Genomic DNA, 57,671 nt, shown 5'->3' with positions numbered 1-57,671 from the left:
TAATATCTGCTGGACAAATTTCGTATCTCATAGGGTAGAAATCCAAACCAAACCCCTGAGCAATTTCAGTGATTTCAGCTATGGCACGTTCTAATTGCTTGTTATACTCTCCTGTCATCCTCAGTCCCTCCTATGATACGCCTTCTTCTATTCGATGACTAAAGAAGGTTTTCAAGGCATCATACACTTCGCCTTTTTCTCGAATGATGGCATAACGAAAACGTGGGTCCTTAATATGACGATAGGCGGACATCAAGGTCGAGCTGCGATTGTATTGATTCACTTCTCCATAGCCAAACATATTCGAACGCTCCATAAGCTCCTTGACTAATTTAGTGCAGCGCTCATTGTCTGAAGTTAAATTATCTCCGTCAGAGAAATGAAAAGGATAGATGTTAAATCTCTCAGGTGAGAAACGATGATCGATGATTTCCAACGCTTTGCGGTAAGCAGAGGAACAGATGGTTCCGCCACTTTCTCCCTTGGTGAAGAAATCCTCTTCTGATACTTCTTTTGCCTCTGTATGATGAGCAATAAAGACAATTTCCACCTTCTCGTACTTAGTTCTTAGAAAACGAACCATCCAGAAAAAGAAGCTCCGTGCTACATATTTTTCAAAAATCCCCATAGAACCAGAGGTGTCCATCATGGCAATGATCACCGCATTTGAATTGGGCTTGACGATCTCTTCCCAGGTTTTGAAGCGTAAATCCTCTATACTAATCTTTAATAAATTGCTCTTCCCTTCTAGGGCATTTCTTCGCACAGCTTCTAGCAACGTGCGTTTTTTATCGATATTCCCCATGAGACCTTTTTTACGAATATCGTTGAAGCGTATATCTGTGACGGTGATTTGATCACGCTCTTTTTGTTTTAAATTGGGTAATTCTAATTCTGAAAAAAGCATCTTTTCAAGCTGTTCAAAGCTAACCTCTGCCTCATAGTAATCTTTACCAGCCTGGTCCCCAGCCCCTTGACCTTTGCCTGGTCCCTGCTGAGGTGCTCCATCGCGGGCAACCACATCGCCGACTTTACTGTCACCGTTTCCTTGCCCTGCATGCTGTCTTTTGTTGTGATTATATCTAAATTTATATTCATCTAAGGAGCGAATGGGAATCTTGATGATCTGTTTCCCCTTAGATAAAATGACACTTTCTTCTGTGACTAAATCGGGCAAGTTCTGTTTGATTGCCTCTTTTACTTTTTCCTGATGCCTAGTCTGATCTTCATACCCTTTACGATGGAGGGACCAGTCTTCCTGTGATAAGATGAATAACGGTGAATCGCTCACTGGAAAACCCTCCTTTTTAATTCTTTTATTCTTTTCATCATCTATTTAACAAGCTTCCTACATAACGGAGTAAATCATTTGCGGAAGAAGCATTATAGCCATGCTCTTCAACAAGTCGATTGATCACTTCATTGATTTTCTTTAATTGATTCTCATCCGGTGTTTTGGCTGAAGTCGTAATCTTGACGACATCTTTCAAATCGGCAAATAGTTTCTTTTGAATCGCCTCTCTTAAGCGGTCATGAGTATTATAGTCGAATTTCTTTCCTTTTCTAGCATAAGCGGAAATACGAATCAGGATTTCTTCGCGGAAGGCTTTTTTCGCATTCTCTGAAACTCCAATTTGTTCTTCAATCGATCTCATGAGCTTCTCATCGGGGTCAAGCTCTTCCCCTGTTAATGGATCACGAATTTTATGCCAGTTACAATACGCCTCTACATTATCGAGATAATTATCCATCAAGGTCTTAGCCGATTCTTCATACGAGTAGACAAATGCCTTCTGAACCTCTTTCTTCGCAAGCTCATCATATTCCTTACGGGCAATGGAAATAAAGTTTAGGTATTTTTCTCGCTCATCCTTTGTTATGGAGGAATGGGAATCTAAGCCATCCTTTAATGACCTTAAAACATCCAGAGCATTGATATAATCATTTTCTGTATTGATCAGCGCGCTTGAAATACGGTTGATAACATAACGAGGATCGATCCCAGACATCCCTTCATCATGGAATTCATTACGCAATTCCTCAACATCAGCTAATTTGTAGCCTTCTACTACTTTGCCATCATAAAGCTTTAATTTTTTCAGTAAATCAACGCCTTGTTTTTTAGAATCCTTTAGTCTAGTGAGAATGGAGAAGATGGAGGCTGCACGTAAAGCATGGGGAGCAATATGGATATGACCAATATCGCTTTGTTTGATGAGCTTAGTGTAGATTTTTTCTTCTTCTGTTACAGATAAATTATATGGCACTTGCATGACGATCATTCTGGACTGTAGTGCTTCATTCTTTTTATTACTAATAAAGGAGCGATACTCCGATTCATTCGTATGGGCAACAATTAATTCATCCGCACTGATTAAGGCAAAGCGTCCTGCTTTGAAGTTTCCTTCCTGTGTGAGTGATAGGAGGTTCCAGAGAAACTTCTCATCACATTTCAGCATTTCTTGAAACTCCATTAGCCCTCGATTCGCTTTATTTAATTCACCGTCAAAGCGATACGCTCTTGGGTCGGATTCTGAGCCATATTCAGCAATAGTGGAGAAATCAATGCTTCCTGTCAGGTCGGCTATATCTTGTGATTTAGGATCTGATGGGCTAAATGTACCGATCCCTACTCGTTCTACTTCTGAGAGAAAGATACGTTCCACCGTGACATCTTCCATTCGATTCCCATACTTTTCTTGAACTAGCATCCTTGTATAGGGATTTAATTCACCCTCTATTTTTATTCCTATCTCCTGTTCAACCTCAGAACGGAGCTCATGAGGAATAAGCAATAAAGGTTCTTGGTGCATAGGACAGCCCTTGATGGCATACATGGCTCCCTCGTCGGTTCGTGAATAACGCTCCAAGCCCTTTTTCAACATAGTCACAATCGTTGATTTTCCTCCACTGACAGGTCCCATTAAGAGTAAAATTCTTTTTCTGACATCTAATCTCTTGGCGGCAGAATGAAAATATTCCTCAACCAAGCGCTCTATAGCACGATCTAAACCAAACATTTCACGACTAAAAAATAAATAATCCTTTGATCCGTCCTCTCTTACTTCAACTCCTGCACTCTTGATCATGTTATATACTCTTGAGTGAGCAGTCCCTGCGACCTTTGGATTCCTTTTTACAATTTCTAAATATTCTGAAAATGTACCTTCCCAACATAAACTTTCTTCATGCGAACGGTATTCCGCAATCTTTTTTAAGATATCCATGGGAGCCTCCTCTCATATTTCTCGCCAATTGTCCAGCTATCGAGTATTTCTCCCCTTTGTTGACCTGGGGTTTTATACTCAATATATTCAAGCAGAACCTTGATCATGATAAATACTTGTATAAGGCTTAATACAACTTATGCAGGAGGGCTCCATTCAGATACTTGTAATACGGATTATTATTTTTTAACAGCTACAAAACGTAATCGGCAATAATCAGCAAACCATTGACCTTCTTGAAATAGCTGTGGCTTCGTTAACTCAGCGGCACGTTGGATCACTTCTTCCCGCAGCTCGGGGCTTACAGACTGTACAAAATCTCCAGCGAAATTGCGAATCCAGTCCTCCACTCCACGAGGACAATCCTCCAGTAAGGTAGGTCTATCAAAATATAGGACATAGCGTACAGTAAATCCGCTTGCTTCTAACAGGCTGGTATATTCTCCGACACTTGGAAAATACCATGGATGATACACCTCTGATCGTTTTATGCCCTTTTCTCCGAGCGCCTGATAGAGAGCTTCAATAATCACGGCAACATTATCCTGCCCCCCAAATTCGGCAACAAATCTGCCACCTTGTTTCAGACAGTTAGCTACAGAATTGGTTACGGCGGAAGCATTTTTCATCCAGTGTAAAGCAGCATTAGAAAAAACAGCGTCCACTTTTTCATCTAATTGTAGGTGCTCTGCATTTTGTACCTGAAAATCTAGGTGAGAGTAGAGTCTTTGTGCCTCTTCGATCATATTTTCTGAAAAATCGATTCCAATCACTTTAGCTCCCTGCTGTGCTATTTTCTCTGTGAGATGTCCTGTACCACAACCAAGATCTAGGATTTGTTCTCCTTCTTTAGGTGCTAGAAGTTCAAGAATATCTTCTCCATATTTTGTTACATAATTAACGGTTGAATCATAGAATTGTGCTTTCCACTCATTTTTTGATATTTCTGCTCTCTCCACTATTTCCAACTCCTTCATATTCTCTATTTTTAATTACCAATATATCTTAGTTTCTATAAGCTTGTCTATCATTTTCAGAAAATTTCAAGTTTAGACAAAACAAAAAACCTATATCTATAGATGAACTGGAATCATAGATACAGGCTTTGTTGAACATATTCTTCCTAGTTTTAGTTTTCTAGTTACTCGTAGAAGCCTACGCTTTTTTCTTCTGTCTGCTATAGATATCGATCCATACGGCTAAGACTAAAATACTTCCTTTTACAATTAACTGCCAGAAGGTATCAATGTTCATGATACTCATTCCGTTATCCAGTGTCGCCATAACAAGAGCACCAATGATGGCTCCAGCAATGGTTCCTACTCCACCCATTAAACTTGTTCCACCAATAACACAAGCAGCAATCGCATCTAATTCCATCATCGTACCAGCTTGTACAGTCGCTGCATTAACACGTGCCACTAAGATTAGACCTGCAACAGCAGCAAGCGTATTACATAAAACGAAAACCAGCAGGATGCGACGCTTAATATTGATCCCAGAAAGGGAAGCTGCCTCAGGATTTCCCCCTATGGCATAAACTTGACGACCAAATACGGTATTCTTAGAAATAAAAGTGAAAATGATAGCCAAGAAGATAACCAGTATAAACGGTACAGGAATCCCTCGATATTGATTCATGAGGAAAACAAATCCTAAGATCAGTACGGCATACGCAACCATTTGGGCAATAGTGATTGGAAATGGGTTTACTTCAAATCCATACTTTACTCTCGAAGAGCGTTGACGCATAAGAACAAACGCCATAATAACCACAGCTATAATTCCTAAAATGATACCAATTGAAGGTAAAACATACGCTTGACCTACAGATTTTAATTCTGGAGAAAGAGGAGCAATGGTTTGGCTATTTGTGATCCCTTGTAATGCTCCACGGAAGATCAGCATGGAGCCGAGTGTGACAATGAAGGCGGGAACAGCCCGATAAGCAACCCACCAGCCTTGGATCAGTCCAATTAACGCTCCGAGCAAAACGGTAGCGATGATGACAGGAATCGTGTTCCATTCCAACCAGACATTGAGGATAGCGGCAACTCCTCCCGTTAGACCCACAAGCGATCCTACAGATAAGTCAATTTGTCCTGCTACAATAACCATCACCATTCCAATCGCGAGAATGGAGGTAACAGACATTTGGAGGAATAGGTTAGATAGGTTTCGTGGCGTCAGAAATGCATCGCTTAAGAAGGAGAATAGAATCCAAATCGTTAATAACGCTCCTATCATGGTATATGCACGCATATCCATTTTGAACCATTTCAATTTTCTTTCATTCGTTGTCGTATTTAATTCAGTCTTCGTTGACATGAGACTCATCCTTTCTTTCCACCTGTAGCTACGTGCATGATTTTTTCTTGAGTCGCTTCTCTATAATCAAATTCACCGGCAAGATGACCTTCTGACATGACGAGAATACGATGACTCATCCCTAGCACTTCTGGCAGCTCAGAGGAAATCATAATTATTGCTACACCTTGTTTGATTAATTCGTTCATAATATTATAGATTTCAAATTTGGCTCCTATATCAATTCCACGAGTCGGCTCATCCAAAATGAGCACCTTAGGCTGAGTCATGAGCCACTTCCCTATTACCACCTTTTGTTGGTTTCCTCCACTCAGGGTCCCTACAACGGTTTCCACTGAATTGGCTTTCACCTTCAATGATTGAATATACTCATTTCCCTTTTGAATCTCTTCATTCTTATTAATGGAACCCCAGGACGATATACTTCTCAGACTCGACATCGTCACGTTACTCTTAATATCCATATTTAACACAAGCCCAAATTTTTTACGGTCCTCTGATACAAGCGCTAAGCCATGCTGGATTGCTTTTTCTGTGCGATCCATTTTCACTTGTTTTCCATCAATGTGGACTTCTCCGTCGCTCTTTCCTCTATAAGCTCCAAATAAACTCATCACTAGTTCTGTTCGACCTGATCCCATCAAACCAGAAATACCAAGAATTTCTCCTTTTCTAACTTCAAAGTTAGCATTGTGAATGACTTTCTTTCCTGGTTGATCTGGATTCCAAACATTGTAGTTTTTAACGGATAGGACAACATCCCCTAGAATGGGTTCTATTCGTGGAAAACGATCCTTAATCTCGCGTCCCACCATAAGAGAGATGACTTTATCCTCAGTCAATTCTGAGGTCGGATAGCTAGCGATCGATTGTCCATCCCGTAACACTGTGACGGTATCACAGATATCAAAAACTTCATTTAGTTTGTGTGAAATATAAATACAAGTAACTCCTTTTTGTTTGAATATTCGCAAAATATTAAGTAGGATTTTCACTTCTTGCTCTGTTAAAGCAGCCGTCGGTTCATCTAGAATTAATATACTCGCCTTTTTCGCCAGAGCTTTGGCAATCTCCACTAATTGCTGTTGCCCTATTCCTAGAATCCCTGTTATGGTTTCTGGGCTAACTCCCTTAAGCCCCACTTCTTGTAACCATTTTTCACTCTCGGCATAGAGTCTATTTTTATCGATGACACCAAATTTGGAGGGTTCATTTCCTAGAAAAATATTCTCCCCTACCTGCATTTGCTTAACGACCGTTAACTCTTGATAAATAATGGCGATCCCTGCTTCTTCTGCATCCTTTACGTTTTTGAAGCTTTTCACTTCTCCATTGATGAGAATCTCTCCATCGTACGTTCCCTTAGGATACAGGCCACTTAATACCTTCATTAGGGTCGACTTTCCCGCTCCGTTCTCTCCACATAAGGCATGAACTTCCCCCTTCTTTACTGAGAGCGAAACATTGCTTAGGGCTTTGACACCCGGAAATTCTTTGGTTATATTCTTCATTTCTAATGCGACAGTCATGGTTCTCCTCCTCCCTTTAAAAAAAGTGGAACAGAGGTTATTCTGTTCCACTTGCCGTTCCCAACTTCCTTACACCTTATTTCTTGTACACGTCTTCTTTGCTGTGGAAACCATCGGCAATAATCGTGTCATCTAGATTTTCCTTTGTTACAGCAATCGGATCTAATAGAATGGAAGGAACATCGATCTTTCCATTATTGACAACCTTATCTGCACCTGGATCTTGCCCTTGAGCCATTTTTACTGCTAATTCAGCGATTTTCTCTGCTAGTAGCTTAATAGGCTTATAGACGGTCATAGATTGAGTTCCCTCTACAATACGTTGAGTTGCAGCTAATTCTGCATCCTGACCAGACACAGGAACTTGACCTGCTAATCCTTGAGCCGCTAAAGCTTGAATAACTCCACCTGCTGTTCCATCATTGGCAGCAACAATCGCATCAATGTTGTTCTGGTTCGCAGTTAAAGCGTTCTCCATATTAGATAAAGCGTTTGCAGGATTCCAGTCTTTTGTCCATTGCTCATAGACTAATTTAATATCTCCACTATCAATAAGAGGCTGTAGAACATTCATGGCACCCTTTTTGAATAATAATGCATTATTATCTGTATCAGACCCACCGATATACACATAATTTCCTTTTGGAGCTAGCTTCGTGATCGCTTCCGCTTGCATTTCACCTACACGCTCATTGTCAAAGGATACATATAAGTCCACATCCGAATTTCTAATCAAACGGTCGTAAGAAATGACTTTAATTCCCTCTGCGTGTGCCTTCTCAACGATGGCAGCAGATACATCAGCATTATTAGGTACGACAACAAGGATGTCTACCCCTTGGCTGATAAGGTTTTCAGCTTGGGCTAATTGTTTGGTATCATCTCCATTCGCTCCCTGAACAAGAACTTCAGCCCCTAATTCTTCTGCTTTTGCTACAAAGTAATCACGATCTCTTTGCCATCTCTCTTCAGCAAGAGTAGATAAAGAAAATCCAATTTTAATCTTTTTGTCAGATGCTTGTTCGCTATTGTTATTGGCAGCATCTCCAGACGAGTTAGAAGGAGTAGCATTATCTCCCGTTGAACAAGCAACAAGTGAGAATACCATGGTTAAAATAAGGCATAGCATAAATAATTTGCTGATCTTCATTTACTTTCAACCCCTCTTTTTATTTAATTGTTTTCTACATGTTTAATGTATCATGGATTTATACCTTTATTTTTCTAAAACATCTGCACTTTTTTGTAATCACTAGCACTATTTTAAGCGCTTTCATAAAACGTTTTCATTTTGTGCTACTCTTTTGTGCTACTTTTTAAGATTTTCTCGTGCTTTGGCTTTTTCTCTACTATCTTCTACCCTTCGTTTCTGTTTAGCAGCTTATTCTTATATTGTGTAGGAGATACACCACATGTTTTCTTAAACACACGGCTAAAATAGTTGGGATCACGATAACCTACTTCATAAGCGACTTCTTTTAGGCTCAATTTTCCTTGCCAAATCAGATCCTTTGCTTTTTGTATGCGACACTGGGTCAGGAAATCAATATAACTGATATCAAATTCATCCTTAAACAGCTTACTGATGTAATAAGGACTCAGATTAACTTTTTCAGCGATCATTTCTAAGGATATATCTGTCGCCGAGTTCTGCACGATATACTGTTTTATTTTTTGTGCTACATCCGTTTCTGAATAATGTTTCAGCGCGAGAATGGATTTGGAGATGTTTTCAATCTTACACGTTGCTTCAGTTCTTAATTGCTGATAATGACTAATCTGAGTAGAGAAGTACGGCTTCTCCAAGTGAAAACCCATTTCCTCCAGAATACGAAAAATGACTAAAAACAGCTCATGAATCCTCTGCTGTGCTTCCAGAACACTTTTTTGCTCCTTTTGAAAATATTGAATGAGGAATAGGACCTGCTGAGTCACCTCTTCCCAATTTCCTGTGCGAATTTCTTCTAGAATTTGTTTTTCGATGCGTAACAGTATCTGCGCGCTCTGTTCCGACTTGTTAACCAAATCCTCATAAAAACAAAATTTAGCAGGTAATTCTAGTTCTACTGAAGCAAGCAAAGCCTCATGATACGAATGCTTCAATTCATCAAAGCTTTTGTATACACCGCCAATCCCCACAAATAATTGAATCGCAGGATAGTGCTGAGCAAGCTGTAATAGAGCACGAGCGAGAAGAGAGGCTTGTAAACGGTAAGAGCCTTGTGTCTTGTCCCAAAAACAAATGATCGGGATTTGACTGCCCGACATCGCTCCAATCCACCCTTTTCCATGCTGTGAAAACTTTCTTTTTAATGTGAGGTAGAATTCATCCATATTAGGCCCTTCAACGATTCCTTTTTTCGGTGAATAAAATAAAACCATGGTGTAAAATAAATCGGTCGTCTGGATTCCTAATATATCCATACTTTCTTGTAAATGGACCTCATGCACATGATCAAATAACAATTGAGTAACCAAATCTGTTTCTAAGATCGGCATCAAAAACTGAATTTGCTCCTGTACTTTATTCCAGTCTTTTTCCTCTCGTTTTTTCTGTTCAATCTCATGGATCACCTTATGAATAGTAGAAACAATATCATCCTTTGGACTAGGCTTCACTAAATAGTCCTTCACGCCTAAACGCAAGGCTTGTCTAGCATAGTCAAATGTATCGTAGGAAGAAACAATAATAAACGTGATCTGATCATGTTTTTTCTGGATAGCTTCAATTGCCCCTAAGCCATCAATACCAGGCATTTTGATGTCCATGAGGATTAAATCTGGCTGATACTGCTCCGCCATTTCAATCGCCTGTCTGCCATTTTCAGCCTGTCCGATCACTTCAACCTCGGTAATCTCCGTTTCTATTATCTTTTGGAGAGCGATTCTTTCAATTTCTTCATCGTCGACGATGAGTATTCTAGTCATGTGTCTTTCCCCCTTTAAACAATCGCAATGTGATACAGGTTCCTTCTCCTTCGACACTGCTCATTTCCATAACATCTTCTCGTTGATAGAAGAGGGCTAATCTTCTAGTGGCATTTGAAATCCCAATTCCTGAACCATGGCTGGTTCCTCCCGTTCTTTCTCCCTTGGCTAATGCCTGCTTGATTTGCTTCATTTTTTCTGGTGGGATTCCAGGACCATTATCCTCAATCTGAACCTCGACCCATTCTGCTTGGTCTGTCACCCGAAGGATGATTCGTCCTCCCTCCTCCAAGGGCTCAATAGCATGAATAAAAGCATTTTCTACAAACGGTTGTAGGATCATCCCTGGCATTTGAATTTGCTCTACATCTGCTTGAATCTCGATTTCATACGCTAGACGCCGTGGAAATCGGGCTTTGAGGATTTGAAAGTACTTTTCGATGACGTGAAGCTCCTCCTGTAACGAAACAAGCCGATCTAAGTCTCGCAGGTTATACCGAAATAATCCTGCAACGATAGAAATGAGATTACTTGTTTCCTCTGCTCCCTCTAAATACGCTTTTTTAGAGAGGGTATTTAAGGTATTGAACAGAAAATGCGGATTGATTTGCGCTTGTAGGCTTTTTAACTCACTTTCTCTTAGCAGTAATTGATGCTCCTGAAGTTCCTTTTCTAGCTCTGCTTTGTTCTTTATTTCATGAATCAAATTCTTAATATTCCCTCTCATCTGATCAAAGGTTTCCGCCAGAAAAGAGATTTCATCGCTTGTCCGTATATTAATCTCCTCGTCAAAATTCCCCTTCGAAACCTCTTTCGCTGCTCGAGTCAAGATACCAATAGGGCGAGTAATCCCAGCGGAAAACCAGAAGGAAAATAGCAGGATCAGCATCACCACAGCGACAAAAGCCCACATTCCTATTTTCCCTAAATTGATGCTTTGTCCGATCAAGGAAAGGTATACCTTTTCTGAGGAATGAAGCTCGGTCCGAATTAAAGATAGAGTTGCCTCAGCAACGAAATCAGAGATCTGTATCGCTTCATTAAAATGATACGAAGCTTCCACATCATTTCCTACTTGGTACGCACGCAGCGCTAGATCCATTGATTCTAATTGACTTTCAAATAGATGAACATAATTCATTAAGGAAACATGATTTTGTTGATTGGATAAGGGGAGAACAAGCTCCTTAGCTTCAATGAGAGCATCCCGACTGCGTTGAAAATGAGTATAATTTCTAACCGTTGGGTCCATCATGTAGCTGTTTAATTCTTTGACCGCCTTTTGACTGGCTGTAAGCGTTTGATTTAAAGAGAGGTATCTTTGTAATATTTCATTATAATTATGAATGGATTGCTGATTAAAATAACTAATAATAATCCAAAAGCTTCCCATAAACAAAAGCATCATAAGTGACAGAAGAATAATTTTACTCTGGATGGTTTTCATTTTTGAACCTCTGGATATTTTGCCTGAATCGTAATCGGAGTATGGTATCTAGATTTAAGCGGCAGGTTCTCCCCATTCAACCATTGCAGCATGAGCTGGACACTTTTTTGCCCCATCATCTTGGGATCTTGTATAAGGGTCGCATCTATGATTCCCTGCTGCAATAAACCAATCACCTCAGGGGTATCACCAAAGGTAAAGATGTGAAATTGATCCAACTTGGCTCTGCTGCGTATCGCTTTAACAATTCCTGCTCCATCATCCGCCGCTAACCCGACAAAGGCTTTCATATCTGGATGGCGATTTAACAGCTCATTCGTATTTTCGAAAGCCTGAATCCTGCCTTCTTTTTCTGTTGCCAGCTCAATCAGCTGAATATGTTCTGAGTCAGCCAGTGTCTCCTTCAACCCTTGCAAGCGAAGAATCTGATCACTGCTGGAGCGATTTCCCACAATAACTCCTATTTTCCCTTGTCCTTGAACAGCCTCTGTAATATGAGAACCAAGCAGCTTTCCTGCTTGCAAATGATCCGTACCTACATAGGCTTTTCGTAAGCTATGAGGGGCATCTACTGAGATGGTGATCACAGGGATTCCTTTCGCTGTTGCTTTGTTGATCACTTGATTGAAATCAGGATGATCGATGCCTATAGTGATAATTCCATCTACTTTTGAAGCGATCGCTATTTCCACCTGGCGTACCATCTGATCTAAGGCGCCCTTTTGAGCGGTACTATAAACCATACTTACTTCCTGACGTTCTGCTTCTTCCTGCACTCCTTCATTGACAGCATGGGTCAAATGATTGCCTAGTTCAGGTACAATTAGAGCCAACCTATATTTGGTTTTCTCTGGCGTGGAAGCATAGATACGCTCTGCGGAAGATTGATAGAATAGATTTAGATAAAAAAAGGTATAGATCGAAGCCGTTATAAATCCAATTACAAAAATGAACATAAAAAATTTTCTCATTAGGATCTACCTCTTTAGTAGTAGTCTATGTGCTCTGAAACAACTAGACAAATGACCTAGTACCCATAAGTATAGCTTGATTACATAAAAAAAACCACCTCCTCCTTTGAGCATCCAATGGAAAAAGTGGTACATTATACCTATATTTTCTACTTTATCTTCATTGCTCTACATAATCTAAAATCGCTGTGATAAAGACCTTCCCCGCGATGATCATCGCCCTTTCATCCACATCAAATCGAGGATGATGATGAGGATAGGTCGCCTTAATATCTGGATTCCCTCCACCTACTAAGAAGAAGGAGCCTGGAATTTTTTCAAGATAATACGCAAAATCCTCCCCTCCATCAGCGGCACCATTTTAGTTACATTCTCCTCACCGAGTAGGGTCTTGGCGATTCGTTCGATTCGTGCCGTTTCAGGGGGATGGTTCCATACAGAAGGATATCCTTGTAGATAATTCACCTTCGCTTCTGCTCCAAATGTTTCACAGGTTGCTTTAGCGATTTGAGCAATTTCCTTTTGAATCATTTCCCTTACATCTGCATCAAAGGTTCGGACAGTTCCTTTCAAATAAGCGGTATTAGGGATGACATTAAACGCATTTCCACTATGAAAGGATCCCACTGTTACTACAGCAGGCTTTAATGGATCGACCTTACGGCTCACAATCTGTTGCAGGTTTAAGACAAGCTGGCTTCCCACAACGAGAGAGTCTACCGTCTGATGGGGTGTCGCTCCATGTCCTCCCTTTCCTGTAATTTCAATTTCAAATTCATCAGCAGCGGCTAAGATATAGCCTTCATTTAAGCTGACCTGCCCATAAGGCTCCGTCGACCATACATGAGCCCCATAAATCACATCGACTCCATCCAGACAGCCATCCTCTATCATTGGCTTCGCTCCGCCCGGCGCTAATTCCTCAGCAAATTGATGGATAAAGACAACATTTCCTGCTAGCTGTTCCTTCACCTCACTTAATACTTTGGCTACACCTAGAACAGAAGCCGTATGAATATCATGACCGCAGGCATGCATCACACCAGGAACCCTTGATTTATAAGACACTTCTTTCTCATCTTGAATCGGAAGGGCATCAAAATCAGCTCTAATCGCAACAGTCTTACCTGGTTTCCCTCCACGGAGTAAGCCAACAACTCCTCTGCCTCCTACCTTCGTTCGGACTTCAATTCCTAAAGCCTCTAAATACTGAGCAATTTTTTCAGGTGTTCTCTCCTCATGAAATGACAGCTCAGGATACATATGTAAATCTCTTCGAAAATCAACAAGCTCTGGATAGATTTCTTCTAATCTTTGAAACAATGATTGTTGCATCTTCACTCCCCCATTATCTTAAAAATGGTGATCACAGTCGCTATTCATCTATATCTAGTCTACTATCATTATAGTAGAAAAATAACTATTTAGGAATACGAAAAAAGAAAGTTAGCCTTGAAAAGCAGATAGCATATAATCCAGAAATAGCTGCTTCGGTTTCGATGACTCTTCGAACATACGGCTTGTAAATACCGTAACGATTTCAAACTCAGGGACAATTATAATGTAGTTCCCTCCATAACCTGATGCATAAAACACCATAGGTCCCGTTTCTTGTTCTGCACGATCTGACAACACCCACCAATGATAACCATATATATTCGAGTGATCATCAATGGAAAATCTAGGTTTGATAGATTCTTCTATCCACGTTTCCGATAGGATTTGTTTTGAACCCCAACTTCCCTTATTCAAAAATAAAGAACCGATTTTCAGCATATCAATTGCTTTCATAGACAAGCCAAAACCACCATTACAAATGCCCTGATTGTCTGTAAGCCAACGATAATCTCTAATATCTAGATAACCAAACAAATATTTTTGGGCAAATGAACTAGCATCCATCCCACTAGCCTTTTGTAAGATGGAGCTCAATAAATGAGAATATCCGCAGCAGTAATTCATAGATTTTCCGGGATCATTCTCAACCTGCCTGTTAAGAATATATTTGATCCAATTTTTACTCATTTGCATCTCTTTATTATTATTCCAGCTTAATCCCGCCGTCATGGTTAGTAAATGTTCTATCGTTATGACCAACTTTCTTTGGTCAGTACCCGACTTATGCAACTCCGTAAAGTAATTTGCAATAGGAACATTCACATTTTCAATGAAACCTTTTTGTATTGCTATACCAATCAAGGCAGATAACACACTTTTAGTTACAGAATAGATGGCATGTTGTTTTTTACTCATCTTATTATTCTTATAGTATTCTAAAATGATTTTGTTTTTATGAAGGATGAGACAACTATCAATTTTTTCGTTCTTAATTTTCTTCATAAATCCATCAATCATGCTTTGATTCACATATTTGTTTGTTGAATTAACCGGATCAAGATAAGTAAACTGAGTCATTATAGAACTCCTTTTTTATCAATCTTTTTTCCATTGAAAGGCTTCAAGCTCATGTATCAATTCTGATGATCTGTAATTGACTCCTGCTCTTTCTCGATTATTTTATTCTCAACATTCAGATCTACTTCTCCTTTTTTCAATGAACAACTAACAAGTAATATCATGATAAGAAATACCATGAGCATTCTCATTCTTTAATCATCCTTTTATTGTTATAATATCTATAAACATCCTCAATAACTTTATATTTCTATAATCCAACATAACTTTCCTACCTGCATGATCAAATTAAATCTATCTTTTAATAATGATGGTTATTGAAGACTCTTCGAACTTCCAGAAAAGAGCAAGCATACAGAAGATCAAAAAAGGAAAATAGAAAAAATTTAGGGAGGATGTTAGAAAATGAAACGAAGCGTCAAAATCCTACTCATCTTATTATCTGGCAGCCTTTTACTAGCTAGTTGCCTATTATTTTTTCTAGGTATACAATCTCTCTTAAGCATTCAAATAGGAGTACAAGAAGAACATCAAAATCTAACGTGGACAGAAAACATTTATTTTGACAATGATTCACAGAGATATGTCTATTCCGGTACTTGGACATGGGATCAGCTTACCGCTTCGGAGCCTTACGACCTGATCGGCGTCACGACCAACGCAAAGGAGAAATTGCCAATCTCAGAAGTGATGATAAAAGGTTATGATGAAGAAGGGAAGCTAACTGCCTTCTACTCTACTATTACGGGAGAAAGATCTGGTGCTATCCAATTAGCAACTCCGCCTACTAATCCTGAAGGAATTGCCTTTTGGATTGATGAGTCCCTTGTAAGAAGAGGAAATGTCACTGTCTTCTTAGATAGTTATACAGGGGCTAACGACAAGGAGAAGGTATATCTCCAATATCAGCAGATCCATCCCGAGTCTGCTTTTTCTACTAAGAGTGTAGTAGTAAAAGAAGGCGGTGGATTCCACTTTGATTTCAATCAAGAGATGCCACGGATCTCTTCTTATACCTCGCCGGGCAGTACGAGATAAATAAAAAAAGACTCCAAGGCGATGAGATCATAGCACCTTGGAGATCAGCTTCCATAACAAATTTATTTAGATTCGAATTTATTCTATATACATGGCATGGATGTACCTATCCTTGCTTCCATACCGCTAGAGCAAGCATTAGCCAGCCTATAAGAAAGGCAACTCCACCAATCGGAGTGATCGCACCTAACCATTTAATCCCTGTTACACTTAGTATATACAAGCTTCCAGAGAAGAAGAGAATGCCCACAAAGAAAGACCATCCTGCCCAATTAATCATAGTAGATCCTGCTAGCCACTGAGCCACGATCCCTACTGCAATTAAGCCAAGAGCATGAATCATATGATAGTGGACTGCCGTATTATAAATCGCCAGCATATCTGTCGTTAGCTTATTTTTTAATCCATGCGCACCAAAAGCCCCTAGAGCGACGGCTAAGAACATATGAATGCTTCCTAAGAATATAAAGAGTTTAAACAACAACGATCTCCTCCTGTCCCATCTCTATCAACGAATATGTAAGGTATCTTACTTTTTATGCAGCCAGCCTACAGGTTGCTTTTTTTGACTTCCAATACTATACTGACCATTTTTCTCCACTATGTCAAATTTTTCACGCGGTTTTCCGTAGATGTTCTGCTGAATCACTTCAATATATTCTTCTTCTACTTTAGTGATAACCGCCACATGACCATAGGTCGAGTCCTGAAAAACAAGAATATCGTTTACCTCTGGTTTTTCTCCCTGACCATTATAATACTGATACAAATCTCTCTCTGCATTATACGCACCATGAGGGAGTGTGAGGTTAAAAAAATCTCTAGCATGTCCGTATACCTCTGGCATTTTATGGTCTAGCGCATCATGGTAAAATCGTTTGATAAATTCAACACATTGCCATTTCTGACCATAGTAATACCCTTCTGAGCTATAATGCTTACCGTAGCTTTTTTCATAGATCGGTCCATTATAATAGACCGGAATGCCTAAATACGAATCCACTTCCTTGCCAATGGTGTCTTGATCTTCAAACCAAGAAGTAACCATAAGCCCTACTATGAGAATGAATGTGATGCTCAGCAAGATATACTTCTTTCTCATTCAATTCACCTACCAAGTTCAGCGTTCGTATTCCGATTCTTTACAGGAAGATCATTGTACCATTATAGAAAAGCTTTAATCTTCGGAAATACCTTAAGAGCGGTGTTATAGAAAACATCTTCATGATACTCGACAGGGATCAATTCCTTCACAAATTGGATATATGCTTGATAGGCACAAGAGGCCAATCCGTGCCAAATATAAACTTCTGATAACAATCTGTATAGACAAGTGCGTGCCTTACATGAGCAAAAAAGAGGGGGGAATCCTTCAAGCGTTGTACCTTCGCTCCATCTCCCACAATTAACCCAGACAGATCTGCATACATATTTCGATTCTTGTAAAGCACTTCCGCTCCATCTAAGACCCAGGGATCTCCAAAATGAGCCATCATAAAATTGATCTCTCTATATTTCACCGCCACTTCATCTAAGGTTAAAGGATGAGAATATTTTAATAATCCTCGCTCCGAATATGTATCACCTGTATGAAAGACAACAGGTAGCTTATATTTCATTGCCAGTTCATAGATAGGCTTATACACCTCATCATAGGCATAGAAAGGATAATATCCTAAATAAATCTTAAGCCCCACCACATTTTTCTTCTGTACCTCAAGTTCCAATCTTTTTAAAGCTTCTGGATCAGCATCATAGGGGTTTATACCCGCACAATAAACAATATTATATGGAAGTTTATCCAAATCCATTCCCATTGGAGTAAGAGTAGAAGGGTCTGGAAACCCACCCTTCTCTATCTCCGTTAAACCCATACCGATACCTAGGACAACTTGATTCTCCTTATATTCTTTGACGATTCCACGAACCGAATAATCAACGAAGGATACATCAGAGGCAGTTTTTCTAAATTCTGCAATATTTGAAAAATGCATATGAGCATCAATGATTTTCATTCTATTCCTCCTTTAGTTATCTTCAGCACCCGTATGGGAGCTAGGTTTGATCCTGCTTTATCTATTGATTGAATTGTAATAGTGCGTATAGGCATCAACTACATTTTGATCCATAAAATCCTTCATTTCAAGAGGGTAATAGGCGATTCTTTTGTTTCTTTCCGATTTTTTAATTTCGATTGTTAATGAAAATATATGAAATACCATGCGTTTTAGCACTCCTTTTGTTTCTTTTTTGTCCTTCAGGTCTCCACTATCACCTGTGCAATGAATTCAATTTTAGGGCTAATAAAAAATACGATCATCATTTATAAAACCTCCTTTGCTTATTTTTGAAAACCAATATTAGAATCGATAATTTTGAACTTCACTAAGATAACGCATTGTTTCAGATTCTCTGATTTTTTCAAGCTTTTTAATGTCTAAAGATTTTTTACTTGATTCATTAAACCTTACTTCAATGGAAACCGAAAATATTTGAAATACCATCACGCATCCCCCCTTTCTAACCTTGTACTAAGTTTTTGAGAACATAAAAAACCACCTGAAAATCCCAGATGGTTCTCATATTCATATATAAATACCAAAAAATGGCACATATACCCGATAATAAAACCATAGGTAACTTTCACAACCTATGGTTGGGTATTCAAAATAAACAAATCAAGTGAGTATTCAAACAAGAATCCTACACAAGACGTTCCAACGAAGGTTGTGTCACTATTAAATTAAGTTGAGCTGACTTCATTCCTACAACAATATGTGTTTGAATTAACATCATCATGTTCATAACAACCTCCTTCTTTTGATTTGGTAACAATTACTAATGTTGTTACTTTGACATTATATATCGCCTGAAATTATTTGTAAATAGGTATTTTCATTTTTCTTATTCTTGTTCCTTTACATGCTTTCTAATATATAGGTAGCCCGCTCTGTTTCAATCACCATATGCTGAGCATCCTCTTTCAGCTGTATCTGCTCTGTCCAAGGAATTTCATAGACATTCAAGGGTACATGTGCTTGACCTTGATCACTCTGAATCGTTCCTTCTCCATGGAGCAATACCGCATCCTTCGCTACATATCCTTCTGGATCCTTTTGCTGAAGATGACCGATAGACACTCGATCTAGATGCAGTTGGATACGGTCTACGTCCCCATCCTCTTGTTTGGTAATGCGTAAGGAATGATGCAGATGCGATTCTAACCAGCCAGTGACTTGTTCAATGTCTCTCAAGCTTATCTTCCTCCCTTCTCTACTCATTCCTTATATTTTCTAATCTAGTTCTAGAATATACCTTAGAGATGGAGAATCCGAATCTGTTACTCTTTCTTCCCGCCGCAGGATTGTCGGATGATAAGATCAGGTTCTATTAAGACAGATTGCGCCTCTTCCTTATGAATAATCTGGGATAATGTGAGTGCCGCTTTTTCACCGATTTGTCTGCTCTCCTGCCGTATCGAAGAAAGCGAGGGTGTCAGATAGCGACTAAGCAGGATGTCATCACAACCTACAATAGCGATATCCTCCGGCACTTTTAGACCCTGCTCACGTAAAGCATCCAAAACCCCTAGCGCCATCATATCTGATGTAACAAATAAAGCGCGAGGGTAATAATTGGTCTGGAGAATTTCTTTCATCGCCCGATAGCCGCTTTCTTTATAAAAATCTCCGTACTTAATCCAATTCTCCTTCACATTCAGCCCATACTTAGCCAGTGTCTGACGAAAGCCCAGTACGCGTTGGGTTGTGACGATAGAAGAAGGAATTCCTCCGATAATGCCGATATCTCGATACCCCAGCTGATAAAAATGATCGACTACAAGTTCGGAAGCCTTCACATTATCTGTCATGATATAATGAGTGTTTTGACCAAAAAGCTGGATATCTACCGTGATACAAGGAATTTCACTCTCCACTAGATGATAAATCGAAGGCTCTAATTCCTCTCCTCCAATAATGATGCAGCCATCTACTTGAAAGTGCCGACATCTAGCGTAGTAATCTTCTCCATCCTCTGTAAACTTCTCATTGGAAAAGAAAAGAAGATCATACCCTAACGAACCAATCTTCTGTTTAAAAGCATTGATCACCTCTACGAAGAATGGATGATTTAAGCTAGCATTCAGCTTACCAGCATAGATTACTCCTATCACATTCGTTTTTTTCTTAGCTAATGTTTGCGCGGAGTATGTTGGCTGGTAGCCTGTCTGTCTAATCACTTCTTGCACTTTTTTTTGCGTTTCTTCACTTATTCCACTGTAGTTATTTAAAATTTTTGAAACGGTAGATTTTGAAACACCCGACATTTTCGCAATATCTGAAATGGTAATTTTCATAAAAATAGGTTCCCTTCTTGCTTTATACTAAATTCAAGCTCTGGACTAAGCTCTCGATGTTTTAATTTTTCACTGCTCCTTGTGTTAAGCTGGAAATAAACAAACGGTTAAAAGCAAGGAAAACAATGACCAATGGGAGGGTAGACCAAAACGTCCCTGAAAGAATTTTACCATAATCTAAACTTCTTGTATCTCCTGCTAAATTACGAATGACGATGGCAATGGTCTGCACTTTTTCCTGTTTTAACACTGTAACAGGTAATAAAAACTCATTCCAATTTGCCATAAATGTAATAATCCCTAGTGTAGCAAAGGCAGGTAGGATGATAGGAACAACGATATTCCAATAGACTCTGAAATAAGAGCAGCCATCTATTTTAGCTGCATCTAACAGTTCGTCAGGTACACCATCCTGTATATATTGCCTCATCCAAAAAATCCCGAAGGCACTAGCAAGACCTGGCACGATGATCGCCCTTAAATCATTCATCCAGCCTAATTTCGTAATAATATAAAAGGTGGGTACTAAGCCTAATTGAGGAGGAATCATCATCGTGATGAGGATGAGAGCGAACAAAACATTTTTGAAGGGAAACTTCAATTTAGCAAAAGCAAAACCAGACAAGGAAGAAAGGAACAGAACTCCTATTGTTACCGTTGTACAAACAATCAGGGTATTAAGTATAGCTGAAAAAAACGGTGTTGAATCTATCACACTTTGAAAGTTAATCCAAGCATATTCTCCTGGTATTATTTTAGGAGGAAAGCTATTAATCGCACTATTATGATGAGTTGCCATAATAAACATCCAATAAAAAGGAAACAAAGAAATCAAGGCTCCAAGTACTAAGAAGAGATAAATCAACAGCTTCGACAAGGAAAAGCCTTTTGCTCCGACTTCATGATGACCTTTTTTCATTAGGCATTCCTCCCTTTTTTCGTCCGTCCCAAGAGATTAACAATCGATAAATTAATAATAGATAAGCTCAGTATTAACAGAAATAAGAACACGGCTGTGGCAGATGCCGTTCCAAAGGCTGGATTGGCTAGTATGAAAGCATCCCGATACAAGTAGACCGCCACCGTTATTCCCTCTGCTCGTACACCTGTGAAGATCAGAGGCTCGACAAAGACAAGCAGAGCTCCAAGCGTAGCAAAAAAGACAGTAAACATAATGAAAGGCTTTAGCAAGGGAATGCTAATATACAGAATTTGCTGCCACGTTTTGGCTCCATCGATCTTCGCCGCTTCATACAGATCACCTGGGATGCTTTGTAGGCCTGCGAGGTAAATGATTGTATTATAACCCACCCATCTCCAAAAAATCATCGCAGAAATGGCTATTTTGGCTCCCCATTCAGACGAGGTCCACATGATCGGATCAATATCTAAAGCTTGTAAAATCCCGTTGATTAAACCCGTAGATTGGTTACTAAATAAGATACTAAAAATAACAGCAACAGCAACAATGGAAGTAATATACGGTAAAAAATAAGCGGTTCTAAATACATTTCGAAAACGAATCAGAGCTGAATTTAGAGCAAATGCCAAAATAATCCCAATGATTAATTGAGGTACTGTACCCATAATGCCAATCAGCACTGTATTCGAAAGTGCCTTCCAAAACAAAGGATCATTAAAAATGATTTCAAAATTTTTAAATCCTACAAATTCCTTCACTGGAGCTAATCCATTCCAACGATGAAAAGCCAAATGAAAGCTATAATAAATTGGAAAAACACTAAAAATCGCAAATAAAATAAAAAATGGCGAAATAAATAGGTACCCATTCAAGCTTTCTTTTCTGCTGTCTGTTAGCCACGGCTTTTTCTTGACCAAGGGTTCATTCTCTACGACTGTCTTTGAATGCAAAAGGATTCCCTCCTTCTTCTTTTCAGAGGGGGCTGACTTAATGAAAGAGACTGCCCCCGCTATTTTTCTCTCATTTTAAGTAAAAGGATCCACCTTGATATACTTAACGTCCAAGTTGAGATTTCACTCGATCAATGGCTTCTTTCCACTCTCGGTCAGAATCTGATTGGTTGAGCAGCACATTTCTTAAAGCATCCAGTATTTCATCCTGTACGGTAGAGAAATAAATCCCCAAATATTTAGGAACGACCCGTTCGGCTGCTCTCGTATACACCTCATTCGTTACATTCCCTACAAAATAATCTGGGTCAACCACTTCATTGACAAATTCTTCTTTGACATAAAGCTCAGGTATAGCAGGAAATAATCCATATTCCTTAAAGGAACGCAGCTGATTCTCAGGAAGAGTTAACCAAGCGATAAACTTATAGGCTTCTTCTGCATTCTTGGACTGCTTGGGAATGGTTAAGAAAGAGCCTCCCCAGTTTCCTGCACCCTCAGGCATGTCAGCGATCGCCCATTTCCCCGCAGCATCTGGAGCATTACTCATAATGACTCCCTTCATCCAAGCAGGAGATAATAACACGGCAAAATCTCCATTGTTCATCGCAGCCCCCCATTCAGGAGTCCATGCACCATAGGAAGCAACCACACCATCCTGAATTAACTGAACGGTATAATCGTAAGCTTGTCGAATCTCAGGATTATTTTCGATGATCAATTCTTCTTGTTCATTGAAGTAGGTTTGGCTTGCCTGATCTCTTCTGGCATTGTAAACCATCTCCCACCCTTCTAGCATTGGTTTACCTGTTTTTTCTTTTACTTGTCTGGCAGCCTCTCTAAATTTCTCCCACGTATTGATTTGCAGATACTTCCTTGGGGTCAGTAGGCAACCCCGCCTGTTCAAATACATCTGTACGATAGTACATCACAGTAGGTCCAATATCTGTTGGTAAGCCAAAAATAAAGGAACCATCTGCATTGGTTGCCTGCTTCCATTTCCACTCTAAATACCGACTCTCCAATTCCACAGCACCAAAATCAGCCAAATTATAGAAATGGTCCTGTGCGGAAAAAAAGCGACCGTATTGTCCCACTTCCACCATCGCGATATCTGGTGCCCCTCCTCCAGCAGACATCGCGGTAAACAAGCTATTATGATGATCACCATAATCCGTTCCTGTCGTAAATTCTTTAAAAGTCACATGTGGATTTAATTGTGAGTATTCCTTGGCAAGCTCTTCATATCCTGTTGTACCAAACGTCCAAACAATGAGTTCAACAGGCTTGGTTCCATCTGCATTCTGCTCAGTACCTCCATTGGCTGGTGTTGAGCCTTCCTGAGTTCCAGAAGAGCATCCCATGAGCAAAGCAAAACTTAATACAATAACGAAAGATAGCCATATTCCTTTTTTTCTAAGCATTTGTTTTCCCCCTTCACTTTTTTTACTCGAAACATCCTTGATTTGAAATGACTTCCTTATACCATAGTGCACTTTTCTTAGGCGTTCTTTTCAGAGAGTCAAAATCGACATGAACGATACCAAATCGCTTTTCATATCCTGAAGCCCATTCAAAATTATCGAGTAAGGACCAAACATAGTAACCGCTTACATTTATTCCATGCTCTATCCCTTTATGGCAAGCCTGTAGATGCTGCTTGATATAATCTAACCTGTCATCATCCATGATCTCTCCATTGACAACCTGATCCTCGAAAGCAGCGCCATTTTCAGTAATAAAAATAGGTGTTTTACTGCAATACTCTTTGTTGATTCTGACAAGTAAATCGAATAAGCCATTAGGTTCTATTTCCCAATCCATAGCTGTTGTGGGGCGACCTGTTTTTAAAGCTTGAAACTTCAAGACATCCTCTGCTTGAGACTCATCTAATGCAGTCATAATGGAATAATAATTAATCCCCAAGAAATCAATGGGTTGGGAAATCGCTTTCAAATCTCCATCTTGGACAAAATCTAAGTTGTATTTTTGAAGATATAAATCTAGCATATCTTTCGGATATTCTCCCTTAAATACAGGATCTAGATACCAGCGGTTTAGAAATCCATCGTAGCGGCGTGCAGCCTCTTGATCCTCCCTAGAAGGACTCCCTGCATAGGTTGAATTAAGATTAAAGGTAATCCCTATTTGACCATCCTTTGGACCTTTTTCTCTAAAAGCAGAAACCGATTTCCCATGAGATAATAAAACATGGTGTGCTGCTCTAAGATATTCTTCGAAGCCCTTTATTCCAGGGGCAAATTCTCCGTTTCCATATCCAAGGTATGCAACCACCCAAGGTTCATTATGAGTAATCCATTTTTTCACTACATCTCCTAACTCTTCATATAAGAAAGAGGCGTATTGCTCAAAGTGATCAACCATCTCTCGATTTTGCCACCCTCCTTGATCTTCAAGAGCTTGAGGTAAATCCCAATGGTAGATGGTAGCCATAGGCTCTATTCCCTGCTTCAGCAACTGATCAATTAATCTCTTATAAAAATCTAAGCCTTTCAGGTTTGCTTGACCTGTCCCTTGTGGAAAAATTCTTGGCCAACTGATCGAAAAACGATAGGACTGAATATGTAAATCTCTCATCAGTCGTACATCTTCCTGATACAAATGAAAATGATCACACGCTATATCTCCCGTATCTCCATTCTTCACCTTCCCTTCTGTATAACAGAAACGATCCCATATGGACTCCCCTCTGCCATCTGCTTTCGTCGCTCCTTCAATTTGAAAAGCTGACGTTGCAGTTCCCCATACAAAGCTTTCTGGAAACCTGATCATGACTCTCTCAACCCCTATCTTTTTTAGGCAACCTTATTTCTCTTCCGTTTTAATAGAAACCGGTTTCTATATATGTATTATAAAAAAATTTTTTATTTCTTGTCAACCATTTCTATTTTGGTATGTATTCGAGATAAAACTGTACTTAAAGCCTATAAAATACCTATTTTGTTGGTACATAGAGCGATCTCCTAAAGAAAAAAGAATAGAATACCACTCTAAAGAAATCGGTTTTTATGAATAATCATTCACCTTGCTTGAACGTTTACTTTTCCTCCCTTTTCATATTATGATGGAAACAAAAAGTGGGAAGAGGAGGTCAACATGGAGTTTACTTATTTATTTGAACCGTTAAAATTAAGAGCGCTTACATTAGAAAACCGTGTCATTATGGGATCTATGCATGTGGGATTAGAAGCTAGTAAGAGCGGAGATGCCGCATTAATCCAGTTTTACAAAGAACGTGCCGGGGAAGATGGCCCCGCTCTCATGATTACGGGAGGAATCTCTGTTTCACCAGAAGGAGAAGGCGGACCTCACTTTCTAGGATTTTATCGGGAGAAAGATTTAGAAGTGATGCGAAAGCTTAATCAAGAGGTTCATGCTGCCGGTGGAAAGATGGCGGCACAATTATTCCATGCAGGTCGATATGCCTATCCCGAGTTAACAGGCATTCCCTCTGTCGCTCCATCTGCCATCCGCTCTCCCATTCATCGCGTTGCTCCAGTTGCTTTAACGCATGAACAAATTGTGGAGCTTATTGTTTCTTATGCTCAATCCGCTGCTTTAGCCAAGGAGGTTGGCTTTGATGCGGTAGAAATCATGGGTTCTGAAGGCTATCTTCTCAATCAGTTTCTCTCACCTGCGACCAATCAGCGTGACGATGATTGGGGAGGAAATTTAAGAAACAGAGCCAAGCTTCCTCTGGAGGTCTTAAAAGCCGTTCGACAGGCAGTAGGAGAAGATTATCCTGTACTATTTAGATTATCTGGAGCTGATTTAGTCCCGAATAGCTCAACTGAAGAAGAAACCATTCAATTTGCTCAGTGGGTTGAAGAAAATGGAGCAGATGCGATTAATGTTGGAATTGGCTGGCACGAGTCTCAAGTTCCAACCATCTCCATGATGGTCCCTCGCGCCGGTTTTATCTCTATAGCTCAAAACATAAAGAAAGTGACGAGAATACCGATCATTGGCAGTAATAGAATTAATGACCCCAGATTAGCAGAGGAACTGCTCCGTCAACAGTCCTGTGATCTGATTTCAATGGCTCGTCCCTTTCTAGCCGACCCAGATCTTCTACGCAAAGCGCGAAGAGGAGACTTTCACTCTATTAATACCTGTATTGCCTGTAATCAAGCTTGTCTAGATCATGCCTTCGAAGGGAAACCAGTTTCATGTCTAGTCAATCCTAGAACGGGTCGTGAAACAGAGTGGAGCCTACTTCCCTCCTCAGCACCAAGAAAAATTGCTGTGATTGGAGCAGGAGTAGCCGGAATGGAAGCCGCTCGATCTCATGCAGAAAAAGGACATGAAGTTTATCTCTATGAGGAAAAAAGCGAGGTTGGAGGGCAGTTAAATTACGCCAAAAAAGTACCTGGAAAAGAAGAATTCTATGAAACTCTTCGTTACTATAAATACCAGCTAGAAAGATTAGGAGTTCACCTCACACTTAACCATACTCCTTCCTCTCAAGAATTGCTGGAAAAAAGAGTGGAGCAGGTTATCGTGGCTACTGGAGTACGCCCTCGTCTTCCAGAAATCGAAGGGATGGATCAGGCGCATGTCTATTCCTACCAGCAGGTTCTATCAGGGCAAGCTTCACTAGGTAAAAGAGTGGCGATCATTGGAGCTGGAGGGATTGGTTGTGATACCGCTCATTATTTACTTGAACAAGGAGTAAAAACAATTTACCTGTTGAGGAGAAAAGGAAAGATGGGGGAAGGTTTAGGAAAGACCACTCGCTGGGCTTCTGTCAGCTACTTGCTCCAGCATGGTATTCAATTTCTAACCAATCTGCAATACGAGAGAATCACAGATAAGGGGCTTCACATTCAAATGATGGAAAATGATTCTCTTTCAGCTAAAGTGCTTGAAGTAGACTCTATCATCATTGCCGCTGGCCAGGAATCGCAGGTCTGGGATTACAGGGAGCTTGAGGAATCTGGAATCCAAGTAAATGTCATCGGTGGTGCTAGATTCCCTGGGGAATTAGATGCGAAACGAGCGATCTATGAAGGAGCTCGTCTTGCTTATGAAGCTTAAGGCGATTCTCACTAGTCATTCGTGTAGTTTTATATTTTTTTTCACTCAATCTTAATGCATGTGAGGAATCGACGATCAGAGAATTTTGCAATTTTATATGCAGTGTGTTATAAATGGATTGAGTTTCTTAATCCATTTATTTTTTTATGGGAGGAGTGTTGAAAATATGAGTCCCTCCTTGTCTAGGAAGAACTATTTTTTGACGGTTTTAAACCAATTTGAACAGGGGAGTATTCAAATTGATGGTTTAGAAAAAGAACTTCAAGATTTAATATTAGATATTGCTCATTCGATACGAGATAAAATGCCGATTAGAGCAGAGATTATTCATCGAGCAAACTTACTATTTAAGGAGTATAACCCCCTTCATTTGAAGGTAGGGATGATTTCAGAGGATAATGATGTGGGTAGCGTTGATAAACAAAGGGAAGGTTTTGAAAATCAACTTTTGTTACATACCGAATTTATTGATGAACCACATTATTTGAAGAGAGTGTATATGGAAGGACTCATTAGTATTTTTGAGGCACTGGAGAAGGGCGATTTGGAATTGCAACAGTGTATACTATGTGATAACTGGTTTATTCCCTATAAAAGGGCACAGGTAGCAAAGTTCTGTAGCTCAAAATGTCGTAATCGTTACAATTACTTAATGGCTAATAATAAGCATAAGGGGGTTCAAGTGTGACAATTTTAAAATCAAAAAGAGAAATCGATATTATGCGAAAAGCCGGGCAGATTGTGGCTGAGTGTCATGAAATGTTAAAGGAAGTGATTAAACCTGGTGTGACTACTTTGGAACTTGACCGTCTTGTGGAGGAAAAAATCCGTTCAAGAGGTGCAATTCCTAGCTTTAAGGGACACAATGGCTTTACCGCATCTATCTGTGCATCTAAAAATGATGTGATTTGTCATGGGTTTCCAGATTCTATCCCGTTAATTGAAGGCGACGTAATTACTATTGATCTTGGTGCATTTTATAATGGCTATCATGGAGATTCAGGATGGACTTATGCAGTGGGAGAGGTTTCGGAGGAGATCAAACAGTTAATGAGAGTTTGTGAGCATAGTCTATATATTGGAATAGAGCAAGCATATTCTGGGAACAGAATGGGAGACATTGGTTTTGCGATCGAAAACGAAGCAAAAAAATATGGATATGGTAATGTAAAGGAATTTACTGGGCATGGTATTGGGAGAGAGTTATGGGAAGAACCAGCCGTTCCTCATTTCGGAAATAAAAATACGGGAGTTCGTTTGAAGAATGGTATGGTATTGGCTATTGAACCGATGCTAACATTAGGAGATTGGCGTTCATACATTGAAGAAGATGGATGGACAGCCCATACGATTGATCACTCGATATGTGTTCAATATGAACATACTCTCGCGATTACCGAAAATGGACCAGAGATTTTAACAAAACTATAGTAGGAATAATAAAAATCGATTTAGAGTTTGTTAAAAAATGTCTTGTGCAAGAATGTACTCAAAGCATTCTAACACTATGATCCTTAGAGTAGAAACAAAAAACACCCTTTTTGAGTGTTTTTTGTTTCGGTAACTCCTTATTCAGCAACTCGGCTACTTCACTTATTTCTGAAATTCTGGGTCTTGAAAGGGATGCGCTACCCAGCCTTCTGTTTCTATAAACAAGCGAACAGCCACCACTTGTTTATCTTCCATCAGAGTAAAGAAATGAGGGGTGTTTACAGGGACAGAGATCACATCTCCTGCTTCCAGCTCCACATCAAAATACCCCGTGTCGCCTTGTCCTTTAATGATAAAAATTCCATGCCCAGCTGTAATCGCTCTTACCTCGTCTTCCGTATGAGTATGAACTTGTTCAAACTTCTTCAATAACTCCTCTAGGTTGGGAGTCGATTCAGATAAGGCAACAACATCCCAGTTGACATAGCCTCCTCTTTTCCCGAGCGATTTTATTTCCGCATCAAAAACCTGTAAAGTTTCCGCCTTCTGTTCATCATTCAGAGCACAATTCCCCTGAAGGTGTGCAGGTAACTTTGAAATATCCCAATGCTCATATAATACTCCTTGTGATTCTAAAAAAGCCCCTACCTTTTCATTCCCTTCTATTCTCTCCCCAGTATTTCGAATAACGATGGATGCCATATGGTTTTCCCTCCCGATAAATAGTATGATTTAGATTATTTTACTCTTTTCTTTACAAAATACAAAAGAAAAGAAACAATAGGACAAGGTGAAGAACGACCTATGAAACAAGCAGCCGTTTATATAGGTATTCAAACAAAAACTCAAAAGCTTCAAGATGTCTTTTCGCTTCAAACGCATTATTGCCCCAGCAGTAAATTCCATGGTTATGAATTAATACCCCAGGAACTCTCTCATCTAACACCTTGCTGATTTCTTCCGTTAATAGCGGAATATCTGCATAGTTGCGAACGATGGGAACTCTGATTTTTGCCCCTTCTTCCCAAATATTAAAGGCCTTAATCAGCTCAATATTCTCAATCTCTACTGCCCCTAGTTCATAATAAAGATCAGAAATTAGGTTGTTGTATACCGTATGAACATGAAAAACAGCTCCAGCCTTTTTGAACTTTTTATAGATTTCAGCATGTACCATGGTTTCGGCAGAGGGTTTTAAATGTGTGGTATAAGCAGGCTTTGAGTCCGCATTGACCAACAAATAGTCTTCTTGGGTGGTTTTGGTTTTGTCCTTCCCGCTTGCTGTGACAAGAAAGGAGAGGGGTTCTTCTGCCACCTTCATCGACAGATTCCCACTTGTCCCCGGAAACCAATGACGTGCACTAAACAGCTGCTTCGCTTCTGTCAGTTCATCCCACATCACTTGATAGTCCCAGGCTTATGCTTAAGAACAGCAATAATATCATCGAAGGTTTCATAAGCATGGTATCGCAAGCCAAGCTCCTTGCATTTTTCTAATAAGAAGCCTCGAGCGAATACAAGATCAGCTAGCTTCGCTCCCGCTAAATCGGTGATACTATCCCCGATCATGATACGATAGTATTTATCTTGGGGATAAGAGCGAATAATGCTTGTTTTACATAGCCCACAATCCACATCACAGTGCTCATCACACGAATGAGGCCATTTGATCTTAATCCTCTCTCCCGTAAAATCACTCTCGTTACGATAGATTTGTGCTGCCTCTAGAGGGAAGGCTGCAAGAAGGGGGTCTACGAAAAAATCAATTCCTCCACTCACTACATAGAAAGGCAGGGCTTCCTGCTTGGTCATCTGCAACAGACGCTCAAAGCCCGGTCGAATCTCCGCTTGTTCAATAGCGAATTGTGTGATTTCCTCTTTCATGGAGGACGGCAGAAGGGAAAAAAGTCTACCTACCCTTCACGAATCGATGTTTCTTGTTGCATAATCCGCTCTGTAATCTCCTTCCATACAGGAGGAGCAAACTGTTTCATGATCGCCACGATGTTATCCTTCATCGTAATCGTGCCATCAAAATCACAAAATATAATAGGCTGCCTACTCAATTAACGTTCCCTCCTACTCAAGCCCCATGTATCAATCGCAGTTTGAAGCTCAGTATGCGACGAGATCTCCTGTTCAAAATTGTTTCCTGAACTCAAGATCGAAATCGCTTGACGAAAAGCTCGTCCGCCTGCAATAGCTCCCTGTGGGTGACCATGAATTCCACCCCCTGCATTCATAATACTTTCTGTCCCAAAATCCTCATACAGTAGAGGAGTAATGCCTGGATGAATTCCTGCGGATGGCACTGGAAAGCTTGCTTTAATCGTTTGCTGCGCTTGTTGATCGTCTGTATTCCATCCCTCTCTCAAATGCTTGGCAATGGCTAAGGTATCCTCTCTATCCATCGCTACTGAACCATACGGCGACGGAAATAATACAAAGTCTGCTCCAGCTAGACGCATTAATTTTCCTAGTAAAAGAGGAGCAGCGATTCCCTGATGAGGAGAAGGGTATATCGCTCCAGCTAAGGCTGGATGCGCCATAATCGGGACAGAGATATCTGGATCTGCACTTAGGCGATGCAGAGCATCATAGCCATAAGCCAAAACGTTAAAAAGGAGAGCATTAGCTCCTAATTCAACCGCTCTTTTCGCCTTATCTACAAGCTCTGTCACAGGTCCTGTCAGATTCATAGCATACAAGCTTTTCTGCCCGGTTTCTTCGCTTGCCCGCTGAGCGGCTCTTAAGGCAACTTCAAGTCTTTTCTCAAATGGTGAAAGTGGATTTTCAAATAAGATTTCATCATCCTTAATAATGTCGACGCCTCCTGCCGCCTGCTGATAGAATTGTTCCTCTAGACTCTCTAAATCCTGTCCGATACATGATTTAAAGATACTCATTAATAAGGGACGATCTTGGACACCTAGAAGGGACCGCACTCCCTCGATTCCAAATTTAGGACCTGGGAAAGAGGCAAGGAAGCTAGGTGAAAACTCTAGGTCAATCAATTTAATCTTGCCATCCATCGATATTTTGCCGAAGACAGTAACTAATAAAGCCGGAATATCATTGGAGAAATTGATTTCAGGATACGCAATCTGGATCATGGCACTAGGAAGCTCTCCTTCTTTCGGTTCATGCTCTGTTACAGACACCACTTGACCTAAATGCTTTTGTAGTTTTTCCTTCTTCGCTTGGGGTAACTCCGTCCATGAACCTACTGTCATCCCTACTGCAATTCCCTCTGCTTTTTTGTGAAACTGTGCCTTGCTATCATGTACTAAATACGTGGCAATAACATATCCGTTCATTCTCGACACCTCTCTATTCCTTATCTCATATTGTTATCTCATATTGTATGTAAATGACCTATGTATGAAAAATCCCTAGTTTCTTCATTCTCTCTGCCGCCTCACTGATTCTAGCCTCACTCGTCAACAATCCTACACGAAGATAACGATCTCCTTGCTCGCCAAAGCCTATGCCAGGCGCAACCGCAATTTGAGCCTGATCAAACAGCAAAGTGGCAAAGCTTTCAGAAGTGTATCCCTCTGGAACAGGTAACCAAGAGAAAAATGATCCTTTTGGCTTTTGCGCTCTCCAGCCTAACAAATCTAATTCCTTGAATAAGTGATCTCTCCTTCTCTGATAGAGAGCTACCAAGTCGCTGACACACTGCTGAGAGGAGGTCAAAGCAATAGCTGATGCCTCTTGAATGGCACCAAAAAGGCTAACAAACTGATGATCCTGAATTAAATTAAGCAAGCGAACGATCTGCGGGTTCCCTACAGCAAATCCTACTCTCCAGCCCGCCATGTTATACGTTTTAGACAGCGTATAAATCTCAATTCCCACTTCCTTAGCCCCCGGAGTCTGTAAGAAGCTCAAGGGCTTCTCCCCATCAAATCCAATAGCACCATAAGCAAAGTCATGAACGACCGCAATCTGATGATCATAAGCAAGATCGACTGTTTTTTTGAAAAAGGAAGATGTCGCTACGCCAGCAGTAGGATTGTTGGGATAATTCAAAAACATCATTTTAGCCTGAGCTAAAATTGCTGGTGGGATCTGTTCATAATCAGGAAGAAATTGATTCTCTTCCCGTAAAGGCATGAATTCCATTTTCGCTTCAGCCAAGGAGATTCCCGACCAATAATCTGGATACCCCGGATCGGGTACTAAACAAACATCCCCCGGATTAAGCAAACATTGGCTCACTTCAATCAATCCTGATTTCCCTCCAAAGAGGATGGCTACCTCTGTATCAGGGTTAAGCTCAACCTGATATTCCCTTGCATAGTATTCAGCTATTGCCTCTTTCAAAAAACGGTGACCTTGAAAGGGTGAATAACCATGGTATTTCGAATTCGCCGTTGCCTTTTGCATCGCTTCAACTATATGCTCAGGTGTCGGTTGATCAGGATTTCCTTGTCCTAAATTAATCACATCATACCCTTGACTGATTCTTTCTGCTACCTTGGTAGATAGCTTCGCAAAAAATTGAGTAGGGAGGACCTTCATCCGTTCGGCAGGGATCATTTGTAACGATTGTCTTTTCATCTCAATCACCTCTATAAAATCAAACTATAGCAATTTTTCAGAAAAAGTAAAGAAAAAACGATATTCTTTCTTTTTGTTTCGTATTTTCTCGTTGACAGCAGAAGAAACAGCGTGTATGATAAGCAACAATTCATACATAGAAGAAAACTGTTCATGCTATATATTAAGGAGGTTATGCGCATGAGTTATCGAGCATTAAGTGAGGAAGAAGCTAAGGAATACGCCTTAAGTATACCCCACCTTTTCCCTGAACACGCACAATTGGTGTCAAGAGAAATAGGGGATGGAAATCTAAATCTAGTTTTTCATATTCAAGACACCCTTTCGAACAAATCCATTATCTTTAAACAAGCCTTGCCCTATGCCCGAATCGTAGGTGAATCCTGGCCTCTTACTCTAGATCGTGCAAGAATTGAATATCATGCCCTCGTTCGCCAAAAAGAACTATGTCCCGATCTAGTACCAGAAGTCTATCATTATGATGCTGAACTAGCCCTGACTATTATGGAGGATTTATCAGATCATGTGATTATGAGGAAAGGGCTTATTGAAGGCAATCAATATCCTTTATTCGCTACACATATTTCTACTTTCCTAGCGCATACCCTCTTCTATAACTCTGATTTTTTCTTAGCGCCTGATGTCAAAAAGAATCAAGTTATCACCTTTACCAACCCTGAACTGTGTAAGATAACTGAAGATTTAGTATTCACAGAACCATTTTTTGACGCTGAGCAAAATAGCTTTAATGAGTTGATCAGAGAAGATGTAGAGAAAATTTGGGCAGATACAGAGCTTAAAAAGGAAGTCGCCTCGTTAAAATTCTCTTTTTTAACAGCTGCCGAAACCCTTCTTCATGGAGATCTTCATACTGGGAGTATCTTTGTCACCAAAGAAAGCACCAAAGTCATTGATCCTGAGTTTGCTTACTACGGACCCATGGGCTTCGATCTTGGGGCAGTGATCGCTAATCTCTTACTGAACTTCGCTTCTCAAGAGGGACATTTGGCTGGGAAGCCTGAGAAAAAAGAATTTCAAGAATATTTATTAAATACCACTGACCAATTGTGGGAAGGCTTTGAAAGAGAATTTACCAAGCTCGCACTTGAGCAAGGACAAGACCCTTCTTTTAAAGAAGCGGCGATCATAAAAGAATTCTTGCAAAAGGTCAAAAAGGACACCCTTGGTTTTGCTGGATGTAAAATGATCCGTCGTGTCATTGGACTTGCCTCGGTCGCAGATCTTGAAAGTATTGCAGATCCAGCCGTTCGGGCACAGGCTGAACGAATCGCCCTGCATCTTGGCAGACAGCTAATCCTTAATCGCAGAGAATGGAGCCAATCAACGAGTATTAAAGCAGAATTAGTAAACGTACTATAGGAGGTCAAAGAAAAGATGTCAAATCAGATTGTATCCGTTCAATGGGGAGAAGATTGCCTTCGATTGCTAGATCAGACAAAGCTCCCGAACGAAATTCATTATCTCAATATCGATTCTATCGAAGACTCTTGGGCTGCTATCAAGCACCTCCAAGTCCGTGGAGCTCCTGCCATCGGGATGACGGCAGCTTACGGTCTATACCTCGGTCTTCGCCACAGTCAAGCTGCGTCCAGAGCAGAATTTGACAAAGAAGTTCAAGAAAAAGCGGATTATTTGGCAAGCTCTAGACCTACAGCGATTAATCTTGTTTGGGCACTAGAACGACTCAAAACAAAAATCGCAGAACATCAGGAGCTTTCCATCTCTGAAGTAAAACAATTGTTATTAGATGAAGCACGTCGGATTCAGACAGAGGATGAAGAAGTATGCCGTAAGATAGGTGAGCATGCCATTACGCTTTTCCAAGATGGAATGGGGATACTTACTCATTGCAATGCTGGTGGGCTTGCCACAGCACGATACGGAACAGCCACGCTCCTTTTTACATCGCCAAAGAGAAAGGCTGGAATCTAAAGATTTATGCCGATGAAACACGTCCTGTTTTGCAAGGGGCTCGTCTTACCGCTTTTGAATTACAGCAAGCAGGGATTGATGTGACCCTTATCTGCGACAATATGGCTGCCATGGTCATGCAGAAAGGATTGGTTCAAGGGGTGATTGTCGGAACAGACCGAGTCGCTGCCAATGGTGATGTAGCCAACAAAATTGGAACTTATGGATTAGCCGTTTTAGCGAAGGCTCATGATATTCCCTTCTATGTGGCTGCTCCTCTCTCCTCTATCGATCTATCCACTCCTTCAGGAAAACAAATCCCTATTGAAGAAAGATGTGGAACAGAGATCACAGAGGGGTTTGGGCACAAAACAGCTCCTGAAGGAATTGCCACCTACAATCCGGCTTTTGACGTCACTCCGCATCAGCTTGTGACTGCCATCATTACGGAAAAAGGAATCATTCAAGGGAATTATGAAGTTGAGCTTGCTCGTTTGTTTACCTAATCTTTGCAATTCACTATATTTCAATTTATAATGGAAAGAAGAGCAATCGTTGGGAGGTACATAGTATGGGTCTAGCTGTTATCATTCTTGTAACGGTAGCATTTTTAGCTGTTATATTTGCAGCAGGTTACAACGATAAACCGCATTCTGGAAACTAAAGCTGTATCTACAGGGTATCCTCTTTGTTGTCATTTCACAGCAAAGAGGATTTTGATTTTTTACTGAAACAAGCCTTCCTTTTGCTTCAACTGCTGATATAATTCCTCTAAACTTCCACGTGCATCTGCCTGAAACACCGGCTGCCCTCGATCAATCATATACTCATCAACCAAAAAGGTTTTCATTCCAATTTGACTTGCCGATAGATCCTCTTGAACATCATTCCCGATCATAATACACTCCTCAGGGGAAACGCCAAGCTTCTGACAAATCATCTGGTAATACTCCTTGTGCGGCTTGGTATAGGTAGATTCCTCATATAAAGTAACTAGATCAACAGGAACCTCTGTAAGCCCTGCCCAGTTCAGACGATGCTCTAGAGCCGCTTTGGGGAATACAGGATTGGTCGCAATGACAACCTTGTACCCTTGCCGGGTTGCCTCCTCTACAATTTGTTTGGACAAAGGAGTCGAAGAACATAACGAAGCAAGAGCGGGAAAGTTCTTCTCATAAAATTCATCAATATACGGCCACAAATCCTCTTTTACCACTCCACTTAAAGAGATAAATGCTTCTTCAAAAATCGCTTCATTGGTCTTCTCAGCATCCTTGCTTTCAATCATAGCATGTGTGCCGGACCATAATGCCTTCACCAATAACTCGGGATTGATATGAGGAGCCAAGTTGGTTGCTAATGCTTTGACATACGCCCCCACAAATTCCTCTGTATTCATCGGTAATAACGTTCCATCCAAATCAAATAATAGTACTTTTGCCATCTTATTCTTCCTCTCTCATCAATCTAAGCCTTGGAAACCAGTCTGACGTAAGGCTTCATATACCAAAATCGCAGCGGTATTAGATAAATTTAATGATCGTACATTTTCCGTACTCATCGGAATCCGAATCCATGTATCACGATGTTGTTCAAGAATCGATTTAGGAATTCCTGTTGTTTCTTTTCCAAAAATAAAGAAATCTCCTTCCTGATACTTCACTTCGGTGTAGCTTTTTTCTCCTTCTGTTTCGATGAAGAAAAAACGATGATCAGGATATAAGCTAAAACATTCTTCTAGAGAATCGTAGTAGGTAATGTCAACGGAATGCCAATAATCACAGCCCGCTCTTTTTAACATCTTATCATCGGTACTAAATCCCATCGGACGAATGATATGTAATTTGGTATTCGTAGCGGCGCAGGTTCTTGCAATATTACCTGTGTTATAAGGAATTTCTGGTTGATACAATACAATATGGAATGCCAATATGGTCACCTCTACCTTTTTTTCTATGAGATCATCTAGTGTTCTTTTATCTTACTACTTCCTAGTATATGAGTATAAAGCATCAGGAAAGCGACAGCAAATAAGAGTGCTTCCAAACAAAGTGATTCGTCCGCTAAGATAGATTCAGAAAAATGGCAAAAACTCGAATTTTGTCGAAAAAAAGATTCACAAGAAAGCTATTATCTGTTATTCTATAGGCAAAGAACCTAGGACAATCTTACTATCATTTTGATAAAGGCAAAGCTACGGAAACGTAGTGACGCAAAGCTACAGGGGCTAACGCACAGGAGTGCTATGCCAGCCAGTTGCCGTTTAAGGATAACACATCCACTTAAACGGATGTGTTTTTTTATACCCCAAAAAGGAGGTGAAGTGATGAATGAAGTTGTCCACTCAGAGATTATGATCCAAACTCGAAACCAAATTCTACACATGCTTTATGAAAATAGACCCCTTCGAGAGGTCCTAACCTTAATTCACGAAGCAGTTGAACAATGCTTTCCTGATGGAGCAGGGTCCATCGCCCTTCATCAAGAAGCAAGACAGCTTGCAGGAAGCGGAATAGTTCAAAATTTGACAAAAGACTCAAAAATCGATTCACTGAAGACAACTCCATTCCTTTGTTGGTCTCAGTCAATCCTTTCTCCTAAAGGAACACTTTTAGGTACATTTTCTCTCTACTCAAAGGAATGGCGCAGTCCCACACCGCAAGAGCTGGAGATCATTGATCAGTTCATTATAATCGCTTCCATCGCCATCGACTATAAGTGGAATGATGAAAAAATAGCCCTTATGATTCATTATGACTCGCTTACTGGGCTTCCAAATAGTACTTCCTTTTCTAAAAAAGTAAGCCAAGCTATATCCTTTGCCAAGCCAGATCAACGCAAGCTTGGTGTTATGTTTATTGACCTTAATCGGTTCTCTGTGATTAACAACCTCGTTGGATACAGCCGAGGGGATGATGTACTCAATATTGTTGCAGAGCGATTTAATCAATGTATCCCTTCCTCCTCAACCTTGGCTCGCTGGAATAGTGATAAATTTGTCTGCCTTATTCAAGGGACAAATGAAGAACAAATCCATGCAATTTCCAAACAATGTATAGATGCTCTAGCTACACCCATTCTTGTAGACGAGCATGAATTCGTTGTTTCTTCAAGCATAGGAATTAGCCTTTATCCAGACGCCGGAGAAAAAGCCGATCTATTAATTAAAAATGCAGAGATTGCCATGAAACATGCTAAAAAGGAGAGCAAGAGTACATATACAATCTACAATGCTTCGATGAACGACCAAATTTCTGATCAGCTCCTGATCGAGAAAGGATTACGGGAAGCTCTAAAACTAAACCAGTTCTTCCTCTGTTATCAGCCCCAAATTGATATCCTGACAAATGAAATTATCGGCATGGAAGCACTCATTCGTTGGAATCATCCAACAATGGGGATTGTTTCACCTGTACAATTTATTCCAATAGCAGAGGAAACCGGATTGATCATCCCTATTGGGGAATGGGTTATACGAACTGCATGTCAACAAATGCTGACTTGGCATGCCAAAGGGTATACCTCCCTGCGTCTTTCTGTTAATATCTCTGGCGTTCAGCTGCATCACTCTGATTTAGTACAATCGATTTCTAGTATCATTGAAGAATTGCAGTTTCCAGCTCAATCCCTTGTTCTAGAAGTCACGGAAAGTACATTGATGAACAACATTGAAAATACCAACTATCAGTTATCTGAGCTGAAAAAACTAGGTATAACTATCTCATTAGATGATTTTGGAACCTTATATTCTTCTCTCAACTATTTAAAAAATCTACCTTTGGATATTCTCAAAATTGACCGTTCTTTCATTCGAGATATCCTGTCCGATGAAAAAGACTTAGAAATTGTCAAAACAATTATTCAGCTTGGTCACAGTTTGAAAATGAAGGTTCTAGCAGAAGGTGTAGAAGATTATCAGCAATTTAAGATTCTACAAACTCAAAAATGTGATGAAGTACAAGGCTATTACTTTAGTAAACCACTCACGGTAAATGAAGTAGGTACTCGCTTTCTCTCCTCCAAAGAAATCGGTTATATCAAATAATGAGGGAAAGATAAGATCCTCAACAGTAAGAAAAACTCGGCTTTGCCGAGTCCTTTTTATTTTGGTGTTTTTATGAAGCTTAATCCCTCCAACTGACGGCAGGGGAATACCTATCCTCCATTCCAACGCTCATCGCTTAACTTCCATTTCGGACAGGTATTCCTGCCTAGCTTGTCCTCTCTAGGACATTCTAACAGATTTAATTCTTCTTGAATAAATTCCATAGTACCTAATGGTTTTAAAGTTTTCGTCAGGAATATGTCGAATTTTAGCACCATATTTTTTTACAAAATTGTCCCAATGGTTATTTTCGTCAAAAAAGATTTTTTCAGAATGTTTGTCTCCATAGTTTTATTAACAGAAAACTTAAAAAGGGATCTCTCGATCCCTAAAATCTTATACATTCTTATACGTTAAGAAAAGCTTCTATCGAAGCCCTTCCGAAGATGGCGTCTACACCTTCTTTAGAGGCAACTTTCACCGAAACTACATAAGTGTGCTTTCATTATTTGTTAGCATCTATACTTATTATTGATTCAGTGGTGTCATCGATGAGTACAGTTAACAGTAGGTGTTCTGCTGGGTTTTCCATATTTTCAAGTTGCACTTCCCATATGTTATCACCATAAGAAACATTCTTTATTGCTTTAAATTCATTATACTCATTCATCATTGCCTGAAGAGAAAGATTCAAAACCTCATCCTGCGCTAAATTAGTCTCTTTGTCTTTTTTCGGGTTAATCTTTTCTATTTTTTTTAATGTTGATTGAGCTGGATATGATTCATTAACATATTTGCTATGAGCAGCTTTTACTTTATCACCGATCTTTAAACTATGCACTGTCTTAAAAGTTGAGAAAAGCCAAATAGCGTCATATTGATTTACCTTACTATCGAATGAATCACTAACGACAAGTATTTTATCATTCTGAATATCAGTAACATAACCTTCAATAGACCACGAAGTAGATGTTTGTATTAAAACAAATAATACAAAGACTGCCCCAACTGCTAAAAGAGTGAATAATATAATCTTTTTACTCAATGCTCAAACCTCTCTTTAATCTAAAATATGCAGAAATTTATACTTAATCTTCTCTGTCCAGGCATAGGAATCCTTATACTCCCAGTATCTGTGACGACTATTGGTTGTATGAGCATTGACAAGGGGCATTCCCCTACGATCTTTCTTAACCACAATCGTATTGTGCTGCCATCTGCCATCTCCATTAAAATCATAACAGATCACGTCTCCAAGCTGAAGCTGATCTGCTGAAGACACTTCTTTTGCTCTTAAGCCAGATTGGCTCGTTGGTAAATACCAGCGCAATGAATGAGCTACCGCCCAGCTAAAACTCCAGTTCACAGGTTGTTCAAAGCGATACCACCAGCCTTTTGCTCGATCTGCCGAAAATTTCATTGGTGCTCCTCCAGCCCATAAGCATTGGGAAACATAATTTGTGCAATCTACTTCAAATTTTTTAAATTTAGGATTATAATCATTCCACCAACGCTCTGCGTAGCTGACTGCCTTAGAGCGCTGATACGGACTTCTCTCTACATCTGCTTGAAATGGAGTTTCTTCCAGTGGATCTACTAGTGCAGGCTGATCCAATAATCCGCTTCCTTCTGTTTCTACTAATTCATCCTCTACAATCCACCAGCCCTCTTCTTCTTTCATTAAACAATACCTATTTTCCACCCATTCCTGGGTAATCATCTCTGTTTCCTGCTGTAACTTCCACTGAATACCAACCTGATAAAACACTTTAAAATAAGGGATCTCAATAATACTTTTTAGGATACGCACTTTATTTTGGGAATGAACAACCAAAATATTTCTCTCTCGAAAATCCTGCTCCACTCTCTCCAGACGCTTTCTTTCAAGGCTTTGAATACGTTCAGTCAAGCTAGCAATTCCGGCACTAAGCTCATTCGATACATACTGCTTATTTCTTTCTTCTAGATAAAATTGAAACATCTCAAACCAAGGATTTTCCTTCACCCTGCTCCCTCCCTCAAATCAGACGATATACTTTCTTTTATGTTTAATACACTAGCTTCATGAAACAAATTTAGCGCTGATTTGACAAAAGAAGTGCTATTTCTTCGAAGGAAAACTCCTCGACTCCAGAGAAAATATCCAATAAGTCAAAATATTGTTCACATTGGGGGAGAGATAGATGAAACAAGCCATCAAGCAAGGTGCTATAAAGGAATTAAGAACTCAGATGTCCATTGGAGCCTATCAGCAATTTAAAGAGCTATGTCAACTCCAAGGAAAATCGGAAGATGAGATGATGCAACAGCTCATCCACTTATGTATTCAGCAATACGAAAGTGATGAAGCTTATCAATTTTATAAAAGCTTTACTAAACTGAACCGCCAAAAGAATCTCAACTTCTGCTCCATGAACCTTCCTTCTGAATTAGTCGAAAGTTCGAATAATGGGCACCCGTAGAAAGATATAGATCAGAAATAGAATTAAAGGAACAGCTCCTATAAGCATGACCGTACTTATGGGAAAACCGATCGCTAGAAAAAGAGAAGTAAGAGCATAAGAAACAGGAATCAGCCCCATCGAAGACATACTAACAATACTCATGACTCTTCCGATCATCTCTTTTTCTACGATGCTTTGAATAATCGCCATGATAGGAATATTACAGGCACTCATCATCGTTCCAATAAGAAAGAGAACAACGACACTTTGCCATAGCATGGTGGTTTGACTTAAGGCAAGATAGCACAAGGACATGATCCCTAATGTTATAATAGCAAAGAGCCCTCTTTTCTTTTGAATATTGATAACCCCGACGATCACAGCCCCTGTAAGCATCCCAAAAGCAAGCGCCCCCTCAAGGAAGCTAAAATCTAAAGTACTTCCATTCAAAATATTCTTCACAAAGAGAGGCAACCCCATCACCAAAGGACCTACTACAAATAGATTTAAAAAGATAGAGGCTAATAATAATGTCTTAAGAAATTCATGGCTTTTGACATACTTGATTCCCTCGATGAGAGACTTCATCATGCTGCCTTCTTGAGCATCCTCTGTTGTTTGGTTGGTTGGTTTCGCCTTAATCATATAGACCAACACCCCAGCAATCGTAAGAAGAATGGCAGTAGCTGAAAAAATCACCGTATAACCCAGCCAATGAATAATAAAACCTGCGATCATTGGACCCACAATCATCGAAAATTGGTTTGTCACCTGAACCAAAGAATTGGCTCTTGTTAACTGTTCCTTAGAAACAAGAGAAGGCAGAAGGCTCCACTAGCTGGCCAGAAAAAAGCGTCTAAGACACCAAAAACAAGAGCAAAACCAACAAATGTCCATAATGAAATCATATCGAGAACAAGCAGGACCACAAGTCCAACAATCAAAAGCGCTCGAGTCATATCTGAGATAAACATGATCAAGGAACGACTCATTCGATCTGCTATAACTCCACCAAGCGCCATAAATAAAAGTCTTGGAACGGATGCCGCAATAAAGATCAGACCCAAGGAAGCTTCTAGTTTAAGAACTTCAACAACATACCAAGATTGTGAGAACATAAAAAATGAAACACTTAAGCTTGAAAATAATCCTGCTATCCATAAGAATAGAAAATGCTTTTGTTTAAATAACGTAACTTCCTCTACCTCTACTATTTCTTTCTCTTTACCTATTGTTAATTCTGACATGATCAACGACCTCCGATTTCACTTTCGATTCTATCCCTAGTATAATCGCTGAGCTTAGTGAAGCTGAACAGCCATAAGCAGGGTGTTTTCTCCGTCTTAGGTCGGATATCTTTAGAAAGACGAATATTTAGACAAAAAAAGAACCACCAAATCTCTTGGCAGCTCAACTAGTGCTTTCATCTATGATTTTTTTCTATACATAGGCTAAGAGGGTTCCACCTACGACCCCCACAATCACAATCATCCACGGAGGAAGCTTCCAAAATACTAAAAGACCAAAAAGTCCTAAGGCTAAACCGAAATCATAGACTGACTTAATCGTATGTGTCCATAAAGGATGATAGAGCGCAGCCACTAAGATTCCCACTACCGCTGCATTTACTCCCATCAATGCCCCTTGAACTTTAGGGCTTTGACGAAGCAGATTCCAGAAGGGTAGTGTACCTATCACAAGTAGAAACGCAGGTAAAAAGATAGCAAAGGTAGCGAGTAAAGCTCCTGTCCAGCCTCCCATCATAGCACCTAAATAAGCAGCAAAGGTGAATAATGGACCTGGTACGGCTTGTGTTGCTCCATACCCTGCTAGAAAATCTTCTGCACTTACCCAGCCTGTAGGAACGACCTCTCTCTCTAATAAGGGAAGAACCACATGCCCCCCTCCAAAAACAAGAGAGCCTGAACGATAGAAGCTATCAAATACAGCAACCCACTCTATAGAAGTAGTTTCTCGTAAAAAGGGTAAAAGCAATAACAAACCGAAAAATAGGACTAAGCTACTTACCGCCAGCATTTTAGAAATGGGAATATGGAGCGCTGCCCGTTCTTCCTGTTGCCTGTTCGCAAATAGAAAATACCCAATGATACCTGCCAAAATAATCAGCAACACCTGAGTCAGAGCGGAAAACCACCATAATGTGATCAAAGTGGTCACAATGGCAATCGTTGCTCTGCTTCGATCGGGAGCCAGTTTTTGACCCATTCCCAATATCGCATGCCCGACGATCGCTACAGCCACTAGCTTCAAGCCTTGTATCCAGCCAGCATTCCCAATATCAAAACCTTGTAGGAGCAAAGCAAATAGAACAAGGGCAATCACAGAAGGAAGCGTAAATCCAATCCATGCCATGATTCCACCTAACAGCCCTGCTCTAATTACTCCAATCCCAATCCCTACCTGACTACTAGCAGGACCAGGGAGAAATTGACACAACGCCACTAAATCGGCATACCCTTTTTCATCCATCCACTGTCGACGCCTGACATATTCCTCGTGAAAATAACCTAGATGTGCAACAGGTCCGCCGAAGGAAGTAAGCCCCAAACGTGTGGAAACAATTAGTACTTCAAGTAAAGATTTGATTAACAACAGTTATCCATCCCTATAATCACTAATCCTTCCTCTTGAAAATCAAGTGTAATTTTCTTCGCCTCTGCAAGAACGCTCTCCTCAATCGCTACTGTAATTCCGTTAATCTCTTCAACAAGATCGCCCTCCATAGGATCTTCTGTAGACAAACCTAGCTTTGGTCCACCGCACCCCATACCATCTTGAAAGAGTCGAATTCCATTTGCTCCATATTCTTGTAAGGCGTCACTAATATATTTTTTCGCTTCATCTGTGATGACCATGTTAAACACTTCCTTTTACATTGATAGCCTTATTATATACAACAAGCCTGTTTTTTTCTAACCTTGTTGCTTATCGTCTTTTTTTAAGATCCTGTTTCCAAAAATCTTTCAATACGCTGCTTAATAGAATCCCGAACCGTACGGAAGCTCTCCATAATTTCCTCTTCCGTTCCAGTTGCCTTCGCCGGATCATCAAAGCCCCAGTGCCATTTGATTGCATTCTTGTTAAAGACTTGTGGGCAATGATCATCCGCATGACCACATAATGTAATAATATAGTCTGCTCGATTTAGTATTTCGGGATCAATTACATCCGAGGTATGGGAGGTAATATCTACTCCTACTTCTTTCATAATGCTTACCGCACGAGGATTTAAGCCATGCGCTTCAAGTCCAGCACTTAATACTTCATAGCGGTCTTCCCCTAACGCTTTCAAAAAACCATCCGCTATTTGACTTCGGCAAGAGTTCCCTGTACATAAAAAATAGACTGTTTTTTTAGCCATCTCAATCGACTCCTTTTTATTGTAAGATTGATAACCAGATATATAAGCCTAGTAAGGTAATAAGCAAGGTTGGCACCGTTAGAATGATCCCTACCTTAAAATAAGTTCCCCACGAGATATGCACTCCTTTTCGTGAAAGAACATGTAACCAAAGCAAAGTAGCTAGTGATCCGATAGGTGTGATTTTAGGTCCTAAATCAGATCCAATAACATTGGCATAGATCAAAGCTTCTCGAATGGCACCCTCTGTTGCGGTGGCTTCAATTGCTAACGCATTGATCATAACTGTAGGCATATTATTCATAATCGAGGATAAAATGGCGGCAATAAAGCCCATTCCTACTGTGGCTGCAAGAAGCCCTTGCTGAGCTGTCGCTTCAATAAGCTGCCCCAATAGATCGGTCAGCCCCACATTCCTCAAGCCAAAGACAACCACATACATTCCAATCGAAAAAACAACCACCGTCCATGGTGCTTCCTTGACAACTTTTCCCGTTTCAATGACACCACTCATTTTCGCTATAAGTAAAAAGATAATAGCAGCGATACCAGCCACAATCGAAACGGGAATCTCAAGTGGTTCACTGATCAAATAGCCAATAAGTAATATCCCCAAAATCACCCAAGACAAACGAAATAAGCGAATGCTCTTTAATGCTTCGTGTGGCTGCTTTAATTGGCTTACATCATAATTCTGAGGTATATCCTTTCTGAAAAACAAGAATAGAACGAGCAAGCTAGCCCCTAAGGAGAAAAAATTGGGTACAATCATTCGAGTCGCATATTCAACAAAGCCAATCCCAAAAAAATCAGCAGAAACGATGTTTACAAGGTTGCTGACCACAAGAGGAAGCGAGGTTGTATCCGCGATAAACCCACTCGCCATGATATAAGGAAAGATCATCTTATCGCTGAACTTGAGTGCTCTAACCTGAGCTAAAACAATGGGTGTCAAGATTAAAGCCGCCCCATCGTTGGCAAAAAAAGCAGATACCAAAGCGCCTAGTAGCACAACATAGACAAACATCAGTCTGCCATTTCCACGAGCTAAGCGTGCCATATGGAGGGCTGACCACTCAAAAAAGCCAATTTCATCTAAAATCAAGGAGATTAAGATGATGGCTACAAAGCTAATGTAGCATTCCAGACAATCTCCGTCACTGTCCACACATCTGAAAAACTGACGACGCCAAATAATAAAGCTAGCACTGCCCCACCCGTCGCTGACCATCCTATGGATAATCCGCGCGGTTGCCAAATGACAAAGAATAATGTAATCAAAAAAATAATAAACGCAATCCAAACCATCAATAGACCTCTCCTATTCGCATTGTACAATTAAACCTTTCTCTTCTAACTTCTTGATTTCATGTGATAAGTCCGGAAGCTGATTTAATTCGATTCCTACTTCCTGTAGCTTCGCTTGATTTAACGAATAATAAACCATTGCCTTTCTAGCTTCTGAGATAAGCCTACTGACTTGAGGCGACTCATATGCTTAGATACGGCAGGCTGAGAAATCTGAAAGATCGGAACCAATTCACAAACACAAAAGTCTCTAAGTTGTAATAATGCAATAATCCGAAGCCTAGTAGGATCACTCAAAGCCTTTAACAGATCGGCAAGCTTCTCAAATTCCATGCTGAATCCTCCTACCTTTCATTTCATTGAGTTAATATTTTCCCCTTTCTACATCATTTATTGGAAATTATAATATAACTATATAGTTATATCAATATATAAGATGCCGAATAAGAAAAGCTGATCTTCCCATGTCAATGACATCATTGAAAGATCAGCCTCACTCTACATACTTTACTATCAAAAATTCAATGAGCGGGATTTAGATTGATTTTAAAAAACGTCTGAATGCCTCTTGTCCTTTCTGATCTCTTTTAAACACTCCTGCATGCTCAAGAATGTTGACAAAGATGAGCCCTATTTCATGCTTTAAGATGTCCATCACATCGCTCTTATTTTTCAAGGAGAGATCTGAGTATTTTTCTTTTAAGCTGTTTACCCAAGGCATATGCTTACTGACCAGTTCGTCATCTTTAAGCTCGTCTTCTCTCTGATTATTGATCAGCATATCTGTTAATCGTTGTATTTCCTCTTTTAATCTACCAGGTAGTACAGCTAAACCCATGACCTCGATAAGCCCAATGTTTTCTTTCTTGATATGATGAACTTCTTCATGAGGATGAAAAAGCCCCATAGGATGTTCAGGTGTTGTCCGGTTATTTCGCAGCACTAAATCTAGTTCAAAAAGTTCCCCTTTTCTTCTAGCAATAGGAGTAATCGTATTATGGGGAGTATCTCCACTATGTGAGAGAATATCTACACTCTCATCACTATATCCTTTCCAAGCCTCTAAGACATCGTTAGCCAATTCGACAAGCGGTTCAAAGCGCTTTGCTTGAAGCCGAAGGACGGACATGGGCCATTTAACAATTCCTGCGCGAACCTCCTCATATCCTGCAAAACGATGTTCTGCTTCCATCTCTGCCGTAGCCATAGGGAAAATATGCTTTCCCCCTTGAAAATGATCATGACTTAAGATCGATCCCCCTACAATGGGAAGATCCGCATTGGAGCCCAGGAAGTAATGAGGGAACTGATCCGTGAACCTTACTAAGCGGTCAAACGTTTTTTTCGTAATTTGCATAGGAAGATGTTCATCTAAAAATACAATAGCATGTTCATGGTAATAGACATAGGGAGAAAATTGAAGGTGCCAGCATTCCTTTCCAAGCTGTAAAGGAATGGTACGCAAATTCTGACGTGCAGGATGATTAACGCGTCCAGCATAACCAACATTTTCTCTACATAATAAGCAATTTGGATATGAACTCTGCTTCATAAATTTGGCAGCCGCAATTGCTTTAGGATCTTTTTCCGGTTTAGATAAATTAATCGTCATTTCCATATCGCCGTATTCCGTCGAAACAATCCAGTGTTCATTTTTAGCAATCCGATCTGTCCTTATATAGTGTGAATACATAGATAGATCATATAGGTACTTTGTTGCAGCATCCGCCCCTTCTTCTTGATATATTTGTTGAAATGTGCGGAGGATTTCAGAAGGTTTGGATACCAGACAACCCATGATCTTGGTATCCAGTAAGTCTCGATAGGTTACCGTATTCTCTTCTAAGCGATCATTCTCTGCTGCCCAATCTAGCATTCGTTCTAATATGGTAACAGGTGATTCTAGCTCTTCAGCTCCAACCTCTACTGGGAGAAATTCATCTAATTGTAGGACGGCTAGAAGCGCATTTCTCGTATAGTCCATATCCTCTGTTTCGATTAATCTTTTTTTTAGACCAAATTGTAAAAGACGTTCGATTTCTTCATAAATATTAATGTTTAGGTTATTTATTTTCACGGTCATTTGCATCACCTCTCCATTCCATTCCTCTGACACTCTTACTTGGTAAATCCAGCGGGATGAGCCTTATGCCATTTCCAAGCACTTTCAATGATCTGTTCTAAGGCAGCATAGCGTGGCTGCCAGCCCAGCTCTTGCACCGCCTTAAGTGAAGAAGCCACTAACTGAGCCGGATCTCCTGCTCTTCGCGGAGCGATCTCTGCCGGAATAGCTGTACCTGTCACTCTTCTCGCGGTTTCGATCACTTCATGAACAGAAAAGCCATTACCATTCCCTAAGTTATAGATTGTGCTTTCTCCCCCTTTTCTTAGCTTCTCTAAAGCAAGGAGATGGCACTTACCAAATCAGTGACATGAATGTAATCTCGGATACATGTCCCGTCATGAGTATCATAATCATTCCCATAGATCATGATCTTCTCACGATTGCCTAAAGCAACCTGAAGAACAAGAGGAATTAAGTGTGTTTCAGGAATGTGATCTTCCCCAATCTCCTCTGTCATATGTGCTCCTGCAACGTTAAAATAACGTAAAATAATATGTTTTATTCCATAAGCCTGCTCCGACCATTTCAACATATTTTCAATCGCCCGCTTTGTTTCACCATAGGGTTGGTGGGCTCCGTTCGATCCGTTTCTAGAATAGGAATACGTTCTGGTTCACCGTAGACAGCTGCCGTGGAGGAAAATACAATTTTATCCACCTTGTGTTTTTTCATGGCTTTTAACAAACATAATGTGCCATAGACATTGTTTTCATAATAGGCTAGAGGCTCAAGCACACTTTCTCCCACAAGAGAGTCCGCAGCAAAATGAATGACGGATTCGATCTTATGTGCAGAAAAAAGATCGTCCAAAAATTCAGCATGACGTAAATCTCCGATATAGAGCTTAGCTCCTTTTGCTACCGCCTCTTCGTGCCCTGTCTGGAGATTATCCACAACAATCACTTCTTCCCCTTGAGCCAGCAGATCTGCCACCGCATGGCTTCCTATATATCCCGCACCTCCACATACTAATACAGACATGATTTCTCCTCCTTTACTAATCCTGTAGTAACTCCCTAGCTCCATCACCGATTTCTACTCTATAAAAAGCTGCTTCTAATCCACTTGCTTGGCGATACACCTTTCCTACATCCTGAATAAAGCTCTCAACCTTGTCACTCTCCACCAAGGAAACTGTACATCCACCAAAGCCAGCTCCAGTCATTCGTGAGCCTAGAACCCCTTCTTGCGCCCACGCCGCTTGAACAAGAGCATCAAGCTCTGCCCCCGTTACTTCATATAGATCCCGCAGTGAACGGTGAGACTCATTCATTAGGTGACCAAAGCCATGGAGATCTCCAGCCTGTAATTTTTCTACGGCTTCAATGGTACGCTGGTTTTCGTATACAGCATGTTCAGCACGTCGACGATTCGTTTCATTCTGGATCAGATGCTTATATTTTTCAAATTCTTGAGGGCTTACATCTCCGAGCGAATGAATATGGATCACAGCTTGCAGTTGTTCTAGAGCACTTCTACACTCAAATCGGCGCTCATTATATTTTGAATCCGCCAAGCCCCTTCTTTTATTAGAATTAGCAATCACAAGGGTCACTTGCTCTAAAGCAATCGGACTATACGTATACCTCAAGGTTTCGCAATCGAGGAGGAGCGCATGGTCTTTCTTCCCGAAGCCTATAGCAAATTGATCCATAATCCCACAGCTAACTCCGATGAACTCATTTTCAGCACGTTGACACATTTTGACCATCTCCATCATCTCTAGTTGGAGATCGTACAAATGGTTTAATAAAACCGCTGTAACAAGCTCGATGGAGGCTGAAGAAGACAAGCCTGCACCATTTGGAATATTGCCGCAAAATAAGACGTCAAATCCCTGCTTAATCTCTAGCTTATAATCCTGAAAGATCTTGACCACACCTAGTGGATAATTCGCCCACTGATGTTCAGGTGTGAATCTCAAGTTCGTGGTGCTGGTTTCGATCATACCTTCTGTATCAAAATTAGTAGAAAATAATTTTATCTTGGTATCCTTCCTTTTTCTGACCAACGCATAAGTACCTAAGCTGAGGGCACAAGGAAAGACATGCCCTCCATTATAATCTGTATGCTCACCAATTAAGTTCACACGTCCAGGTGCAAAAAAATGGCGTGGTTCCTCTCCTTGTCCAAAGAGCTCTGCAAATTGTCTGCGTAATTGTTCTTGCATGTCCCTTCACCCTTTTCTTTCCGAACCTTTTTCTCTTCTGATTCTAACGATCTATTCTCTCTAACGTTGAACCGCATTTAATTTAAAGATTTGTGAAGTGAAATCCCCATACTGCTCTTCAGGAAAAAGAGGACTCGCCCCAGAAAATTCGTTATTTAATTGCAGCCCTACATTCATTAGTTCATCTCCGTAATACGTCCCTTCCATGCCCTCAATATGATATTCACATTCCTGATTTAAACCTTCTAAACGTAAGGATCTAAAGCCAGGATTCACTCTGGCCAACACTTGATAATATCCTACCAGTGCTTCCGTTTTATCTTCTGAAACCACCATCCAGCTCGTTACATTTCCATCTCCATCAAAAGGGCTTCGAAGTCGGTAGAAAGTGCCATGTAAAATCAGTTCACGCGTATCTTTATAAAAGGCAATCTGTTTTTTGACGGTATCCTTTTCCTCCTCCGTCATTTCATCTACATTTAACTCATAACCAAACACTCCGAAGTAGGCTACATTCCCTCTTGTATCTAAGCTCGTTGTACGTCTTACCTGATGATTCGGCACCGCAGATACATGAGCCCCTATCGAGCTAAGAGGATAAACAACTGAAGTACCATATTGAATTTTTAAGCGCTCAATGGCATCTGTGTCATCACTTGTCCAGGTCTGTGGAGCGTAATGAAGCATTCCCGGATCAAAACGGCATCCCCCACTGGCACATGATTCAAATAAAACATGCGGAAAGGCAGTCGTTAAACGATGATAGAGATCATATACTCCTAGCATATAACGATGAGCTACCTCACTTTGACGCTCAGCAGGCAACGTGTATGAGCCAATCTCTGTCATATACCGATTCATATCCCATTTCACATAAGAAATCGGAGCTTCACGTAAAACAGCAGACATGCTTTCAAAGATATAATCCACAACCTCAGCTCTAGAAAAATCTAAAACATATTGGTTTCTACCATGAGATTGATGTCGACCTACTGTATGAATAATCCAATCTGGATGCTCTTCATATAGCTTACTGATCTTGGACACCATTTCCGGTTCAAACCATAATCCAAAAGCTAACCCCATTTCCGTGATTTTATTGGCTAGCCCTGTTATGCCATTAGGCAGTTTTTCTTTATCCACGAACCAATCTCCCAGTGAAGTAGTATCATCATCTCGCTTTCCAAACCAGCCATCATCAAGCACGAAAAGCTCCACACCTAATTCTTTCGCTGACTTAGCAATAGTGAGAATGCTTTCTTCATTAAAATCAAAGTAAGTAGCTTCCCAGTTATTGATTAATACGGGGCGCACTTTATCTCGCCATTCTCCCTTGACCAAACGTTTTTTATATAACTGATGAAATGTCTGACTCATTCCATTTAAGCCTGTATTGGAATAAACAAAAGTCACTTCTGGCGTTTGGAAGCTTTCTCCCGGCTCAAGCAGCCAGCTAAAGTCAAAAGGATGAATCCCCATAGAGATACGGCTAACATCATAATGATCCACTTCGACTTGAGCTAAGAAATTCCCACTGTAAACCAAGCTAAAACCATAAACTTCACCTTGAGTTTCCGTGGTATCAGGTCGTTTTAAGGCAAGGAATGGGTTCTGCTGGCTGCTGCTCGTTCCTCGTGTACTTGTAATACTATGAATACCTGGCTCTAGCTTTCTTTTTTTAATATGTCGCTCTCTAGACCAAGCACCTGAGAGATGTAACATCTCGTAATTTGCATCTGGGAAGTCAACACTAGCACTTAAAGCTCGGTTTAATTGAAGCTTTTGAGTCCCGTGGTTGATATATTCTGCACTTCTTGCAAGCACATTCATCTCTTCAAAAATAGTGTAATAAAGCTTAATCTCTGCATTCAGCCATTGATCATATAAGGATATTTCCAATGTAGTGGCTTCCTCTGGCTGTTCGACATAAGTCGCTGGTAGCCCCTTTAGTTCAGGTTTTCCTGCATAAATCGCATGACTGCTATATTCAAAATGAGTCGTTCGACTCCCATTTTCCTGTAGAATATGAAAAGCTGGCTCTCGATAATCCGTAGTTCCATATGACGGAAACTCTTGTTTAATATTCTCTAACGAAAATTTCTGATCTCCTTCAAAGACACAAGCAAGACCCGCTCGTTGCTGAAGCTTGAATAAATGAGAAAATGATTCCCTGTGACTTATTTTTGAACCGTAATATAAATGACCTAATTGATTATTTTCGAGGACCTTAAAAATATAGCTGATCCCTTTTGATTGCAGGTGAAACTCTTTTGTTGTTTTGTTGAAATAAATTGGCATCTCCAATCATCTCCTACTCTCTCTTTATTGTTCTATATTGTTATTTGCTTAAGGCTTCTGTTCGTTTATGCAGCCTTCCTATTACTTAATAGCGCCTGAAGATAAACCAGCAATAAAGTATTTCTGTAAGAATAAAAATAAAATGGTCATCGGCAGCATCGCCAATAGGGCGGCAGCGGCAACGAGATGTAAATTGTTTTGACTTTGTGAGAAAAAGCTTGATAAGGCAACGGTTAAAGTATGCACCTCTTTATTCTGGAGGAAAAAGATAGCAAACTGAAAATCGTTCCAAATAAAGACACATGCAATGATCAGAATGGAAGCTGTGACTGGCTTCAACAATGGAAACACAATTCGATAAAAAATCCCCAGTGTACTGCAACCATCAATCTTCGCTGCCTCCTCTAGCTCCTTTGGTATGGAGGATCGAATAAAACCGGCGTATAAGAAGATGGTAAGGGGGATAAATCCAGCTACATTGTTTAATACTGCAATGGTTCTTGTGTTCATCATTCCCATACTCACAACCATTTTGTATAAAGAAACTAATGCCAATAAAGGCGGAATAACCATAATGACAACAAAGAGAACCATGACAAATTGATTCAGTTTTGTCTTACGGCGAGCAAGTGGGTACGCTGCCAATGACCCAAAAACAATAAGCAGGAGGGCAGAACAAGCTGTGATGATCATGGAGTTCGTAAAGGCATTTCCTAAGTTTGCCTTCTCCCAAGCAAATACAAAGTTTTCAAGGGTAAAATAGTTTGGAAAAACCCATTTGGAGCTAAAATCACTTCTTATTTTCAAAGATGTTGTCAGCAGAATATAAAAGGGAATAAAATGAAACATCATAATGAGGAGAGCAACAACGGTTAGCCCTATGTTCTTTTTACTTAGAGAATGATTCATTACGCTTCAACCTCCTTGCGTTTAAAGTAAAGAAAGGCAGCTACGCTGAAAATAAAGATGATAAAAGCCATGAATACCCCTTGGGTCGCTGCATAACCTGCGTCTTGTCGTTTGAAGTAGAGATCAAACATAAACGTCGACATCGATTGGGATGCGTTCCCTGGACCTCCTCCAGTAAGGGCAATAATCACATCAAATAATTTCAGTCCTCCGATGATGTTTAAGACGATGTTAATCGTAATGGAAGGCATCAGCAATGGAATGGTAATGTTCTTAAATTGTTGCCAACTGGAGGCACCATCTAGATTAGAGGCTTCATAATAATCTTTAGAAATGCTTTGTAGTCCCGCCAAGTAAATAATCATCGCAATACCAACAAACTGATACGTATTGACAAATACAATAATATAAGGGTTTAAGTTTGGATTTCCCAATAGATTGGACCGTTCAAAGCCTAGGAACATTAGCACATCATTGAGAGCTCCGCCATGGTAAGCAAAAACAAAATACCAGATATATCCCATGATTAAAGGGCTTATGATAACTGGGAGATAGATAATTGTACGTGTTAAAGTACGCATTTTAATACTTTGGTTCAGGAGTAGTGCATAACCTAAGCCGATCACATTTTGTAAAATTGTACTTCCAACACCGTAAAGTAGCGTGTTTTTAACGACAACCCAGGTAATAGGATCGCTAAACATTCGACTATATTGATCAAAACCCACCCAATCTGAAGACTGAGAAAATCCATTCCAGTTTGTGAATGAAAGGATGATTCCATTTAGAAAGGGGTAGATGATGAACAGAATGATCATAATCAAGGCAGGCAGATACATCCATACCAATGAGTCCTTTAACGTGGTGACCACTTTATTCTTCTTATAGGGACGGCTCTGTTGTTCTTTCTGAAGCCCTACATTCATTCTTCTCAACTCCTAATACGTGCTTCTTTTTTTGTAGAGCAGGCGCTTGCCTGCTCTACCCATAAGCATCGATTATTGCGCTCTTAAGCGATGGTATTCATCATTCATAATCTTCGATACCCCTTCTGGAGTAAGCGCACCAGCTAATAATTCAGCAGCCGTGTTGATCATGACATCCCACATTCCACTTGGTAAGTACACACGGTCAAAGTAGGGTTGAACTTCAATATCGCTATATTTTTTGAAATAATCTGAAAAATAATTGTCTGCTTCGACATTCGTTAAAGCGGCTGGGAGTGATGTAGCTTCAGCCATTTTCTTAGCGTTCTCTGGTTGAGTCATAAATTCAATAAATTGTTTTGCTTCTTCTTTATACTTGGAATTTTTTGAAACAGATAATGTAAATCGTTCGCCACCAATCCAGCTTGGACGATCTCCCTCATGGATAGCAGGTACTGGCACAATTCCCACTCGGCGATCAGGATTCACCTTGGACGTTTCTGTTCCGATCGCTCCACCTACGAAAGTAAAACCTACTTTTCCTTGTGCCATCAAATCAACCGCTTGAGAGCTTCTTGCCGTAAGAACATCTGGATTGATTAGCTTTTTCTCATACATTTCTTTTAGCTTTTCTGGTAAATAGGTATAATTCGACCAATCAAAAGTTCCTGCAAGCAACTCATCTCCGAAGGCATTTTCGCTATCTGTAATAAGTAATGGAGTCGCCATTTGATCTAAGAACTGAGCTAAAGCACCACTATCCCTGCCCCGAACCATAGCGGAACCACTTCCCCATTGCTCTTTTCTTTAATCACTTCAAGTGCCGTGATAAACTCATCAAATGTTGTTGGAGGCTCAATTCCATACTCTTCCAACAAATTGGCATTATAGGTCATGCCATCTTTTGCTTGATTCAATGGATACGTATATACTTTTCCATCTTCATCCTTTACGATCAGGTCTAATGCAGGATCAAGATTTTTGACCCACTCCATATCCTTTAGATCCTCAACATATTCACCGTAGCGAATCTTAGACCAGCCATGTGTATCAAATAGGTCAGGCATATCATTTGCCGCCATTTTGACACGCATTAACTCCTCATAGCTTCCTCCTGGAAAGTTAGCGTCTATTTTAATATGTGAATGTTGAGCCTCGAATTCAGCAATGATATTTTCGAGTACTTCTTTTTCTAAGTCACCGCCCATTGTCGTGAAAAGAGTGAGTGTTACCTGTTGTTTCGAATCCCCTTTTCCTTCTGAATCGTTAGTGGAAGAGCTATCAGATGTACCCCCATTTGAACAAGCCGTCATAAATAATAATGAAAAGATAAGTAGCACAACAACATATAGATTTTTCTTCATTTGTTTTCCCCCTCGTACTTGTTAGAAATTTTCCACATCATTCCTTTGGATAACCTCAAAAAATATGCTATGATAAATATCTAGCTTTTTTAGGGTGATATTGCACACTGGACTCATTTTGCACCGCCAAGGCAAATGCAGTGTCATATATCACTCTTTTCTTTTTTAAGGATTCCACTGATCCTTACCTCTTGCGATATTCCCTGAACTGTCCTACCATGGTTGACCTCGATTTCATCACCTCCTTTACCGGCTATATCTGTCTTCCCATGCTACTATGAAGAAGCCCCTGCCCCTACACTCTCCTATCTTTTCGGAATACTACTTTCTCTCATGACCAGCTTAGTTGGGCATATCACTTTCAAAGGAAGGGTTCTTCCCTCAAGTCGATCTAGTAATAATTTGACCGCCGTTTCCCCCATTTTTTCTGTATATACCTTTACGGTCGTTAACGGAGGATTCATAAAGCTTGCCATCTCAATATCATTAAAGCTAACGATAGAAACATCCTCTGGAACCCGAATCTCTACTTCTTTTAATGCCCGTATGGCCCCAATCGCCATGGTGTCACTTCCAACAAAGAAGGCATCAGGCAAATTTCCCGTTGTAATAGCTTCTTTCATCAATTCATATCCTTGCTGCAAAGTATATTCATCACTCACGTACAGCACTGTAGAATCGAATAACCCTTCTTCCTTCAAGACTTTTTCATATGTCGTCAATCTCTGATCCTCTATAACCAATCCCTTTCCTTCTTGATAAACTTTTTCTTGTCCTCCAATGTACCCTATTCTCTTATGCCCTTGTTGAATCAAATGATATAATGCTTTTTTCGTTGCCTTTTCAAAATCAATTACCACTGAATCATACATTTCTTCATCTGGAGAATGATTAACAAATACGACGTTATCTAATTGACTTCGAAGTTTCTTGATATCATCAATACTCACTCTGCCAACAACAATCACTCCATCCAGTTCATTATCACGCAGGTTCATACTGTCATGATTTAATCTAATTAATTTGTTAGTAAAAATCCCTCGAGCCGAGCACTCATTTTCTACTCCTTTTCGAATAGAAGCAAAATAAGGATCATCCACCTCCTCTTCAGGAGATTGCCAAGATACAATTCCTATAAATGGAGTCTTTTCGTCTTTTTTTCCTTGACGTTTCCGATTGATAGAATAGTTTAATTCCTCCGCAATATCTAAAATACGTTTTCTCGTTTCCTCTGCGACGGAAAGCGTTTTATCATTATTTAGAACCCTTGATACTGTTCCACTTGATACATTGGCTAATTGAGCTATTTCCTTTATTGTTGCCATAACGAACCCTCACGATCTTTATCTATCTTTTTAGTAAATTTTAATATGTTTTTTACTAAAATTTTATCAACAAATTCATCATAACATATAATAATAACGCTTACAATTCTAAATTTAGTGACAAAATTGTTTCTACATGTTCTTTTTATCGATAAACATCACTATATTACAAGGGAACTTTACTTTTTTTATCAATATTTTTAGTAAACTTTTTATTTTGTTTAGTTACATAAACAGAATTTCTAAAACAGACCCTATACAAAAAAGAGCCTATCC

At 40.1% G+C, this 57,671-nt stretch carries 50 protein-coding genes, 7 pseudogenes and 1 riboswitch (1 of these 58 running past the window's edge); of the genes and pseudogenes, 8 read left to right on the top strand and 49 right to left on the bottom strand.

Annotation, left to right across the window (positions count from 1 at the left end; translation table 11 throughout):
* From JCM10596_RS11780 to JCM10596_RS30830, 13 genes and pseudogenes are all read right to left on the bottom strand, one after another.
* Positions 1–118: the start of a SpoVR family protein gene (locus JCM10596_RS11780; protein ID WP_025027297.1), read on the bottom strand. Its footprint begins 1,298 nt before the window's first position; only the first 118 of its 1,416 coding nucleotides appear in the window; it begins with the start codon at positions 116–118; the stop codon falls past the left edge of the window.
* 12 nt (positions 119–130) lie between these two features.
* A complete protein-coding gene (yhbH, locus tag JCM10596_RS11775) occupies positions 131–1,291 on the bottom strand; it encodes a sporulation protein YhbH (RefSeq protein WP_025027296.1) in 1,161 nt (386 codons plus the stop codon).
* Between the two features lie 37 nt (positions 1,292–1,328).
* A complete protein-coding gene (locus JCM10596_RS11770) occupies positions 1,329–3,227 on the bottom strand; it encodes a PrkA family serine protein kinase (protein WP_025027295.1) in 1,899 nt (632 codons plus the stop codon).
* 179 nt (positions 3,228–3,406) lie between these two features.
* Positions 3,407–4,186: a class I SAM-dependent methyltransferase gene (locus JCM10596_RS11765; RefSeq protein ID WP_234410487.1), complete on the bottom strand. Its 780-nt coding sequence runs from the start codon at positions 4,184–4,186 to the stop codon at positions 3,407–3,409.
* 196 nt (positions 4,187–4,382) lie between these two features.
* Positions 4,383–5,555, bottom strand: a complete 1,173-nt coding sequence (locus tag JCM10596_RS11760) for a sugar ABC transporter permease (RefSeq protein WP_025027293.1) — start codon at positions 5,553–5,555, stop codon at positions 4,383–4,385.
* Positions 5,556–5,560: 5 nt separating this feature from the next.
* Positions 5,561–7,084, bottom strand: a complete 1,524-nt coding sequence (locus tag JCM10596_RS11755) for a xylose ABC transporter ATP-binding protein (protein ID WP_025027292.1) — start codon at positions 7,082–7,084, stop codon at positions 5,561–5,563.
* A 76-nt stretch (positions 7,085–7,160) separates the two neighbouring features.
* Complete coding sequence (gene xylF, locus JCM10596_RS11750) at positions 7,161–8,234, bottom strand: D-xylose ABC transporter substrate-binding protein (RefSeq protein ID WP_025027291.1); 1,074 nt, start codon at positions 8,232–8,234, stop codon at positions 7,161–7,163.
* A gap of 206 nt (positions 8,235–8,440) precedes the next feature.
* Positions 8,441–10,012: a response regulator gene (locus JCM10596_RS11745; RefSeq protein ID WP_025027290.1), complete on the bottom strand. Its 1,572-nt coding sequence runs from the start codon at positions 10,010–10,012 to the stop codon at positions 8,441–8,443.
* Positions 10,005–11,459, bottom strand: a complete 1,455-nt coding sequence (locus tag JCM10596_RS11740; RefSeq protein WP_025027289.1) for a sensor histidine kinase — start codon at positions 11,457–11,459, stop codon at positions 10,005–10,007. The genes JCM10596_RS11745 and JCM10596_RS11740 overlap by 8 nt, the downstream gene beginning before the upstream one ends.
* Positions 11,456–12,430 carry a substrate-binding domain-containing protein gene (locus tag JCM10596_RS11735; protein WP_025027288.1) on the bottom strand — a complete coding sequence of 325 codons (975 nt, stop codon included), beginning with the start codon at positions 12,428–12,430 and terminating at the stop codon, positions 11,456–11,458. Before JCM10596_RS11735 ends, JCM10596_RS11740 begins: the two co-directional genes overlap by 4 nt.
* A 160-nt stretch (positions 12,431–12,590) precedes the next feature.
* Positions 12,591–13,765 (bottom strand): annotated as a pseudogene (locus JCM10596_RS25225) (M20 metallopeptidase family protein).
* A gap of 111 nt (positions 13,766–13,876) precedes the next feature.
* Positions 13,877–14,845: a serine hydrolase domain-containing protein gene (locus JCM10596_RS11725; protein WP_234410486.1), complete on the bottom strand. Its 969-nt coding sequence runs from the start codon at positions 14,843–14,845 to the stop codon at positions 13,877–13,879.
* A 56-nt stretch (positions 14,846–14,901) separates the two neighbouring features.
* Entirely contained in the window at positions 14,902–15,036 is a 135-nt protein-coding gene (locus JCM10596_RS30830) for a hypothetical protein (protein WP_267879695.1), read from the bottom strand.
* Between the two features lie 214 nt (positions 15,037–15,250).
* On the opposite strand from JCM10596_RS30830, the gene JCM10596_RS11715 reads away from it, so the two are divergent.
* Positions 15,251–15,883, top strand: a complete 633-nt coding sequence (locus tag JCM10596_RS11715) for a hypothetical protein (RefSeq protein WP_025027286.1) — start codon at positions 15,251–15,253, stop codon at positions 15,881–15,883.
* 106 nt (positions 15,884–15,989) lie between these two features.
* Here the strand turns inward: JCM10596_RS11715 and JCM10596_RS11710 are convergent, their stop codons facing one another.
* The 12 genes and pseudogenes from JCM10596_RS11710 to JCM10596_RS11655 all read right to left on the bottom strand — a co-directional run bounded on the left by JCM10596_RS11710 (position 15,990) and on the right by JCM10596_RS11655 (position 24,905).
* Positions 15,990–16,328 (bottom strand): DUF423 domain-containing protein, encoded by a 339-nt coding sequence (locus JCM10596_RS11710; RefSeq protein WP_439644831.1) that lies wholly within the window; start codon positions 16,326–16,328, stop codon positions 15,990–15,992.
* A gap of 84 nt (positions 16,329–16,412) precedes the next feature.
* Positions 16,413–16,985 carry a CHAP domain-containing protein gene (locus tag JCM10596_RS11705; RefSeq protein ID WP_025027284.1) on the bottom strand — a complete coding sequence of 191 codons (573 nt, stop codon included), beginning with the start codon at positions 16,983–16,985 and terminating at the stop codon, positions 16,413–16,415.
* Positions 16,986–17,047: 62 nt separating this feature from the next.
* Positions 17,048–17,898 (bottom strand): annotated as a pseudogene (locus JCM10596_RS25220) (amidohydrolase family protein).
* A gap of 57 nt (positions 17,899–17,955) precedes the next feature.
* Positions 17,956–18,105, bottom strand: coding sequence for a hypothetical protein (locus JCM10596_RS29540; RefSeq protein WP_159102349.1), 150 nt, complete (start codon positions 18,103–18,105; stop codon positions 17,956–17,958).
* A gap of 138 nt (positions 18,106–18,243) precedes the next feature.
* A complete protein-coding gene (locus JCM10596_RS29535; RefSeq protein ID WP_159102348.1) occupies positions 18,244–18,387 on the bottom strand; it encodes a hypothetical protein in 144 nt (47 codons plus the stop codon).
* 414 nt (positions 18,388–18,801) lie between these two features.
* Positions 18,802–19,137, bottom strand: coding sequence for a protein YmzB (gene ymzB / locus JCM10596_RS11680; RefSeq protein ID WP_025027283.1), 336 nt, complete (start codon positions 19,135–19,137; stop codon positions 18,802–18,804).
* 86 nt (positions 19,138–19,223) lie between these two features.
* Entirely contained in the window at positions 19,224–20,240 is a 1,017-nt protein-coding gene (locus JCM10596_RS11675) for a LacI family DNA-binding transcriptional regulator (RefSeq protein WP_025027282.1), read from the bottom strand.
* A 61-nt stretch (positions 20,241–20,301) separates the two neighbouring features.
* Positions 20,302–21,159 carry a carbohydrate ABC transporter permease gene (locus JCM10596_RS11670; protein ID WP_025027281.1) on the bottom strand — a complete coding sequence of 286 codons (858 nt, stop codon included), beginning with the start codon at positions 21,157–21,159 and terminating at the stop codon, positions 20,302–20,304.
* The gene (locus JCM10596_RS11665) at positions 21,159–22,112 is read right to left on the bottom strand and encodes a carbohydrate ABC transporter permease (RefSeq protein ID WP_025027280.1); all 954 of its coding nucleotides are present in this window, start codon (positions 22,110–22,112) and stop codon (positions 21,159–21,161) included. The genes JCM10596_RS11670 and JCM10596_RS11665 overlap by 1 nt, the downstream gene beginning before the upstream one ends.
* Positions 22,113–22,215: 103 nt before the next feature.
* Positions 22,216–23,025, bottom strand: a complete 810-nt coding sequence (locus JCM10596_RS30825; RefSeq protein ID WP_148302582.1) for an extracellular solute-binding protein — start codon at positions 23,023–23,025, stop codon at positions 22,216–22,218.
* A complete protein-coding gene (locus JCM10596_RS30820) occupies positions 22,952–23,536 on the bottom strand; it encodes an ABC transporter substrate-binding protein (protein WP_148302581.1) in 585 nt (194 codons plus the stop codon). The genes JCM10596_RS30825 and JCM10596_RS30820 overlap by 74 nt, the downstream gene beginning before the upstream one ends.
* Positions 23,537–23,558: 22 nt before the next feature.
* Entirely contained in the window at positions 23,559–24,905 is a 1,347-nt protein-coding gene (locus JCM10596_RS11655) for a GH1 family beta-glucosidase (RefSeq protein WP_025027279.1), read from the bottom strand.
* 324 nt (positions 24,906–25,229) lie between these two features.
* On the opposite strand from JCM10596_RS11655, the gene JCM10596_RS11650 reads away from it, so the two are divergent.
* From JCM10596_RS11650 to map, 3 genes are all read left to right on the top strand, one after another.
* Positions 25,230–27,170 carry an oxidoreductase gene (locus JCM10596_RS11650; RefSeq protein ID WP_025027278.1) on the top strand — a complete coding sequence of 647 codons (1,941 nt, stop codon included), beginning with the start codon at positions 25,230–25,232 and terminating at the stop codon, positions 27,168–27,170.
* Between the two features lie 199 nt (positions 27,171–27,369).
* Entirely contained in the window at positions 27,370–27,858 is a 489-nt protein-coding gene (locus tag JCM10596_RS11645) for a hypothetical protein (protein WP_148302580.1), read from the top strand.
* On the top strand, positions 27,855–28,601 hold the full coding sequence (gene map, locus JCM10596_RS11640) for a type I methionyl aminopeptidase (protein WP_025027276.1): 747 nt from the start codon (positions 27,855–27,857) through the stop codon (positions 28,599–28,601). The genes JCM10596_RS11645 and map overlap by 4 nt, the downstream gene beginning before the upstream one ends.
* A 162-nt stretch (positions 28,602–28,763) precedes the next feature.
* Here the strand turns inward: map and JCM10596_RS11635 are convergent, their stop codons facing one another.
* From JCM10596_RS11635 to JCM10596_RS11615, 5 genes and pseudogenes are all read right to left on the bottom strand, one after another.
* Positions 28,764–29,303: a 1,2-dihydroxy-3-keto-5-methylthiopentene dioxygenase gene (locus JCM10596_RS11635; RefSeq protein WP_025027275.1), complete on the bottom strand. Its 540-nt coding sequence runs from the start codon at positions 29,301–29,303 to the stop codon at positions 28,764–28,766.
* A 100-nt stretch (positions 29,304–29,403) separates the two neighbouring features.
* The gene (locus JCM10596_RS25210; protein WP_034681219.1) at positions 29,404–30,000 is read right to left on the bottom strand and encodes a methylthioribulose 1-phosphate dehydratase; all 597 of its coding nucleotides are present in this window, start codon (positions 29,998–30,000) and stop codon (positions 29,404–29,406) included.
* A pseudogene (locus tag JCM10596_RS25205) lies at positions 30,000–30,667 on the bottom strand (2-hydroxy-3-keto-5-methylthiopentenyl-1-phosphate phosphatase). The gene JCM10596_RS25210 and the pseudogene JCM10596_RS25205 overlap by 1 nt, the downstream one beginning before the upstream one ends.
* On the bottom strand, positions 30,668–31,918 hold the full coding sequence (locus tag JCM10596_RS11620; RefSeq protein ID WP_025027274.1) for a 2,3-diketo-5-methylthiopentyl-1-phosphate enolase: 1,251 nt from the start codon (positions 31,916–31,918) through the stop codon (positions 30,668–30,670).
* A 58-nt stretch (positions 31,919–31,976) separates the two neighbouring features.
* The gene (locus tag JCM10596_RS11615) at positions 31,977–33,167 is read right to left on the bottom strand and encodes a pyridoxal phosphate-dependent aminotransferase (protein ID WP_025027273.1); all 1,191 of its coding nucleotides are present in this window, start codon (positions 33,165–33,167) and stop codon (positions 31,977–31,979) included.
* Positions 33,168–33,347: 180 nt separating this feature from the next.
* On the opposite strand from JCM10596_RS11615, the gene mtnK reads away from it, so the two are divergent.
* Both mtnK and mtnA read left to right on the top strand, forming a co-directional pair.
* Positions 33,348–34,547, top strand: a complete 1,200-nt coding sequence (gene mtnK / locus JCM10596_RS25200; protein WP_034681218.1) for an S-methyl-5-thioribose kinase — start codon at positions 33,348–33,350, stop codon at positions 34,545–34,547.
* Between the two features lie 15 nt (positions 34,548–34,562).
* A pseudogene (gene mtnA / locus JCM10596_RS25195) lies at positions 34,563–35,605 on the top strand (S-methyl-5-thioribose-1-phosphate isomerase).
* Positions 35,606–35,823: 218 nt separating this feature from the next.
* Here the strand turns inward: mtnA and JCM10596_RS11595 are convergent.
* Positions 35,824–36,543: an HAD family hydrolase gene (locus tag JCM10596_RS11595; protein WP_025027272.1), complete on the bottom strand. Its 720-nt coding sequence runs from the start codon at positions 36,541–36,543 to the stop codon at positions 35,824–35,826.
* An 18-nt stretch (positions 36,544–36,561) separates the two neighbouring features.
* Positions 36,562–37,029, bottom strand: a complete 468-nt coding sequence (gene trmL, locus JCM10596_RS11590; protein WP_025027271.1) for a tRNA (uridine(34)/cytosine(34)/5-carboxymethylaminomethyluridine(34)-2'-O)-methyltransferase TrmL — start codon at positions 37,027–37,029, stop codon at positions 36,562–36,564.
* A gap of 247 nt (positions 37,030–37,276) precedes the next feature.
* Positions 37,277–37,363, top strand: a riboswitch (cyclic di-GMP riboswitch).
* Between the two features lie 62 nt (positions 37,364–37,425).
* Here trmL and JCM10596_RS29160 point away from each other — a divergent pair.
* A complete protein-coding gene (locus tag JCM10596_RS29160; RefSeq protein WP_025027270.1) occupies positions 37,426–39,144 on the top strand; it encodes a putative bifunctional diguanylate cyclase/phosphodiesterase in 1,719 nt (572 codons plus the stop codon).
* A 505-nt stretch (positions 39,145–39,649) separates the two neighbouring features.
* Here JCM10596_RS29160 and JCM10596_RS11580 read toward each other — a convergent pair.
* Both JCM10596_RS11580 and JCM10596_RS11575 read right to left on the bottom strand, forming a co-directional pair.
* Positions 39,650–40,189: a DUF3221 domain-containing protein gene (locus JCM10596_RS11580; RefSeq protein WP_025027269.1), complete on the bottom strand. Its 540-nt coding sequence runs from the start codon at positions 40,187–40,189 to the stop codon at positions 39,650–39,652.
* A gap of 15 nt (positions 40,190–40,204) precedes the next feature.
* Entirely contained in the window at positions 40,205–41,149 is a 945-nt protein-coding gene (locus JCM10596_RS11575) for an amidase domain-containing protein (protein WP_025027268.1), read from the bottom strand.
* 178 nt (positions 41,150–41,327) lie between these two features.
* Here JCM10596_RS11575 and JCM10596_RS11570 point away from each other — a divergent pair, with 178 nt between their 5' ends.
* Positions 41,328–41,606 carry a hypothetical protein gene (locus tag JCM10596_RS11570; RefSeq protein WP_025027267.1) on the top strand — a complete coding sequence of 93 codons (279 nt, stop codon included), beginning with the start codon at positions 41,328–41,330 and terminating at the stop codon, positions 41,604–41,606.
* On the opposite strand, the gene JCM10596_RS30815 is transcribed toward JCM10596_RS11570, so the two are convergent.
* The 15 genes and pseudogenes from JCM10596_RS30815 to JCM10596_RS11500 all read right to left on the bottom strand — a co-directional run bounded on the left by JCM10596_RS30815 (position 41,574) and on the right by JCM10596_RS11500 (position 57,395).
* On the bottom strand, positions 41,574–42,359 hold the full coding sequence (locus JCM10596_RS30815) for an MFS transporter (protein ID WP_267879697.1): 786 nt from the start codon (positions 42,357–42,359) through the stop codon (positions 41,574–41,576). The two genes, JCM10596_RS11570 and JCM10596_RS30815, sit on opposite strands and share 33 nt — an antisense overlap.
* Before the next feature lie 23 nt (positions 42,360–42,382).
* Positions 42,383–42,835, bottom strand: coding sequence for an MFS transporter (locus JCM10596_RS30810; RefSeq protein WP_267879694.1), 453 nt, complete (start codon positions 42,833–42,835; stop codon positions 42,383–42,385).
* A 193-nt stretch (positions 42,836–43,028) separates the two neighbouring features.
* Positions 43,029–44,195, bottom strand: a complete 1,167-nt coding sequence (locus JCM10596_RS11560) for a chromate transporter (protein WP_034681230.1) — start codon at positions 44,193–44,195, stop codon at positions 43,029–43,031.
* Positions 44,195–44,464: a hypothetical protein gene (locus tag JCM10596_RS11555; protein ID WP_025027265.1), complete on the bottom strand. Its 270-nt coding sequence runs from the start codon at positions 44,462–44,464 to the stop codon at positions 44,195–44,197. The genes JCM10596_RS11560 and JCM10596_RS11555 overlap by 1 nt, the downstream gene beginning before the upstream one ends.
* Before the next feature lie 83 nt (positions 44,465–44,547).
* The gene (gene arsC / locus JCM10596_RS11550) at positions 44,548–44,970 is read right to left on the bottom strand and encodes an arsenate reductase (thioredoxin) (protein ID WP_025027264.1); all 423 of its coding nucleotides are present in this window, start codon (positions 44,968–44,970) and stop codon (positions 44,548–44,550) included.
* Between the two features lie 16 nt (positions 44,971–44,986).
* A pseudogene (locus JCM10596_RS25185) lies at positions 44,987–46,278 on the bottom strand (arsenic transporter).
* Between the two features lie 120 nt (positions 46,279–46,398).
* Positions 46,399–46,611 carry an ArsR/SmtB family transcription factor gene (locus tag JCM10596_RS25180; protein WP_369345628.1) on the bottom strand — a complete coding sequence of 71 codons (213 nt, stop codon included), beginning with the start codon at positions 46,609–46,611 and terminating at the stop codon, positions 46,399–46,401.
* 202 nt (positions 46,612–46,813) lie between these two features.
* Positions 46,814–48,361 (bottom strand): UDP-glucose--hexose-1-phosphate uridylyltransferase, encoded by a 1,548-nt coding sequence (galT, locus tag JCM10596_RS11535; RefSeq protein WP_034681228.1) that lies wholly within the window; start codon positions 48,359–48,361, stop codon positions 46,814–46,816.
* Positions 48,362–48,396: 35 nt separating this feature from the next.
* Positions 48,397–49,384: pseudogene (gene galE, locus JCM10596_RS25175) on the bottom strand (UDP-glucose 4-epimerase GalE).
* Between the two features lie 16 nt (positions 49,385–49,400).
* Positions 49,401–50,573 (bottom strand): galactokinase, encoded by a 1,173-nt coding sequence (locus tag JCM10596_RS11525; protein WP_025027262.1) that lies wholly within the window; start codon positions 50,571–50,573, stop codon positions 49,401–49,403.
* A gap of 60 nt (positions 50,574–50,633) precedes the next feature.
* Positions 50,634–52,871: an alpha-galactosidase gene (locus JCM10596_RS11520; RefSeq protein ID WP_025027261.1), complete on the bottom strand. Its 2,238-nt coding sequence runs from the start codon at positions 52,869–52,871 to the stop codon at positions 50,634–50,636.
* Between the two features lie 81 nt (positions 52,872–52,952).
* Complete coding sequence (locus JCM10596_RS11515; protein ID WP_025027260.1) at positions 52,953–53,780, bottom strand: carbohydrate ABC transporter permease; 828 nt, start codon at positions 53,778–53,780, stop codon at positions 52,953–52,955.
* Entirely contained in the window at positions 53,780–54,619 is an 840-nt protein-coding gene (locus JCM10596_RS11510; RefSeq protein ID WP_304502752.1) for a carbohydrate ABC transporter permease, read from the bottom strand. Before JCM10596_RS11510 ends, JCM10596_RS11515 begins: the two co-directional genes overlap by 1 nt.
* Before the next feature lie 159 nt (positions 54,620–54,778).
* Positions 54,779–56,070, bottom strand: a pseudogene (locus tag JCM10596_RS25170) (ABC transporter substrate-binding protein).
* A gap of 305 nt (positions 56,071–56,375) precedes the next feature.
* Positions 56,376–57,395 (bottom strand): LacI family DNA-binding transcriptional regulator, encoded by a 1,020-nt coding sequence (locus tag JCM10596_RS11500; protein ID WP_025027258.1) that lies wholly within the window; start codon positions 57,393–57,395, stop codon positions 56,376–56,378.
* Positions 57,396–57,671 lie beyond the last annotated feature (276 nt).

The sequence above is a fragment of the Caldalkalibacillus mannanilyticus JCM 10596 genome (genome assembly GCF_000615945.1).
In the GTDB taxonomy this organism is placed as follows: domain Bacteria; phylum Bacillota; class Bacilli; order Caldalkalibacillales; family JCM-10596; genus Bacillus_AT; species Bacillus_AT mannanilyticus.
This window is presented reverse-complemented; position numbering and strand designations above follow the sequence as displayed.

Coding starts and splice junctions, on each gene's coding strand:
- JCM10596_RS11735 (WP_025027288.1), bottom strand. CDS start 12,430: ATGAGAAAATTTTTTATGTTCATTTTTGTAATTGGATTTATAACGGCT.
- JCM10596_RS11675 (WP_025027282.1), bottom strand. CDS start 20,240: ATGAAAATTACCATTTCAGATATTGCGAAAATGTCGGGTGTTTCAAAA.
- JCM10596_RS11500 (WP_025027258.1), bottom strand. CDS start 57,395: ATGGCAACAATAAAGGAAATAGCTCAATTAGCCAATGTATCAAGTGGA.
- JCM10596_RS11520 (WP_025027261.1), bottom strand. CDS start 52,871: ATGCCAATTTATTTCAACAAAACAACAAAAGAGTTTCACCTGCAATCA.
- JCM10596_RS11745 (WP_025027290.1), bottom strand. CDS start 10,012: ATGACTAGAATACTCATCGTCGACGATGAAGAAATTGAAAGAATCGCT.
- JCM10596_RS29160 (WP_025027270.1), top strand. CDS start 37,426: ATGAATGAAGTTGTCCACTCAGAGATTATGATCCAAACTCGAAACCAA.
- JCM10596_RS11510 (WP_304502752.1), bottom strand. CDS start 54,619: ATGTATCTGCCTGCCTTGATTATGATCATTCTGTTCATCATCTACCCC.
- JCM10596_RS11570 (WP_025027267.1), top strand. CDS start 41,328: ATGAAACAAGCCATCAAGCAAGGTGCTATAAAGGAATTAAGAACTCAG.
- JCM10596_RS29535 (WP_159102348.1), bottom strand. CDS start 18,387: ATGGTATTTCAAATATTTTCGGTTTCCATTGAAGTAAGGTTTAATGAA.
- JCM10596_RS11595 (WP_025027272.1), bottom strand. CDS start 36,543: ATGGCAAAAGTACTATTATTTGATTTGGATGGAACGTTATTACCGATG.
- JCM10596_RS29540 (WP_159102349.1), bottom strand. CDS start 18,105: ATGGTATTTCATATATTTTCATTAACAATCGAAATTAAAAAATCGGAA.
- JCM10596_RS11615 (WP_025027273.1), bottom strand. CDS start 33,167: ATGAAAAGACAATCGTTACAAATGATCCCTGCCGAACGGATGAAGGTC.
- JCM10596_RS11525 (WP_025027262.1), bottom strand. CDS start 50,573: ATGCAAGAACAATTACGCAGACAATTTGCAGAGCTCTTTGGACAAGGA.
- JCM10596_RS11710 (WP_439644831.1), bottom strand. CDS start 16,328: ATGTTCTTAGCCGTCGCTCTAGGGGCTTTTGGTGCGCATGGATTAAAA.
- JCM10596_RS30830 (WP_267879695.1), bottom strand. CDS start 15,036: ATGAGAATGCTCATGGTATTTCTTATCATGATATTACTTGTTAGTTGT.
- JCM10596_RS25210 (WP_034681219.1), bottom strand. CDS start 30,000: ATGTGGGATGAACTGACAGAAGCGAAGCAGCTGTTTAGTGCACGTCAT.
- JCM10596_RS11715 (WP_025027286.1), top strand. CDS start 15,251: ATGAAACGAAGCGTCAAAATCCTACTCATCTTATTATCTGGCAGCCTT.
- JCM10596_RS11655 (WP_025027279.1), bottom strand. CDS start 24,905: ATGATCAGGTTTCCAGAAAGCTTTGTATGGGGAACTGCAACGTCAGCT.
- JCM10596_RS30810 (WP_267879694.1), bottom strand. CDS start 42,835: ATGTCAGAATTAACAATAGGTAAAGAGAAAGAAATAGTAGAGGTAGAG.
- JCM10596_RS11705 (WP_025027284.1), bottom strand. CDS start 16,985: ATGAGAAAGAAGTATATCTTGCTGAGCATCACATTCATTCTCATAGTA.
- JCM10596_RS30820 (WP_148302581.1), bottom strand. CDS start 23,536: ATGCTTAGAAAAAAAGGAATATGGCTATCTTTCGTTATTGTATTAAGT.
- JCM10596_RS11635 (WP_025027275.1), bottom strand. CDS start 29,303: ATGGCATCCATCGTTATTCGAAATACTGGGGAGAGAATAGAAGGGAAT.
- galT (WP_034681228.1), bottom strand. CDS start 48,361: ATGACCGTGAAAATAAATAACCTAAACATTAATATTTATGAAGAAATC.
- mtnK (WP_034681218.1), top strand. CDS start 33,348: ATGAGTTATCGAGCATTAAGTGAGGAAGAAGCTAAGGAATACGCCTTA.
- xylF (WP_025027291.1), bottom strand. CDS start 8,234: ATGAAGATCAGCAAATTATTTATGCTATGCCTTATTTTAACCATGGTA.
- JCM10596_RS11760 (WP_025027293.1), bottom strand. CDS start 5,555: ATGTCAACGAAGACTGAATTAAATACGACAACGAATGAAAGAAAATTG.
- JCM10596_RS11515 (WP_025027260.1), bottom strand. CDS start 53,780: ATGAATCATTCTCTAAGTAAAAAGAACATAGGGCTAACCGTTGTTGCT.
- JCM10596_RS11755 (WP_025027292.1), bottom strand. CDS start 7,084: ATGACTGTCGCATTAGAAATGAAGAATATAACCAAAGAATTTCCGGGT.
- JCM10596_RS11740 (WP_025027289.1), bottom strand. CDS start 11,459: ATGAAAACCATCCAGAGTAAAATTATTCTTCTGTCACTTATGATGCTT.
- JCM10596_RS11770 (WP_025027295.1), bottom strand. CDS start 3,227: ATGGATATCTTAAAAAAGATTGCGGAATACCGTTCGCATGAAGAAAGT.
- JCM10596_RS30825 (WP_148302582.1), bottom strand. CDS start 23,025: ATGTATTTGAACAGGCGGGGTTGCCTACTGACCCCAAGGAAGTATCTG.
- JCM10596_RS11725 (WP_234410486.1), bottom strand. CDS start 14,845: ATGACTCAGTTTACTTATCTTGATCCGGTTAATTCAACAAACAAATAT.
- JCM10596_RS11620 (WP_025027274.1), bottom strand. CDS start 31,918: ATGAACGGATATGTTATTGCCACGTATTTAGTACATGATAGCAAGGCA.
- JCM10596_RS25180 (WP_369345628.1), bottom strand. CDS start 46,611: ATGGAATTTGAGAAGCTTGCCGATCTGTTAAAGGCTTTGAGTGATCCT.
- JCM10596_RS11555 (WP_025027265.1), bottom strand. CDS start 44,464: ATGGTCATCACAGATGAAGCGAAAAAATATATTAGTGACGCCTTACAA.
- JCM10596_RS11670 (WP_025027281.1), bottom strand. CDS start 21,159: ATGAAAAAAGGTCATCATGAAGTCGGAGCAAAAGGCTTTTCCTTGTCG.
- JCM10596_RS11650 (WP_025027278.1), top strand. CDS start 25,230: ATGGAGTTTACTTATTTATTTGAACCGTTAAAATTAAGAGCGCTTACA.
- arsC (WP_025027264.1), bottom strand. CDS start 44,970: ATGGCTAAAAAAACAGTCTATTTTTTATGTACAGGGAACTCTTGCCGA.